Raw genomic sequence first — 54903 nt, forward strand, 5'->3', positions numbered from 1 at the left:
GCCGACGTGCAGACGAACGCTGCCACGAGCAACTGCCAGATCAGCTTCTGGGCCCCATCGAACTGCATTTCGCTCCAAGCCCTTGAACTCAGGCCTCAAGGCAACTAGCAACGGCCGGAATAATCAACGCTGAGCCCGGCCAGAATGCGGACAATCTATTTTGATCTCGACGGCACACTCACCGACCCAAAGCCCGGGATCACGGGTTCGGTCCAGTATGCCCTGAAAAAACTCGGCCAGCCGGTTCCGAGCCAGGACGAGCTGACCTGGTGCATCGGGCCGCCGCTGCATGCAAGCCTGAAGAGGCTCGTGGGAACCGACGAACTCGCTGACCAGGCGCTCCTGCTCTACCGCGAACGGTTTTCCGAGGTCGGCCTGTTCGAGAACACCCCCTATCAGGGCATTCACGACACGCTCGCCGCAGTGGCCGCAACCGGCGCACGCATGTTCGTGGCGACCAGCAAGCCCGCCGTCTACGCCACGCGCATCGTCGATCATTTCGGCCTGAAGCCGTATTTCGAGCGCGTATTCGGCTCCGAGCTCGACGGCACGAACGTCGACAAGCGCGACCTGCTCCGCTACGCGCTCGCCGAGGCCAAGGTCGATCCGCAGCGAGCAATCATGATCGGCGACCGCAGCCACGACGTGGTCGGCGCCCGCACCAACGGCATGACCGCCATCGGTGTGCTCTACGGCTATGGCAGCGAAGCCGAGCTGCGGGACGCTGGCGCGCATCACATCTGCGCCGCGCATCCCGAGTTGCTCGGCCACTGCGTCACCTAGTCGATCAGGCCCCGACCATCTCCACCGCCGCCAGCATGCCCGTCCTCGGGTGACAGTTGAGATATTCGAAGAACTGCTCGTCGGCCGCTGCCACCGTCACCTCGTGATAGAGCCGCAGCTTGGCTGACGGTCCGAGCGTCGACAGATATTTCATCGCCGCTCCGAAGATCCTGACGTGGGTCGGATGCGACTCCGCCCAGCGTTCGAGCGCGGCGAGGCTCTTCCACCAGCTCTGGCCGTAGGACTTTTCGCTCACGCTTCCGTCGGCTGCGAGCACCTGCATGTACCGGTTGGCGTAGCAGCCGATAGCAACGCCGTCGTCGCGCAGGAAATCCATGCCTTCGCGCAGCACCGGCTCGACGTCGTCGAGATAGAGCTTGCGTTCGGATGCTTCCGTATCACTCCAGTCCTGCCCGGAGCGGATCAGGCAGAGATTGTCGTGCGCTACGACGCGCAGCCGCGCGCCGTCGCGGATCAGCTCCGGGACGCCGGCGGGCGCCATGGCATCGGTCTGCGACAGCGGGATACGATCGCGCATGCCGCCCCAATAGGCGTGCTCCTGCACCTCGCCGCTCATGCCCTCCGCGACGACGGCGACCCCCTCCGGCCGACCGGGGGAGGAGAACAGCGTCTCATGACGTGCCACAGCGGGCCGCAGCACCTCGACGAAGGTGCCGATACCTTCGCGCTGCCGCCCGGTCCACACCTCTCGCGCCGGTGCAAACCAGGCATCGAAGCGCGCGACGTCATCCCAATAGGCGACCGTGACCACATTCTCGGAGCCGGACTGGTCGGCATAGTGCGCCCGGTCCCAATGCGACGGACCGCCCTCCGCGGCGAACAGGGCTGCGATTTCGTTCAACGCGTCCGTTGCCTCCGCCGGTGTCACACCGCGATACTGGACACCGAAATAGGCCATCACGACGCGGCTGACCGCAGGCTTGTAGCGGGCCACGAAGGACGGATATGGCGGCTGATAATCGTCGGGCACGCGCTTGTGGCGTGTGCGCGCCGTTTCGAGATGCAGAGGAATTGCGGATTCCATGATGGTCCCTCCCCGCGATCAGCTCGCTGCTGCAGCGATGTCCGTTGGCTCGGCCATGTCGGCCGGCAGCGCGAACTGCTCGACGCGCTGGTATCGCTTCCTGTTGAGCAGGAGCCGCGTCACGTCGGGCCGCGAATAGTGCCCGGCGGGATCGGCGGCGTTCTTGGCGACGCCGATGGCGCCGAGATCAATCTCGGCGATCAGCAGGCCCTCCTGGTCCGGCGCCAGCTTCTCGCCGATCTGGCTGCCATCGGGGCCGTAGATCGCGGCAAAGCCGCCGCCGGCATGCAGCAGCGCATGCTTGTCGGGCCGGTCGCAAAGCTCGTCGATCATCGCCTGCGACACCGTCGCGCAAGGCGCGAGCACGAAGCAGGAGCCTTCCACAGCGTAGACGCGCGACGCCGCATTGTTCACCTCGGCTCCTAACGCCGGCGCAAAGGGATCGTAGAGCGAGAAGCTCGGCCAGGCCGCGACATGGACCTGCTCGTTCTGGGCGTACATCGCGTATTTCGACAGCGGCTGAAGATGCTCCCAGCAGCACAGCGCGCCGAGACGGCCGATGTCGGGCCGCGCATGCACGGCGAGATCGCTGCCGTCGCCCTCGCCATAGACCGTGCGCTCGGCATGGGTCGGCCGCAGCTTGCGGCGCTTTGCGATGGTCTCGCCGTCGGGTCCGATCAACCATTGCGCCAGATAGAGGCTGCCGCCGTCACGCTCCGACAGGCCGATCACGGCTGTGAGCTTTGCCTTGCGCACGGCCTCGCGCAGCTTTTCAGCCTGCGGACTGTCGTAGGACAGCGAATTGTCGAAATAGCGCTGCACGAAGCCGCGGCCGATCGCCCAGGCCGGCGAGTCCATCCAGATGTGCCAGGGGTAACCGGGGATGAAGGCCTCCGGAAAGGCGATCAGCTTGGCGTCCTTTTCCGCGGCCTCCCCGATCAGCGCGATCGACTTGTCGATCGAGGCGTCGAGGTCGAGCCAGGCTGGCGCCGCCTGCACCACCGCAACCTTGTATTTCGGATGTTCGATGCCCATTGCCGCCTCCATTGCCGGTTGATCGGAAGCCACGTCCGATGCAGTCTATTTGGCCAAGCCGGGCGGCCGGGCGCTCGACCACGGCGGAACAAAAACTCGACTGGAAGGGATCGCGGGTACGGAATTTGCCTCCGATCAGGCTCGATCTGCGCCAGCATGCGGTTTTGCAGGATGTGAAAGGGAGGCTGTCCTGATGCCAATCCAGTTCACGACGGACGGTAGCCCCGGCTACCGGCGGCTCGCCCTCTGGCAGGACATCGTCTGCGACGTCTTCGTCGGGCTCGACTGCAAGTCGGACCTCGGCAGCGCCTTCCACGGCTCCGTCACGCAGGCCTCGCTCGGCAAGGCGGTGTGCTCCGAGGTCTGCTCCGACCGCCAGCACGTCTTCCGCACGCCCTCGCGCATCGCACGTTCGGATCAGGATTTCGTGCTGGTCGCGCTCGGCAATCGCGGCGACGGCGGCGTCGTCCAGGACGGCCGCGAGACCGTGATCCACCCCGGCGAGTTCGCCTTGTACGACACCACGCGGCCCTATGAACTGAAGTTCAACGACAGCTTCACCCAGACCATCTTCAAGGTGCCGCGCGAGATGCTGCATCGCCGGCTCGGCGGCACCGAGACACTGACCGCGATCTCGTTCGGGACTGATGCGCCGCTCGAACGGCTGGCCTATGATTTCATCGTCAGGCTCTGCCAGAGCGCGGACCGGCTTACGCCGGGCAATGCGGCCGCGCTGTCGGAGCAGGTCGTCGATCTGCTTGCGATGGCGCTGGGTGAACGGCTCGGCACGACGTCGCTGCCATCCTCCACCCATCGCTCCGCCCTGCTCTTCCGGCTGAAGGCGCATATCCGCGCGCATCTTGCCGAACCCGACCTCTCACTCGCGGAGACCGCGGCCGCGCTCGGCATCTCGCCGCGCTATGTCAACGATCTGCTCGCCGACGAGGAGACGTCGTTCCAGCGCTACGTTCTTGCCGAGCGTCTCGTCCAATGCCGTCGCGACCTCGCCTCGCCCGTGCTTGCCCATCGCCACATCAGCGAGATCGCCTTCGCCTGGGGCTTCAACGACCTCTCGCATTTCGGCCGCGTCTTCCGAGAGCATTTCGGCATGTCGCCGCGCGATTTCAGGCAGAGCCAATTGCGGCACTGAGCAGCCATCTCCGCGAGCCTTCGCCCGGAGCGAAGGCAGCGCTCGCCAATTCCAGATTGTCTTGTCATGCCGCGTGCCTCAGGCTGACGCGCATGAGAGGTCACGCGACGATGAGCGGATCGGAGCTGCTGCTGGGCTTGATCGCGATCCGGCTCGCGGTGCTGGTCCTGGTGGGCTGGAGCCTGACGCTCCTGCCGCGGCAGACACGCCACGGTGACTTCGCCTGCAACGCTTCTGTCGCAGCGGCAAGTGAGGCGCGGCCACAGGCGAAGATCACCGGGCCGCGCGCCGTCGATGCTGCATTCGCCGACATGCTTCGGCACGACTAGGCCATTCCTCAGCAAGGCCGGTATGTGAGCGCGTGATAGGACGCGGCGCCTGCTTGCATTATCCTTCGGCACCGAGCCGCACCGATCAATCAGCGGCCAGCCAGGAGCATATCGATGGAATACCGACGCTTGGGCCGCTCAGGCCTCATGGTGCCCGCATTGAGTCTTGGGACCGGCACCTTCGGCGGCGTCGGCCGCCTCGCCGCGTGGGGGACCACCGATGCGACCGAGGCGCGGCGCCTCCTGGACATCTGCCTCGAGGCCGGCGTGTCGATGTTCGACACTGCCAATGTCTACTCGCTCGGCGAGTCCGAACGCGTGCTCGGCGAAGCCATCAAGGGCCGCCGCGACAAGGTCCTGATCTCCACCAAGGCCACCTTCCGCTTCGGCGACGGCCCCAACGACATCGGCTCGTCGCGACAGCACCTGCTCAAAGCCATCGATGGTTCGCTGAGCCGCCTCGGCACCGATTACATCGACTTGTTCCAGCTCCATGGCTTCGACGCCTTCACCCCGCCCGAAGAGGTGCTCGCCACCCTCGACGTGCTCGTGCGCGCCGGCAAGATCCGCTATGTCGGCGTTTCCAATTTCTCGGGCTGGCACCTGATGAAGTCGCTCGCCGTCGCCGACAAGCACGGCTTCCCGCGCTACGTCGCCAACCAGACCTACTATTCCCTGATCGGGCGCGACTACGAATGGGAGCTGATGCCGCTCGGCCTCGACCAGGGGGTTGGCGCCGTGGTCTGGTCGCCGCTGGGCTGGGGCCGCCTCACCGGCAAGATCCGCCGCGGCCAGCCCAAGCCGGAAGTCAGCCGCCTGCCCAAGACCGCCGAGTTCGGGCCGCCCGTGCCGGACGAGCACGTCTATCGCGTGGTCGACGCCATCGACGAGATCGCGAAGGAGACCGGCAAGAGCGTCTCGCAGATCGCGCTCAACTGGCTGCTGCAGCGCCCCACGGTCGCGACGCTGATCATCGGCGCGCGCAACGAGACGCAGCTGCGCGAAAATCTCGGCGCGGTCGGCTGGTCGCTGACCAAGGACCAGGTCGCAAAGCTCGACGCCGCGAGCAAGGTAACGTTGCCCTATCCCTATTGGCACCAGCGCACGACCTTCACCGACCGCAATCCGCCGGCGGCGTAGGCATCCTTCAGGCGCTGGAAATCGCCGACAGGCGGCGAAAGCCGTCCTGCCGGCGGCTGGCCGCTCAGACTCGCCTTCGGCGCGGGAACTGTCCGTGTCCTGTCGGGTTGCGATCGAGCGGGTGATTTCCTATTCGGAGATGAACCACGGCTCGAATCAAGCGCGCCTCCATCATGTCGTCTGCCCCGATCGAGCATGCCGACGGCCTGCCGCAGCCGCAGCGCAACCAGGCAGTGCTCACAATTGCACTCGGCATCATCATGGCCGTGGTCGACAGCGCCATCGCCAATGTGGCGCTGCCGACGATCGCAGCCGACCTCGATGCCAGCCCGGCCTTCTCGATCTGGATCGTCAACGGCTACCAGCTCGCGATCACGATTTCGCTGCTGCCGCTGGCTTCGCTCGGCGAGATCGTCGGCTATCGCCGCGTCTATCTGGTCGGACTGGTGCTGTTCACGCTGGCGTCCGCCCTGTGCGCGCTGGCGCATACGCTGCCGCTGCTGACGGTCGCGCGCATCCTCCAGGGCTTTGGTGCGGCCGGCATTATGAGCGTCAACGCGGCGCTGGTGCGCTTCACCTATCCGCGCGCCCAACTCGGCCGCGGCATCGGGCTCAACGCGCTCGTGGTCGCCTTCTCGGCCGCGGTCGGCCCAACGCTGGCGGCTGGCATCCTCGCGGTCGGAAGCTGGCCCTGGCTGTTCGCCATCAACGTGCCGCTCGGTGCGGTGACATTGCTGATCGGCCTGCGCAGTCTGCCCCACACCAGGCCCGCGGGCCGTTCCTTCGACTGGCAGAGCGCAGGCCTGTCCGCGATCACGTTCGGCGTCGGTATCGCGGCCGTCGACAGCGTCGGTCACGGTGAGGCCGCGATCACCTGCCTCGTCCAGTTTGCCATCGCGCTCGTCGCCGGGGCGCTTCTGATCTATCGCGAAACCCACATGACCTCGCCGCTCCTGCCGGTCGATCTATTGCGCATCCCGGTATTCGCGCTGTCGATCGCAACCTCGATCGCATCGTTCTGCGCGCAGATGCTCGCCTTCGTCGCGATCCCCTTCTACCTCCAGAGCCGCTTCGGCTATTCGGCGGTGCATATGGGCCTGTTGATCACGCCCTGGCCGATCGCGGTGGCGTTCGCTGCGCCCCTCGCCGGCCGCCTGGTCGAGCATTATCCGGCCGGCCTGCTCGGTGGCATCGGGCTGACGCTGTTCGCCTGCGGCCTCGGCGCACTCGCCTTCCTGCCGGCAAGCCCGACGCCATTCGACGTGATCTGGCGCATGGCGCTGGCCGGCGCCGGCTTCGGCCTGTTCCAGACCCCCAACAACCGCACCATGATCGCGGCCGCCCCGCGCGAGCGTGCCGGCGGCGCCAGCGGCATGCTGGGCACGGCGCGGCTGCTCGGCCAGACTACGGGCGCAGCGCTGGTCGCTCTGTTTCTCGGTCGCTTTCCGATCGAAGGAACCCGGATCGCGCTGCTCACCGGCGTCGGCTTTGCCCTTTGCGGCGCGATGCTGAGCATGTTGCGGCTGTCTCCCGCAGGCTCCCGCGGCGCCGAACATGTCCGCGTGCAGGACGATCAGCGGCTGCGGGGTGAATAGCGCCGACGGCACCTCAAACAAAAAGGCCGGCTTTTCAGCCGGCCTTTTCAATTCATCGGTGCCTATCAAGCCTTGACCAACGGCCCCTTCGAGGTCGGCCCCTTGGAGCCGCCGGGACCGCCCGGCTTGGACTTGCCAGGCGGACGCTTGCGCGTGCCGGGCAGCTTCTCCTGCTTCGGCGTGACCGGACCCTCGACGAACTCGAAGCCGATCTTCTCCTTGGTCTCGTCGGCCTCGTCCTTGACGAGAACCACGCGAACATGGCCGCCGCCCTTGAGCTTGCCGAACAGCACCTCGTCAGCCAGCGGCTTCTTGATGTGCTCCTGGATGACACGGGCCATGGGACGCGCACCCATCTGCTCGTCGTAACCATGCTGGACCAGCCAGGCCTTGGCGGGGTCCGACAGCTCGATGGTGACGTCGCGATCGCCGAGCTGGGCCTCGAGCTGAAGCACGAACTTCTCCACGACCGTGCCGATCACCTCGACGCTGAGATGGCCGAATGAGACGATGGCATCGAGGCGGTTGCGGAATTCCGGCGCGAACTGCCGGTTGATCGCCTCGTGATCGTCGCCTTCCCGCTTCGAGCGGGTGAAGCCGAACGCCTGCTTGGCGAGATCCTGCGCGCCCGCATTCGTCGTCATGATCAGGATCACGTTGCGGAAGTTGACCTGCTTGCCGTTGTGATCGGTGAGCCGGCCATGATCCATGATCTGGAGCAGCACGTTGTAGAGATCGGGATGCGCCTTCTCGATCTCGTCCAGCAGCACCACGCAATGCGGATGCTGGTCGACGCCATCGGTGAGCAGGCCGCCCTGGTCGAAGCCGACATAGCCGGGAGGCGCGCCGATCAGGCGCGACACGGTGTGCCGCTCCATGTACTCGGACATGTCGAAGCGCAGCAGCTCGACGCCGAGCGTCGCCGCGAGCTGCTTGGCGACCTCGGTCTTGCCGACGCCGGTCGGACCCGAGAACAGATAGCAGCCGATCGGCTTCTCCGGCTCGCGCAAGCCGGCACGCGCCAGCTTGATCGAAGCGGCGAGCGACTCGATCGCCTTGTCCTGGCCGAACACCGTGCGCTTCAAGGTCTGCTCAAGATGCTTGAGCACCTCTGCATCGTCCTTCGACACGCTCTTCGGCGGAATCCGCGCCATCGAGGCGATCGTGGTCTCGATCTCCTTGATGCCGATGGTCTTCTTGCGCTTGTTCTCGGCCACCAGCATCTGCGCCGCGCCCGACTCGTCGATCACGTCGATCGCCTTGTCGGGCAGCTTGCGGTCGTGGATGTAGCGCGAGGAGAGCTGCACCGCGGCCTCGATCGCCTCGTTGGTGTACTTCAGACGGTGATAGTCCTCGAAGTACGGCTTGAGGCCTTTGAGGATCGCGATGGCGTCCTCGACCGTCGGCTCGTTGATGTCGATCTTCTGGAAGCGCCGCACCAGCGCGCGGTCCTTCTCGAAGTGCTGGCGGTATTCCTTGTAGGTGGTCGAGCCCATGCAGCGGATGGTGCCCGAGGCCAGCGCCGGCTTGAGCAGGTTCGAGGCGTCCATTGCCCCGCCCGACGTCGCGCCCGCGCCGATCACGGTGTGGATCTCGTCGATGAACAGAATGGCGTTGGGATGCGCCTCGAGCTCCTTCAGCACCTGCTTCAGCCGCTCTTCGAAGTCACCGCGATAGCGCGTGCCGGCGAGCAGCGTGCCCATGTCGAGCGAGAACACCGTTGCAGCCGCCAGCACCTCCGGCACCTCGCTGTCGACGATGCGCTTGGCGAGACCTTCCGCGATCGCAGTCTTGCCGACGCCGGCTTCGCCGACGAACAGCGGGTTGTTCTTCTGCCGGCGGCACAGCACCTGGATCGCACGGTTGATCTCGGAATTGCGTCCGATCACCGGGTCGATCTTGCCGTCGCGCGCCTTCTTATTGAGGTTGACGCAATAGGTCTCGAGCGCCTCGCCCTTCTTCTTGGCGTCCTCGTTGCCCTTGGTCTCGGTCTCCTCGTCGACACCGCGCACGGGCCGCGCCTCGGAGACGCCCGGCCGCTTGGCGATACCATGGCTGATGTAGTTGACCGCGTCATATCGCGTCATGTCCTGCTCCTGCAGGAAATACGCGGCATGGCTCTCGCGCTCGGCGAAGATCGCGATCAGCACGTTGGCGCCGGTCACCTCTTCGCGACCGGACGATTGCACGTGGATCACCGCGCGCTGAATCACGCGCTGGAAACCTGCGGTCGGCTTGGCGTCGTCGGCGCCATCCGTCACCAGGTTCTCGAATTCGGTCTCAAGATAATTGACGAGGCTCGTGCGGAGCTTGTCGAGATCGACGCTACAGGCGCGCATGACGGCGGCTGCATCGGAGTCGTCGATCAATGAGAGCAAGAGATGCTCGAGCGTCGCGTATTGGTGATGACGCTCGTTTGCGATCGCCAGCGCACGATGCAGGGATTGTTCAAGGCTTTGGGAAAAAGTCGGCATTCGCGTCCTCTATGGCCCCCACCATCATGATCGTCATCGCCCAGTCAGGCAACAACAACCTTTGTCACATATAGTTATACAAGATCGCGGCGAAAGACCGGTTCCGCGACTCGGCAGCTAGCCACATGGGCGGTATTTTCGATGCAAAACCCGTTCCGGTTTGGGCGGGATCGGCGCCGGCGCGGAGTTTCGCGAGCTCGACGGCTGCAACGGACATCGCGCGCAGATCTCGCGCGACGAACACTGCGACATCCACAACGGAAGCCGGTTTCGAGTGCGCCGTCAGATGTCCTACTTCTTTTCCATCACGCATTGCAGCGGATGCTGGTGCTTGCGGGCGAAATCCATCACCTGCGTCACCTTGGTCTCGGCAATCTCGTAGGTAAACACACCGCACTCGCCGATCCCGTGATGATGAACGTGCAGCATGATCTTGGTGGCAGCCTCGACGTCCTTCTGGAAGAACTTCTCCAGCACGTGGACGACGAATTCCATCGGCGTGTAGTCGTCGTTGAGGATCAGCACACGGTACAGGTTCGGCCGCTTGGTCTTGGGCTTGACCTTGGTAATGACCGAGGTGTTCGGCCCTGTCGGACCGTTGGAACGATTGTCGTCATTGCTCATCCGGGGAGCACGGGCCGCGGCTGACGCGGACATATCGAGGCTGGAAATCAGTTGCGGCATGGCACAGGCGTTCAAAATTCCCCACGGAGGCGATGACGGTTGCCGCGCGCCCCGCCCTTCGGAGCCTTGCGCAGGCGCGCCGCCTTTGTTGGATCGCCGCTCCCGACGGATCCGGTCCAGGCCGGGTCGTTCGCTAGCAATATGGGCCCGCCTCCGGCTTGCCGCAAGCTCGCAAAAGTCCGGCCAATGTGGCCGCAGCGGCGCCGATTCCCGGCCCGGCGATCCTGACCAAGGTTAATCAATCTCGACCGATTTGACAAAAATTTCCACCGCGCCTGTTTAGAACGTATTGACCAGGAACCCGGCGGTGCATGCCGCCACGACATTGCGCAGAAGGCATCTCCGGTCTTCTACGGGCCGGTTTGCCAAGAGTTCGATTGCGTGTCGCAAATGGGGCGTTATCGCGGTGGAGGTCTCTCGCTGTGCGACGACGGCAGGTGGCCGGCGTCATGATCGATGTCGCGAAAGCGCGGCGTGCTGACGCATTCAACCGCGCAAACAAAAAAGCCCGGCTGGTCAGCCGGGCTTTCGCTTCCAGGACGCCCCGGAAATTTAGTTGGCGGCCGGGGTGAACTTCGAAACGATGGTCTCGACCGGCTTGAACGCCTGCTTGGCGAGGTCGCTGTAGAGGCCGGCGATCTTTTGCGATTCCGCAACGAAGGTCTCGTAGCTCGAACGGGCGAAGTCGGTCTGCGCTTCCACGGCCTTGTCCAGCGACTTCACGCCGGAAAGCTTCTCGACGAAGGACTTGGTGTCTTCGAACGACTTCTTGGTGTAGTCGCCATACGCGCTGGCGATTGCCTGGAGGCCGTGCTGCACCGAGGTCGCGGACGCGACGCACTGCTCGAACTGCTCTTTCCCGTAGTTCTGAAAGTCTTCAACCTTGAACATGTCGGAATCCCTTTTCCCTGGCTTTCGTCGGGAAGCCCCGGGCTTCCTGACTCTGCCCACAATTAGTGCAACGCACAATAATGTCAAGAATCTTGTGCGACGCACAAAAAAACAGATCCAAATCGCCGAGATTCCCGGGGTTTCCCGCAAGGTTTCCTTAAGCCTTTGGAAACCGCGGCCCCCTACCTTGATTCCCTGGACGTGTTCAGCTTCCGCAGGCGGTCAAAGCCGTTTGAGAACATCACCTTAGCCAGAATAGCGGCTCAGGCCCAACGTCCCCCGCGGTGAACGCCAGCGGAGGGACAGCCTGAGCAGGTAATGATCCCGGTCGAGTGGGCACAATTTCGCCTCACGGGCCGGTGATCAAGTCAGAAACGGGGACGGGGTTCCATGCTTCGTAACAACTTGTCTTCCTCGCGCTTGGCGCGGGTTGGCGTTTTCGGGCTTCTTACGGTCACCACCGCAGTCATCTTCACCACCGATGCTGCCGAGGCGCGGCGGCACCGACGCCATTACGCGCACCACAAAGTGCAGCGCGATGTGTCGGAGAGCTCCAGCCCGAAATTCGCGTCCATCATCGTCGATGGAAATTCCGGCTCCGTGCTCCAGTCGACCAGCCCCGACGCGCTGCGCCACCCCGCCTCGCTGACCAAGATCATGACGCTCTATCTGCTGTTCGAGCGCCTCGAGTCCGGCAAGCTGAAGCTCGACACCGAGATGCCGGTATCCAAGCATGCCGCCGAGCAGGATCCGACCAAGCTCAACCTGCGTGCCGGCCAGACCATCCGCGTCGAGGACGCGATCAAGGGTCTGGTCACCCGCTCCGCCAACGACGCCGCCGTGGTCATTGCAGAGGCGATCGCCGGAGACGAAGACGACTTCGCCCAGATGATGACGCGCAAGGCGCGCTCGCTCGGCATGTCCAAGACGGTGTACCGCAACGCCAACGGCCTTCCCAACGACGAGCAGGTCACGACTGCGCGCGACCAGGCCACGCTCGGCCGCGCCATCCAGGAGCGCTTCCCGCGCTACTATCGCTATTTCGCGACCTCGACCTTCAACTGGCGCGGACAGTCGATCCGGAACCACAATCACCTGCTCGGCAGTGTCGAGGGCGTGGACGGCATCAAGACCGGCTACACCCGCGCCTCCGGCTTCAACCTCGTCAGCTCGATGCGCCGCGGCAATCGCCACCTGATCGGCGTCGTGCTCGGCGGCCGCAGCGGCGGCTCGCGCGACGCCATCATGCGCAACCTGCTGGCGGAGAATCTCGAGAAGGGCGCGACCACCCATACCGTCGCCGCCGTCACCGAGCGCAACGGCGCTGACGTCAATACCGACATCGCCGCCGCATCCGACACCCCGGCCCGCCCCCCGGCGCAGGTTCAGGTCGCCGCGGCCGAAGCCGCCCCGTCGCGTCTTGCCGCTCGCCTGTCGACGCTCGCCGCTGCGACGGCCGCGATGCCGCCGGCCCAGCCCAGAGCTGAAGCCAGCAAGCCTGAAGTTCGCCCGACGGAATCCAAGATCGAGCCCGCGCCCCTCACCAACGGCGTGATCTCCAGCCAGCCGCTGTCCATCATCCCCGGCTCGTCCGAGCCGATGAAGCCGGTGCGGGTCAAGACGGTTCAGGTCAAGGCCGGGCCCGTGAAGGTCGCCTCCGCCGCCCCGGCCCAGGTGTCGCCGCCGGTCACCAGCACCATTCCGTCCCGGTCCGACGTCGCGGAGACCTCCGGCGCCGTCGTCGCCCGGGCCGATCTCATCAACAAGCCGGAGATCGTGAGCCAGCCGGAAGCGCCGAAGGCCGAGATCGCCCGCACCGAGCTGCCGCGGCAGCCGGCGGGCTTCGGCACCGGCAACGGCATCCTCGGGGTGCTGCCGGCCGCAACCGCTGCCGCGCCCGCCCCGGCCGCTCCGAAGCTTGCGTCCGCCGACCCGGCGCCGCAGCCGATCCAGATGAGCGCCGCGACCAAGCCCGTCGTCACCCACAGCGGCTGGATCGTCCAGGTCGGCGCGCTCGAGAGCGAGACCGAAGCCCAGCAGCGCATCGACGCCGCCCGCAGCTCGGCGCGCGGCCTGCTCAGCAAGGCCGACCCGTTCACCGAGCCGGTCGTCGCCAAGGACAACCGCAAGCTCTACCGCGCCCGCTTTGCCGGGCTCGAGCGCGACCAGGCCGAAGCCGTCTGCCGCGCCCTGAAGCGCGCCGACATCTCCTGTATCACCGTCCGCAACTGATCGTCCGGACCGCTCCAAACAATAATGCCCGCGCCTTGCGCGGGCATTTTCGTTTCCGGAGATGCAGCGGTGCCGGGCTGTTCCACGACAACTTCTCGTCAAGGATTTACGGTTAAAATTCTGCTCAAGGGATCGACCACGCCGATAATGGCGGGCATCGGCGACGGCAAACAGAGCAAGCGGAGCTCACGCGGTACGGGCGTTTGTGGCGTTGTGCCGGAGTTAGCCGTTATGCGTACGAAGCAGAGTGTCCTTGGCCTCGTTTACACGGGCAGCGAGATACGTCGAGCCCCCCTGGTCGGGATGGAGTTTCTTCATCAGGGACTTGTGAGCCCTGCTGATGTCGTCGCGCCCCGCGCCCGGCTGCAAGCCAAGGATCTGATAGGCTTCCTCCGTCGTCATTTTGCCGCTCGCCGCCGCGCGGCGCTGCCGCCCTGCCGGATCGCCCTGCGTGTTCTGACGCCAGGCGGGAAACCGGCGGTCCAGATAGCTTTCAAGTAAGGCCACGCTCTCGGCATCGAACGCCGGCACCATCGCCAGCAGGCCGGCGAGATCGAACTCGCCGAGATCGCGCCCGGCGTGGGGTCCGGCAACGATCCGGCCCGTCAGCTGACCCGTGTCGTGGTCGAGCCGCATGTCCAGGAATTGGGAGCGCACCCGCGAGGCCTGTCCGGACGGGCGCGTCGCGCCGCCGCCGAACAATCCTCCCAAGTTGCCGAAGCCCGCGTTGGCTAGGGGTGTCCAGCCGAGCAGCCCGGCGCCGAAGATCGCGAGCGGAATCGCGACCACCAGCTCGCCCCGCAGACCCGTGAACGCTGCGGCCGCCAGCGCCACCACCCCGCCGCCGAACTTGATGACGCGCGCCAGCGCCGCCGGATTGGCGGAGCGGAACATCTGGAGCAGCAGATAAAGCGTGATAACAGCGACAGCGCCGGCGATCAGGGTCATGCCCAGAATATAGTCGCCCTGCGCGCAAAATGCATCGCGTCCACCGCAGGCCGCGCCAGCCACTACTTCATCTGGCCGATCAGCCTCGCCGCACCGCTTGCGCTCTTCGCCAATGCCAGCAGCGCGTCGCGGCCACCGGCGGCGTAAGCCGCGGCTGCCCGCAACAGCTCGCGCAGCTGTCCCGCTGCGCCGGGATCGAATCGGCACCAGGCGCCGCCGGTCAGGCGCGCGATCTCGCGAAAGGTCTGCTCGGCCACGGCGTCATGGCCCTCCTGAAACACGAACACGGGCACCTTGAGCATGCCGAGCTCGCCGGCCTTGGCGCAGAGCTCGTCGGCGTTCTCCTCCATGGCGTCGCCGACGAAGACCACGGCTCGCACGCCGGACGCCACCGCCTCGCGCCGGACCTCGCTCAGCACCTTGCCGATCTGGGTGTCACCGCCGCGGCAATCGATCTTGCTCATCAGCGTCGCAAGCCTCGCGCTGTCGGAAATCCACGCCGTCGCGCGGCACTCATTGAGGCCGCGATAATAGACCAGCCGGATGTCGAGACTGCCGAGCGCCGCGGTCTCGCGAAACATGTCGGCCTGGAGCGCACAAGCCATGTCCCAGGTCGGCTGCCGGCTCATTGTCGCGTCCAGCGCGAAGATCAGCCGTCCCTTCGCGCCGGGCGCATGCGGTGACAGCGCCCGCGCCTTCGCGACGAAGGCGGCAACGTCCTCCGAGCTTGACGTGCCGGCCTGCGGCACTGCGCCGCCGCGCGGCTTGATGGGTTCGCCCGACATCGCAGTTCAACCATGCATGAGCAATTAATGTGGTGAACGCGCAGCACTTGGTCAATGTGCAAAGCCTCCGCGGGCGGATGCCGGCGGAGGCTTGAAATCGATGCTGATGATGCGGGAGGCGTCAGCTCTTGGCAGGCGCCATAAGTGCGACCGGACCGGGCTCGAGAATCTTGGGCGGGGACGATTGCGTGTCCACCGGACTCACCTCGCTATCGGTCGCGCTCAGGAATTTGTCGAGCATGCTCTGGATCGAGTTCTTGGCCACATCCGGACCGGTGTCGCGCATGTCGTTATGCTGGAATTCGGTCTTCACGACCTGAATGCCCGCCTTCTCGCACTCTTCATCCGTCGGGATCACGCCCGCATCGGTCTTGAACTGCGGGTCGGTGGAGCGGAACGACAGGATCTTGAACTTGCCGGCGGTCACGAAGGGCACGCGTAGATTGTCGAGCGTGACGACCTTCTTGACCTCATCCGGATACTGCTTGGCGAAATACATCGTGATGTCGCCGCCCATGGAGTGGCCGACCATGGTCACCCTGTCATAGTCGGCATTCGGCTGGACCTTCTTCATCTCCTGCATGGCGAGATGAATGTTGGCGACGCCGCGCAGGATCTGAGGCAGGCGGCCGACATAGAGCTCGCCCGGCTTGGTCACCATCGGAGGATCGGTCGGCAAATCATGCTGCGGGCTCATGACCATGTAGCCGCGCGCAGCGAAGATGTTCGCGAGGAAACCGTATTCGGTGTTCTTGACGGTATTGCCGTGGTTGATCACGGCGACAGGCAGCGTGATCAAGCCGGCATTGGCCTGCATTTCCTTGTCGCGGCGCACCGCGACGTGGACGGGCACGGGACGGTTGTCGCGCGAAGCGTCGTAGAAAGTGATAGTCTCGTGCTTGATCGCCCACTTGCTCGCCGTGAAATAAGCGATGCCGCAGAGGGCACTGACGGAAACCAGAACGGCAATTCCACGCTTCATTTTCGTCCTCAGCCGCAGGCTCTTGCGGCCTGCTCCCTGTTGAAAATCGTGTTCTTCCGGGGCTCTGCGTCCCCTTGTCGCCTATTCCCTAATATATGTCACAGCAGCGTGACAGGAAGGCTAAATATTGTGAGCCGGCAGCCCTTTCATTGTGCGTCGCACACTTTTCTTGGGCACCCCGTTCTCATAAGGCTACGTCAGGGTGCAGGTCACTATCCGACGCAACTGGTGACGACTCGGTTCGATTTCGCAGTAAACATGAGATGAAACGCGCTGGGCGCGGGCCGGGTTCCCGCGGCAAGCGGCCGCTTGGACCAAGCGGAAGTAGCGATATACCGCTGGCTCAGGCGCCGAGGATATCGTGAACCTCGAGCGGCTTATCGACCTGACTGAACCATTCGGCCCGGTTGGCGGCGCGGCGGCGGCCGCGCTCGTCGAGGGGCAGCTTGAGCTGGCGGAGCAGGCTCGTCACCTCCTCCCGCGCGGTGAGATGGCCGAGATTGGGCCTCATACCAAGGGTGGCCTCGTCGATCTCGTCGAGGGCGGTCAGTCCGCGCGGGAAGAACTCGCGATAGACGACGCGTTCGGCGAAGCCATCGACATAACGGAAGCCGAGCCGCAGCGACAAATCCTTCAGGCCTTCGGCGACGAGCTGCTTGTTGCGGGAGCCGAGCATGGACAGGCGGTTGCGCACGACGATCCAGTCGGTGGTCGCGCCATCGAGCTGACGGCGCTTGCGCCTGACATCGCGCACCATCTCGGCGTAGTGGCTCTCACCGGTGACCGCGTAATTGGCGGGATCGACGGTGCCGAGCACGTCGAAGTCGAGGAAGCTGTCGTTGATCGGCGTCACCAGCGTGTCGGCCATCGAATGGGCGAGCCGCATCAGGTAGCTGTCGGTGCCGGGCGTATCGATGACGATGAAGTCGAAGCTGCTCTCGACCGCCGAGACCGCTTCCATGAACTGTTGGAACTCGGAATTCTCGTTCTCGGCGATCTGCATGGTCTCGCCGAGCTTGATGCAGCGATGCACCGGCAGCTCGAGGTCGAGCTTGGTGCGGCGTGCCCAGGCAGACCGGTTGGAGATGTAGCGCGTGAAGCTCTGCTGGCGGCAGTCGAGGTCAATCGTGGCAACGCGCTGGCCCGCCTTCAGGAGCGCAACGGCGATGTGCAGGGCGGTGGTCGATTTGCCGGAGCCGCCCTTCTCGTTGCCGAGCACGACTACATGCGCCGAGCCGGATTGGCCTTGGCTAGCCTGCACAAGCATAATGATCCTCGACACCCCTAGCGAATATCTTCGAGTTGACCGCGTCTGCGGTCAAGTGAAATGCGTGACAGGTGATGCAAATTGCAGCGCGCCGTTCCTCATCATGAATCGCCGCGCCAATGTTGGTCCGTGATGCCGCCCACAATGTCGCGACAACCAGCGCGGCCATGCGCGGGATGCTGTGCCGCATCCGGATGCATGGCGTCCACGATCGCCGCTTGTTAAGGTTTACCGGTCGGCGCCGGCCGAACCCGCACTCATTTCCAACCCCGTCGAGTCCCGATGTCATCAAGCCCCTTGATCGCCCGCACGGTCCCCGCCCTGCGGCGCGCCGTCGATACTCTCCGCAAGCGAAAGGCCACGATCGCGCTGGTCCCGACCATGGGTGCACTCCATGACGGGCATGTGTCGCTGGTCCGCCTCGCCAAGCGGCGCGCGAGTCGCGTCGTGGTGTCGATCTTCATCAACCCGACGCAGTTCGCTCCAACGGAAGACTTTGGCGCTTATCCACGCACCTGGAAGTCCGACATCGCCAAGCTCGTGGCCGAGAACGTCGACGTGGTCTGGCACCCCGGCGTCGGGGCCATGTACCCGGAGGGTTTTGCCACCCGCATCGTGCCAGATGGGCCGGCGCTGGCCGGCCTCGAGGACCGCTTCCGGCCGCACTTCTTCGGCGGCGTCGCCACCGTCGTCGGCAAGCTGTTCACGCAATGCCGGCCGGATGTTGCAATCTTCGGCGAAAAGGATTTTCAGCAGCTGCGGGTGGTGACGCGGATGGCGGGCGATCTGGATCTCGGCGTCAAGGTGATCGGCTCCCGCACCGTCCGCGAGCGCGACGGGCTCGCGATGTCCTCGCGCAACGTCTATCTCTCGGCGGAGGAGCGGCAGACCGCGACAATCCTGTACCGCGCCATGAAGGAGAGCGCGCGGCGGATCAAGGCCGGCGATGCCATCGCACCGGCGATGGCGGGCGGCGCCGAGATGATCAAGGCGGCCGGCTTCGTGCTCGACTATTTCGAGGTGCGCCATGCCGCGACGCTGGCGCCGGTCACCTCGCGCAAGGACGGGCCCTTGCGGATCCTGGTCGCGGCCAAGCTCGGCAGCACCCGGCTGATCGACAATATCGCGGTCTAGAGCAACCCCAGATCGCGCAGTTCACGCCGCATTGGCTCCGGCATCGCCGCGATCGAGCCGGCGGCGGACTTGCCGAGATCGGCGGGCACTGAATCGTCGGTGAGATAGCGCCAGCCCTGAAACGGGCGCATCGGCCGCGGCGACACCGAGATCACCTTCGGCTGCATCACGATCCGGCAGCGCCCGATGCCGTCCTTGTCGCGGAACGGCTCGATGCCGATGATCTTTTCCCGCGCGGCGATCTCACCCTTGATCACCCAATAGAGCGAGCCGCCCGCCATGATCTCGGCGTCGCGCTTGGGCACCATGCGGGTGATGTGGATGTGATGTTGCGGCAGACCCTTCTTCTTGGCGGTCTGCATCCGTTCGGCGATCCACTCCTTCAATTCCTTGACGGAGTCGCAGCCGACGGCGAGCTTGATCAGATGTAGCGGCATGCCCCAGCATTAGCCGGGCAGACGCGCATTTGGAATGCCGATCTACTCGTTATCCGCAGCCGCGGGAGCAGCCACCGAGGCCGGCGGCGGTGCGAGCGGAACCGGCGCGGCGGCGGGCGCGCGCGCCGCCTTCGGCGGCGGCGGCGGTCTCTTTGCGGCGGCGGGTGCCGCGGGAGCTGCGGCCTGGGCCGAGGTCGCTGCCGGCGCACGCGGCGCTGCGGCCGCATTTGCAGCGGGTGCCGCCGGACGCGTCGTCGCCGTTGGCTCCGGATTCATGATGCTGACTGCCGGGGTTGACGAAGCGCTCGGGAACTCGGCATTGGTCGGCTTGCCCGTCGGCGCCGATGGCGGCAATCCGGCAAGCGCAGCCGTCGCCGGCATCGCCGGCCCCGGTGCATTCCAGGTCGGCGCATAGCGTGCGACCAGCATGTCGTAGAGATGGGACTCCATGTTGGCGGCGACCTGCTGCCGGTCGGTCAGCGAGCGGAACGCGGCGCAGTCGAACTGCGTGCAGCCGTCGCGCGCGACCAGCACATGCGCGACGAGGCCGTAGCGATCGCGCTCCAGCGATTTGCGCAGCACCTTCATCTCGGCGGTGAGAGCATCGGCCGTAGCGACGTCGCCGAGCGCGCTCAGCCGGTCGATCCTCGCCGCAGTGTAGGAGACGGCCGCAGCCGCAGCGTCAGGCGCACCGAACAGCGCCTTCTCGCAGCCGACGGCGACGGCATCGCCGGCGAGATCGTCGAGACATGACAGCGCCGGCAGGCTCGCGGTCACCGCAGCTTGCGCCCGCAGTTCGGCCGGCGCGCCCTGCCCCCCCGATCCGTAGAGGTGCATGGTCGTGGGCACCGTAATGGCAAGGGCCAGCAGCGTGATGACGGCCAGGGCGCCGTTGGCGACCGATCTGTCGGCGCGCAGCAGCGCGACAAGCAGGATCAATCCGAAGAATCCGGCAGCCGCCAGCGTCATCCACATCGGGAAGGCCGGCAAGCGCCAGGTTTGGTCGAGCGAAGTGGCCCATGCCCAGTTCATGCGCGACGTCCCCTCACGCGAGCAAAGAGCGAATGGTCAAAGCGAGCACCGCGATCCGGCAGCTGCCCCCGGCCCACCTTGTGAAGGTGAAGCGGGCCTTTTGACGGCGAGAGAATACAATTTCCCCGGGAGGCGCCTATGCGCTGATCGCGTCGGTCGTCAGGAGAGCGCGAGCTGACTTTCCTTGGCGACGCGCTCGAAGGCTTCGGTCGAGCTCTTGATCCGGTACTGGCAGTCGTCGCCTTCGGTCGGCAACAGACGGATGACCTCATACGAACCGGTGGCAGCCGGGCGCGCGACGTTGCTGGCCGTGAACAAGACGCGCGTTCCCACGGGGAATTTGTGCTTCAACACCCTCTCCATTACTCAAACAACGCCTGCCTCGCCCATGGTCCCACTGCGATGGCCGGCCGGAAACCCGGGCGCTGTATAGCACGCGGCCGGCCGTTTTGGCCAGCGCCATACCCGCATGGCAAGTGCGTAGTTCTTGCAATCTTTTCAGAACGATAGGCCCGGAACCGGCGGGCCGTCGGAGCCGCCCCTCCAGCGACGTGTCGCAGCTTCTGTCGCAGGGGTGGGAATCGACCGTACCGGCCGGTTTGCAGGCCGAGCGCCGCCAACCGGACCGCGGACCGGAGCCCCCGGTCAGAGCAGCGATCAGGCGTCCTCGAACTTCTCGATACGAAGCGTTTCGGCGAGCCCGTCCCGGGTCCATTCCTGGAACGCCGGCAGCGCCAGCATCGTCTCCATGTAGGCCTTGGTCTCGGGCGAGACCTCGATCGCGTAGGTGCGGAAGCGGTGCACGACCGGGGCGTACATCGCATCCGCCGCGCCGAAGCGGCCGAACAGGAACGGTCCCTTGGCACCATAGCGGGTCCGGCACTCGCGCCAGACCTCCTGCACGCGCGCGATATTGGCGCTGGCGTCTGCCGACAGCGTCACGGGGCGCACCGGGCGATGCAGGTTCATGCCGCATTCGTTGCGCAAGGCCATGAAGCCGGAATGCATCTCGGCGCACACCGACCGGGCATGAGCGCGGGCCGCGACGTCGTCGGGCCACAGCTTCTTCTCCGGATGGCGCTCTGCGACGTACTCGATGATGGCGAGCGAATCCCACACCGTGATGTCGCCGTCGACCAGCACCGGCACCTTGCCGGCGCGGCTGAAGGACAGGATCTGCTCCTTGTCGGCGGGATTGTCGGTGTAGAGCGGGATGACGGTTTCTACGAACGGGATGTCGTTGGCGCGCAGCGCGAGCCAGGGCCGCATCGACCATGACGAATAGTTCTTGTTGCCGATCGCGAGTTTCAGTGCAGCCATGTCAGCAGTCCTTCCCGAGGCGTCCTGGAGCGCGCCCGTTTTAGCGCCATCGCCTGCCGCCAATCAATCGTTGCTGCACATCGCCTTGCGTGGCAATCGTTGCGGCCCGCGAGGAGACGGACATGAGCAGGCACTGGGTCGACATCACCGCCGTCGGCTTCTTCATCATCGAATGGCTGGTCTACGCGCTGACGCTGGAGCATTCGGCCTATGGCCGCGACAGCCTGTCGGCGCGCATGAACCGCTATCGCGAGGTTTGGGTGCGCCGCCTGCTCGACCGCGACACCCGCATGGTCGACATGCAGATCATGGCCTCGCTCCAGAACGGCACCGCCTTCTTCGCGTCCACCAGCCTGTTCGCGCTCGGCGGCGCGCTGGCGCTGCTGCACGCCACCAACGACGCCATCACGATTTTGAGCAAGCTGCCGGTCGACCTCAGCACGTCGCCGGCCATGTGGGAGCTGAAATGCGTCGGCCTCGTGCTGATCTGCGTCTACGCCTTTTTCAAGTTCGCCTGGGCCTATCGCCTGTTCAACTACGTTGCGATCCTGTTCGGCGGCATGCCGCCGGCCGACCAGCGCGACACGCCTTCCGCCGAAGCCCATGTCATCCGCACCTCGCGCCTGTTCGAATCCGCCGGCCGCCACTTCAACCGCGGCCAACGCGCCTTCTTCTTCGCGCTCGGCTATCTCGGCTGGTTCGTCAGCCCGTGGCTGCTGTTCGTGACCACCGCGGCGGTGGTGGTCGTGACCTGGCGCCGGCAATTCGCGTCGAGTGCCTGGGCCGCAATGGCGCCGGAGATGGCGGATGGCGAGGAGATGCGCAAGCGCGGTCATTGATGCCGCCTCGTGTCCCGGACCAGCTGCAACGCGCAGCGTTGCGGCGCAGAGCCGGGGATCCAGGGCCACATGGTTCGAGGCAGCGACCTGGGCCCCGGCTCTGCAGCGCACCGTCGACGTGACGCTGCGCTGCGTCCGGGGCGCGAGGGCGGAGTGCGGCGCGCGTCCGTCCTACATCGACATTGCGAGGAGCCCTTGCGACGAAGCAATCCAGAATCCTTCAGCGGAAAGACTCTGGATTGCTTCGCTGCGCTCGCAATGACGGAGTATGAGGCCTTGCTCTCAACCTCCACTGTCATTCCCCGCGAAAGCGGGGAATCCAGTACGCGGCCTCGCGGGCGGGCTTGCCCGACGGACGGCGAATCTCTCTCCGCGTGCGATACCCTCGGGCTTACTTCCTGTGCATCGCTCCGGACCTGGAATCGAATCTGGCCACAGGCCGGTCCATCTGCCAGAGCTCGACGTCGCGACCGTCGACGAGGCGCTCTGCAGAGCTGATCGCGGATTCATCGTCGATGCAATCCATCTGGATCATCCTGATTGGACGGTCGTGTCGACCCATGATCAATGCACGATAGGCGGACATCTTCATCTCCCGACAATGCGCGACAGCGCGCCTTCGCCCACAAGGTGACGCCGACGACGTTTGAATTCGATGGGGATCGCATCGCCCGTTTGTAGGCGGGACATAAGTTGGAACGAGCTCGCAGCGGCGGCTATGCCGTTCCTATGAAACTCGGACCGCGCCAGTCTCGAAATCCTACCGGCTCCGGCACCATATCCGCTCCGTCGCGCAAGCTCGCGCGACGCAGCGAACTGGGTGAAACGATGTCTACCTCTGTGGCCGGCGACCGGATCATCGATCCGATGATGGCCATCGCGAACTGCACGACACGGCAACGCATCGTCGTGGTCGGTGCAAAGAGCATGGAATTGATGATGGAATTGCATCGCCGCGGATATCTCTTGGCAGCGGCAGCAGGCAATTGCGGCCTCCCGGCAGGTCAATACGAGGTTGCGCTCGTGGACTGGCGGCGGCGCACGCTCCACGCGCTCGATGCAACGCTCGACTGGCTCGACGATTTCCTCGCGCCTCGCGCCGAGCTGGTGATCTGGCTCGATGCGCAGAAGACGGCGGCGAAGGAGGCCCTGCGTGCCGCGGTGATGAAGCGCGGATTCGTCGTCCTGCAAGGCACTGATCATCCCTGCGGCAGCGTGGTTCTGGCGCGGCGCTCGCAGGCCGTTCCCGTCCAACAGGCGGCGTGAGCGCGCACATCCACCGGACCTTCAAGGATTTGATCGGATGCCGAAATCAAAGACACGACGCGCCGTCATTCGCGAGTGGATGGCGCTTGCACCGGCGGAGCGACGATCCGCGGCGCAGGCGGGCGCCTTTGCACGGCGCGCTATCGAAAGGCACCGCCTGCCGCGCAGCCGGCGAACTTCGCACGCCGTGATCATGGCATGGCTGAAGCCACGTACCGGCAGGCCTTAGGAAACATCGTGGACCTCGCCGCAATCGACCCATCCCGCGGGCCTACTGCCCGCCAAAATCCCGTGGGCTGAACGGCAGATCCAGCACCTTCCATTCCCCGTATTTGTCCGCCGGCAACATCTTGTAGGGCTGGCAGCTCTGGAGTGCGCTCGTGGCGGACTTCACCATGGCCACGCCCTTCGCGGATGGCGGGGCGGCCATCAGGATCGGCTCGCGCAACAGCGTGCCGTCGGTGGCGAATACGGCACGCAGCTTGATGTTGACGTTGTCAGTCGGGTCGACCCCGGCCGGAAGCCTGGCGCAGCTTCTCAGGTGACGACGCAGCGCGGCGATCACCTCCGGAGGAAGCTTGGCGGCGATCGAATCCTTGGCGTCGCCGCCGTCGTCCGTTGGTGCGTCTTTCGGCAGCTCCGTCGGCAATTCGGGCGGCAGGCCGAGCATGACGCCGTATTTGACGGTGACGTCGGGCTGCGGCGCCTGATAGGCCGGCGGCGGCGCGGCCGGGGGCTGCTGCATCGCCTGTGACGGCGGCGGCTGCATCGGTGGCGGCTGCATGGATGGCTGCGGCATCGCCTGAGGCGGCGGCGTCGGTTGGGGCTGGGCCGGCGGCGAAGGCTGTTGCGGCTGTGCCTTGGCCTCGCTCGGCTTCGGCGGCGAAGACTGCTGCGGCGTCCATTGCTGCTCAGAAGGTTGCGGCTCGGGCGAAGCCTGCGGCGACGGCGCAGCCTGCGGCTTGGCCGCCGCTTCGGACTTGTCGGTGAAATCAAGCTTCGGCAGCTTCAGATCGGGCGGCGGCTCCGGCGGCTTCTCCTTTGCCGCTTCCTTCGTCTCCTGCTCCTTGATCTCCTCCTTGACCTGCTCCGGCGTGACGATATCGACCATGACGGTCTCGGTCGGCGCGGCGTGAAACGGATGGACCTCGCTGATCACGATGATCAGCGCGACCAGCGTCAGATGCGCGATAGCCGACGCCGCAATGTCCGTCCGTATGATCTTCCGCAGTTCCATCGACCGATCTTGGGTTGCCGCCGCGGTCCTAGCATACCCCGGGAGCCCCTCAATCCCATTTCGGCGCGAAGCCGAAATCGGTCAGGCGTCCATCGGGATGGGCGAGCGCGGCGATCCGGCCCATCTCGTCCTCCGACAGCTCGAAATCGAAGATCTCGATGTTTTCCGACAGGCGCTCGACGCGCGAGGTGCGCGGGATCGCAGCGACATTCTGCTGCACCAACCAGCGCAGGCACACCTGTGCCGGCGATTTACGATGGGCGCGGCCGATCTGCGCGAGTGTCTGGTCGGTCTTGACGCGCCCCTTGGCGACGGGACTGTAGGCAACGAGGGCAAGGCCGTGCTGGTCGCAGGCCGCCCTCACCTTCGCCTGGTCCAGATAAGGATGATATTCGACCTGGTTGCAGACCAGCGGCTCGGGCGACAACGCCACCGCCTTCTCGGTCAGCGCCACCGTGAAATTGGAAACGCCGATGTGCCGGGTCAGGCCCATCGTCTTCGCATGTGACAGCGCGCCGAGCGTCTCCGCCAGCGGGACATGCGAATTGGGCCAGTGCAGCAGCAATAAGTCGACGGAGGGAAGCCGCATACGGGCGAGGCTCTCCTTGACCGAGCGCTCGAGATCATGGGGCGCGAAATGGTTCGTCCAGACTTTCGTCGTCAGGAAGATGTCGTCGCGGCGCACGCCCGACGCCCGCAAGCCGTCGCCGACCTCGCGCTCGTTCTCATAGACCTGCGCCGTGTCGATGTGGCGATAGCCGAGCCGCAGCGCCTGCTCGACCACGCGGGCGGCAAGCCTTCCGCTCAGCTCCCAGGTCCCGAGGCCGATCGCCGGGATCCTTGCACCATTGGCCTCGACGAACAGCATGAGGAATCCTCTCTGTTGCGGCAGCCCCAAGTTCATCCAGGCGACATTATGGACCGGGCCCATGACGCTGCCAACGGACGCAGCGACAGTTCGGCCGAATCTTCAGCGCAATGCTAACGGCAGGTTCGCGTCAGACCTTGGCGAGCGCCTGGAACACCGTATCCGGCGCATGCGCGATCACGGCAAGCAGCGCACGGGCCGGTCCCCGCGGGGCACGCTTGCCCTGCTCCCAGTTGCGGATGGTCTCGACGGGCACGCCGAGCTTTGCGGCGAACTCCATCTGGGTGAGGCAGGCGCGGCGGCGCAAATCGCGCACCGCGAGCGAGGCGGCGTCGCCCGGCGCGGCATGGGCCGCCGGCTGGACCGGAAACTCCTGCCCATCCCGCAATTCGACGATCCGTCCGTCCGCCTTCAGCCGCAACCGCATGCTCATTCCCCCAAGCGAGACAATGATGCGGCAGGTCGCTTAAGTTCGGATTAAAGATGATTGGCGGAGCCGTCATTCCGGGGCGCGCGGAGCGCGAGCCCGGAATCCATTATGCGCCTGGGGACGTGGGGAAATGGATTCCGGGCTCGCGTCAAGTGGCGCGCCCCGGAATGACGATGGTCGTGAGAGCTACCTCAACCCGAACCAGAGCGTAGCGATGCCGAGGAAGGAGAAGAAGCCGACGACGTCGGTCACGGTGGTGACGAAGGTGCCGGACGCCACCGCAGGATCTGCCCTGACACGGTCGAGCGCCATCGGGATCAGGATGCCGCCGAGCGCGCCGGCGATGAGGTTGCAGACCATCGCAAGGCCGATGACGATGCCGAGGCCCGGGATCTTGAACCAGGCCACCGCCGCGATGCCCGTGATCACGGCGAAGGCGAGACCGTTGACGAGGCCGACCAGGGTCTCGCGCATCACCACGCGCCAGGCGTTGAAGGAACCGAGCTCGCGGGTCGCGAGCGCCCGCACGGCGACCGTCATGGTCTGGGTCGCGGCATTGCCGCCCTGGCTCGCCACGATCGGCGCCAGCACGGCGAGCGCCACCATCTTCTCGAGCTGCCCCTCGAACAGGCCGAGCACGGAGGACGCGAGGAAGGCGGTGGCGAGATTGACCAGCAACCAGTTGAAGCGGCCGCGCGCGATGGTCAGGAAGGTATCCGACAGCTCTTCGTCGCTGGTGACGCCGCCGAGCGCCTTGAGGTCCTCGTCGGCCTCCTCCTCGATGACGTCGACGACGTCGTCGACGGTGATGACGCCGACCAGGCGGTCCTGGGTGTCGAGCACGGGCGCGGCGACGAGATTGTATTTGCCGAACATGCGCGCCACCTCCTCCTGGTCCTCCAGGACGGAGACGCGGCGGCGATCCTCGTCGGTGAGCTCGGTGAGCGGCACCGGGCGGCGGGCGCGCAGGAGCACGTCGAGCGGCACCGCCCCCTGCCAGTGCTGATCCTTGTCGACGACGTAGATCTCGTAGAAGCGATCGGGCAGATCCGGCGTCTCGCGCATATAGTCGATCGCCTGGCCCACGGTGAAATCCTGGGGCACGGCGATGAACTCCGTCTGCATCCGGCGGCCGGCGGAATTCTCCGGATAGAGCAGGCTGCGCTCGAGCGCGACGCGCTCGCGCAGCGGCAGCTTCTCGAGGATTTCCTCCTGTTCCTCCGCACCGAGGGTTTCCAGCAGCTCGACGGCGTCGTCGGATTCGAGCTCGCGGACGCCTTCTGCGACCGTCTCCGGCGGCAGCTCCTCGAGGATCTCCCCGCGCACGGCCTCGTCGACCTCGTTCAGCGCAGAGAAGTCGAAATCGCGCCCGGTCAGTTCGACGAGGCGGACGCGGTCGTCGGGCTCCAATACGCCGATGAGGTCGCCGAGGTCGGCCTCGTGCAGCTCTGCGACGATCGCGCGCAGCTGCGCCGAGTCTGCCGCCTCGATCGCACGAGCTATTTCCTCGACGAATTCGTGCCTGATATCGCCGTCCTCGTTGCGCATCGGCACGTGGTCGAGTACCGAATCCGCGGCGGATTGGGCAACGTCCATATGTTCATCCATGGCGCGCCTCGCCGTTTGACAGGTTGGATCGGATGGTCTGGGCTGACGGTCAGCCAATACCCACAAGCGAACTGCGAGCGCAATGACAAAGATGTGCCGGCCGAAATGGACCTCGATGGCGCTGGGCGCGGCGCTGGCCGGCCTCGTCGGCGCGAGCTCGCCTGAGGCCGCAGAGTGCCCGCGCAAGGGCGCGCTCGGCACCTCGCGGGTGCTGAGCGTCGACGCCAAGACCACTCCGCGCGTGGGCCTGAAGAGCTTTCCGCAGACGCTGCCGCTCGCCGATCGCGAGGTGGTGCTGACCTTCGACGACGGGCCGAACCCGCCGACGACGTCGAAGGTGCTGGCGGCGCTGGCGCAGGAATGCGTGCGTGCGACCTTCTTCCTGATCGGCCTGCACGCCTCCCAGCATCCCGACATGGTCAAGCGCATCGCCCGCGAGGGCCACACCATCGGCCATCACACCTTCTCGCATCCGTTCATGGCGCGAATCCCGTTCGACAAGGCGAAGAGCGAGATCGACCGCGGCATCGCGGCCGACGAGATGGCACTGAAGGGCGTGGCGACGACGACGCCCTCGACACCGTTCTTCCGCTTCCCCTATTTCGAATCGACGCAAGCGCAGCTCGACCTGCTGCAGGGGCGCGGCATCGTCGTGTTCGGGGCCGACCTGTGGGCCAGCGACTGGACCGAGATCACGCCGGAGCAGGAATTGAAGCTCGTGACCGAGCGCCTGGCCGCGAGCGGCAAGGGCATCATCCTCTTCCACGACCCCAAGGCGCGCACGGCCGCGATCATGCCGGCCTTCCTGCGGTATCTGAGGGAGAACGGCTACCGGGTGGTTCACATCGTGCCGGCGGCTGCGCCCCAGAAGAATGCCGACGCGCGTTGATGCCGGAATGTCACGCCCGCGCAAAATGGGGTGATTTGGGCCCTATTAACACTCTGTTCATGCTACCCCGTGCAAATGGAGGGAGACTTTGTACGGGAAAGGGTTCTTCGCGCCTGAACCGTTTCCTGATGTCTCCGACCTACTAAGGCGGTAATCGCATAGAGGGGCAGACGAAGGTTCATGATCGGAAGTAGCGTTGGTTTGCGGACGCGATCGTGCACCGCCCTTGGCCTGTTGCTGGGATTGCTGACCACGGCGTCGCCGGCGGCGTTCGCGGCCGATTGTCCGGGCCATCCGGATGCGCTCGGCACGTCCCGCACCCTCGTGGTCGACCCGCGCGAACATCCGCTGATCGGCACCATGCAGTATCGCGAGACACTGCCGCTGAAGGACCACGAAGTGGTCCTGACCTTCGACGACGGTCCGCTGCCGAAATATTCCAACCAGGTGCTCCAGATCCTCGCCGACGAGTGCATCAAGGCTACCTTCTTCATCATCGGTCAGCAGGCCAAGGCGAACCCGGAAGGCGTGCGCAAGCTGGTGGCGGCGGGCCACACTGTCGGCACGCATAGCATGGACCATCCGCTGACATTCGACCGGATGCCGATCGAGAAGGCCGAGGCGGAGATCAACGGCGGCATCGCGTGGACTTCGGCCGCGATGACCGATCCGTCCAAGCTCGCGCCCTTCTTCCGCATTCCCGGCCTGATGCGCGCCGAAGGCGTCGAGAGCCATCTGATCTCGCGCGGCATCCAGGTCTGGAGCGCCGACTTCCCGGCCGACGACTGGCGCCACGTGTCGTCCGATCGCGTCTATCAGCTCGCGATGCAGCGGCTGGAGGCCAAGGGCAAAGGCATCCTGCTGCTGCACGACATCCAGGCTCGCACGGTGGCGGCGCTGCCGAGGATCATCCGCGATCTCAAGGCGCGCGGCTATCGCATCGTGCACGTGGTGCCGGCGACCGCCGATCGGCCGGCGACGCCGACCACGCCGGTGGAGTGGTTGCTGCATCCGCCGACGGAGACGACGCCGATCGCGCGCTGGCCGCGCGTGCCCAACTTCGTGTTCGCGCAGACCCGGACGCTGCCCGCGCCCTCACTTTCCGATCTCAATGCGCAGACCGAGCATCAGCCGCTGCTGCCGCGCCGGACTATGGCGCAGGCGAATGTCGCGGCCACCCTGCCCGTACCCGGCCGCGACCTCTTTGCAATTCCGGAGGGCTCGGTCGAGGTGCTGCTGTCGACGACGTTGTCGCGGCGCGCCGCGACGCGGCTGGCGATGGCGGCCGAGAGGCCTCATCCGGCCAAAGACAAGGCGGCCAAGTCGCGGGTCAAGCCGCAGGGACACCGAACGGCGCATGCCGCGCATGGCGCACCGAAGCACGCGGCGCAGGCCGCCGGCCCTGCGCCCAAGGCCGCCGGGCCGCGTCCGACCCGTGTCGCCAGCCTGAAGAAGCGCGCGTGAGTCCTACTGCCGCATGATGGCGGCAACGCAGAGCAGCACGATCAGCGCCAGGAAGAACAGGTCCATATAGGACTTGAGCTCGCCGTCGCGCCGCAGCCGCGCAACGTCGGCGACCACCTGCTTGCGCGCCGTGGTTCCGCCCGAACCATCGTTGATCGGCGCCTGCAGGCGCCGCGTCTCGGCCTCCAGCCGCTCGATCTTCTGGAAGAAGTAGAACGCGCGCAGCGTCGAGGCCGCGCGCATGGCGGCATAGACCAGCACCAGGATCGCCAGGATCGCCCGGTTCGGATACTTCTCCATGAAGTTGAGGCTGAAATAGACCACCGCCATGAACGCGAAGTTGGTGAGGAAGCGGTAGACGAAGCTGAGGAAAACCATGGTGGCTCGAGCCTTGGGGGGAGCGCAACCGGATCGTTTGCGCGCACGGGATCAGGGGACCCAGACCGGAACAGCCAGCCTGGATGCGGTGCAGGCCCGTCTACGCCAAGTTTGTTTCAACAAAGATACTGCAAGCCGCCGCCTTTTAGCCACACGCGTCCATAATGCAAGCCGGAGTGCGCCGCCGGTAGCCGACAACGCTTCAATGGCGATTTGGCGGAAGTCGCGATAGACTATCGACCGCCGCTACATCTGGGGTCTGCCGATGCCGAAGAAGGGAATCACGGGCCACGACGACTGGGTGCTGACCGAGGCCCTCGCGACTGCGCTGGTCGCGCTGGAGCAGCTCGAGGCAAAGCACCGGCCGAACGCGCATATGGACGACATCCGCAAGCTGCTCTCGAACGGCAAGGAGCCGGCGGCGGTGAGCCTGCACCTCGCCCAGGCCAAGTGCCGCCTGTTTCCCGACCTCGATCCGCTGGAGATCTATCGGGAATACGGCATCGGGGAGGAATATGGCTAGCGCCGCGCGCCTTGGGAGTCGCAAGGCGTGGCGTGGATCGACGCGCTAGTTTTGCGAGGTCCTGAGCAGCGGACATTCACTCTGGCTCAGCGGAACATAGGCATCCGCCGCAGGGATCGTCTCGACCACATTGTAGTAGTCCCAGGGCGCCTTCACGTCCGACGGCTTCTTGACCTCGACGAGATAGAAATCGTGCACCAGCTTGTTGTCTGCGCGCAGCCGCGCTCCCGGCGCATAGAAATCGTCCACGGGCATTGACCGCATCTTGTCGAGGACCGCATTGGTCTCATCCGTTCCGGCCGCGGCGGCAGCCCGCAGATATTGCAGCACGGCGGAGTAGACCGCGGCCTGCGGCGCGGTCGGCATCGCGTTGTGACGCTTGTAGAACCTCTGGCCGAAGGCTCGCGTCTGCTCGTTCAGAGCCCAGTACCAGGCGGTGACCGTCGTCAGGCCCTTGGCGGTTTCGGCGCCCATGGCGTGGACATCGGTCAGGAACATGAGTTCGGCAACGGCCTTCTGAGGCCCCGTATTCATGCCGAATTCGTTCCATTGCTTCATGGAGGTCACGAGTTGCTCGCCGGCATTGGCGAACGCGACCACCTTCGCCTTCGAGGCCTGGGCTTGGAGCAGAAACGAGCTGTAGTCGGAATTTCCCAAGGGGTGAAAGACCGCGCCGAGCGATTTGGCGCCCGTCTCCGCCAGCACGCGCTGGGAGACGTCCACCATGTTGCGGCCGAATGCATAGTCGGACGCGATGAAGAACCAGCTGTCGTAGCCTTGCGACACCAGCTTGCGGACCGAGCCGGCGACCAGATTGTAATTGTCGTGCAGCCACATCAGGCCGGTGCGCGAGCATTGCTTGCCGCCGATATCGGTGGTGCCGACGGCCGAATAGATCACGATCTTGTTCTTGTCGCGTGCGATCGACTGGATGGCGAGCGCGACGGCGGAGTTTCCGACGTCGGCCACCATGTCGACGCCATCCACGTCGAACCATTTGCGGACGATCTGGGCGCCGATGTCGGGCTTGTTCTGATGGTCGGCAACGACGATGTCGACCTTCAGCCCCGGCGCGGCCTTCTGGAAATCCTCGACCGCCATCTTCGCGGCGACGACGGAGCCGGGTCCGGCAAGGTCCGACAAGGGTCCCGCCTGGTCGTTGACGATGCCGATCCTGATCACGCCACCGGAGACGTCGGCGGCGAGGCCCGGTTGGGCGAATGCCACAAGGCCCAGCGCCACAAGGCCCAATGCCAGGACGAGACCGAAAGCCGACCGGCAATGCCGGACGTGCCATGACCGCAACGCCCCAATCCCCTGCCCCGCCATCTTCCCCTCCTCACTGGCATCGCGACCGATATCGGCGATGATCATCCCTGCTGCTGCACGGCCTGCCTGACGAACTCCAGCCGGCGTGCCTGCGCTGGTGCAACCCGCTCCTTCATGGCCGCGACGACCGCGGCCGGTGCCGTGTCCGGTGAGCCGGCCTCGAATGGCGGCGCAGGATTGTATTCCATGCGCAGCTGGATCATCTCCGCAGCCGCGCGGCCTCTCAACATCGAGACCAGCGTCAGTGCAAAGTCGATGCCGGCGGTGATGCCGCCGCCCGTCATGCGGTTGCGATCGACGCAGACCCTCTCCCGCGACACCTCGGCGCCGAAGAACGGCAAGGCGTCGACCGCGGTCCAATGCGTGGCGGCGCGATATCCCTTCAACAGACCGGCCGCGCCGAGCACGAGCGAACCGGTGCAGACCGACGTGACATATTGCGCGGCGCGTGCCTGCCGCCGCAGAAACGTCAGCACCTCCGCGTCCAGCATCAGCTCGTCGGTGCCATAGCCGCCGGGAACGCAGATCACGTCGAGCTGCGGACAATCGGTGAAGGTGACGGTCGGCGTCAGCGCAATTACGGAATCGCTCGGCACCGGCTCGATGCGTTTCCAGATCAGATGGACCGCGACGTCAGGCAGGCTGGAGAAGACCTGTGCCGGACCGGTGAGATCGAGTTGCGTGACGCGAGGAAAAACCAGAAGACCGATCTGCAACGGACCCGACATAGTCACCTCGACATCGCGCTTGACGATGCAAGCCTGCCATGATGGCCTTGGGGTCGAAACGGCTTAATTCCCTCATTTTTGGACATGCCATGATCGGCTTCCTGATCTTTCCGGAATTCCAGTTGCTGGATGCGGCCGGACCGATCTCGGTGTTCGAGATCGCAAGACGCCACACGCCGCATGCGCCGCGCGTGATCACCGTCGCGGCGAAGGCCGGCGCCGTGCGCAGCTCGTCGGGCACCGAGATGCTGGCGCGCAGCCTGCGATCGGCAAGCTCCGTCACGACGCTCTTCGTGGCCGGTGGCGAGGTGTCGAAGATGCGGCGCGCTGCAAGACCACGATCGCCTTCATCCAGAGACTGGCGCGGCGCGGCGTGCGCATGGCCAGCGTTTGCTCCGGGGCCTATCTGCTCGCGGAGGCCGGCGTCCTCGACGGACGCTGCGCAACCACGCACTGGTCGTGCACCCGCGACTTCATCGGACGCTATCCCAGGGTCAGGCTCGAGCCGGACCAGATCTTCACGCGCGACGGCGGCGTATGGACGTCGGCCGGTATCACCGCCGGCATCGATCTGGCGCTCGCCATGATCGCGGAAGACCATGGCGAGGACATTTCGCAAGCGACCGCCAGGCAACTGGTGCTCTACCATCGCCGCAGCGGCGGCCAATCGCAGTTCTCGAGCCTGCTCGAACTGAAGACGCCGAACGGCCGCTTCGGCGGCCTGCTGTCATGGGTCCGCGAGAATCTGGATGCGCCGCTCACGGTCGAGGCGCTTGCCGAGCGCGCGGGTCTGAGCTCACGGCATTTCGTCCGCTCCTTCATCGCCGAAACCGGATCCACGCCGACCAAGGCCGTCGAGCGTTTGCGGGTCGAGGTCGCGCGCGAGCGGGTGCAATCCTCCGGCGAAGCGATCGAGCGCGTTGCGCAATCCACCGGCTTTCGCGATCCCGAGCGGATGCGCAGGGCCTTCATCCGCGCATTCGGTCAGCCGCCGCAATCGCTGCGGCGTTCGGCGCGAATTGCATGAGAGGCGCGAAAGACCGAGCTTAAGGGCCGCCGCCAGCGATCAGGCAATCACGCCGCGCGCGGTCATTTCGGGTTTGGGTCTGCAAGTCCGGCGCCGGGCTCCTCGAGGCGCCCGCTCCGCGCCAGCCGAACCGCGTTGCCGAGCGCGCGCGCCGCGTTCACCACCTCCTCCTGGAATTCGTCGTCTTCATCGAGCGCGCGGTGCGAGGTGGCGTATGGCTCCATATAGCCGACATAGCCGTCGAGCTCGCCGAAGCGCCCGGCCGAGATCAGCTGCATGTCGGTGAGCCAATCGGACAAGGCGCGCCGCACGCCCTCGGCGCCGACAGCATCGCCGTGAACGACGACGCCGAAATGCCGGCCGGCGAGATGGCGCGGATAGGACCAGCCTTTCAGCTCCATCGCCTTGGCTTCCGTGGCCTTCTTGCCGTGCGTCGAGGTCGGATCGGGATTGCCGCCGTCGGCGCAGACCATGCGGTCTATCATCGCCTTGAGGCCCGACGGCACGTGATACCAGTTCACGGGCGTCACGATCAGGATGCCATGGGCGGCGACCCATAGCGGGTAGATCTCGTTCATCCAATCGCCGGTCTGTCCCAGCGAATAGTTCGGGTAGCAGCTGCATGGCCAATGGCAGAGCGGCATCGCGGTCCCGACGCAGGATTTGCAGGGATAGATGGTCTTGCCGAACTCCGAGGCGAGCCGCGACAGATCGAGAATGTCGACGGCAAAGCCCATCTCGGCAAAGACCGGCTCGGCCAGCTTGACGAGGCGCCAGGTCTTGGACATTTCGCCAGGACAGGTGTGCTCGCTGCGGGCCGAGCCGTTGATGATGAGAATGCGCGGAATCTCGTCGGCATCGTCGTGCCGCCGCTGCGCCGCCAGCACGGCGGCGCGCGCATCGAGCCAGTCGACGGCGATGTCGTAGTCCGGGTCGGAAAAGCCCGCGCCCGCCTTTCGCGTCCGCGGCGCCTTGCGCGAATGGCTGTAGGCGTCCCAGGCGGCGCCCACGATGGCGTCGAGCTCGCGTTGCAACGGCGCAAAGGCGGGATCGACGAACTGGCTCTTGTAACGCCGTTCGAACTCGTCGCGCGACAGCTTGACGGGCGGCATCCCCTTGCGAACGTCGGCTTCCGTCATGCTGGCTCCTGGCGAAGTCGTCATCCGACCAACCCGGGGCGCTGCGCGCGGTTCCCAATGCCTATTGGCGAACGGCGTCCTGCGGCGCGTCGAAGCGCGCGATGCGCTGGCCAAGCCGCCACAGCTCGATGCGGCGCATCTGCACGAGCGCCGCGGCCTCGCGCTTGGCCTGCTCGTCATTGTCGCAGACGAGATTGGTGCATCCGAACACCTGGCCATCCGGATCGATCTGGAATGCGCGGTAATGCTTCATGTTCCGCACTATGATTCTCCTCGTCTCGGGTAGACGGGTGCGCTCAGCCAGTCAGTCAGGTTCGATGTCACTTCGTTCTGCTTGGCGCGTCGCAGCAGCATCTCGCGCTCCTTGCCGGGCGGCAAGGACAGCGCGCGATCGCGGGCATTTTCGGCGAACGTCGCGAGCCGCTCCTGGAGCGACTGGGTCTGTTTCCTGCGGTTACGTTTGGCGGTCATTGGTCTTTCACGGTGGATTTGAGATGGAAGAAGGCTGGGCCCCGGCGGGAGGATGGCACCGGGGCCCGAGCGCTAGTTAGTCACGTCGCATGTCAGTCAAGCCGCTGCCTGGTCGGGGCGGCCCGGTCCGGCAGCGTTCGCAGCTTCGGCCGCAACTTGCGGTTCCATCATTTCAATAAGTTAACGCGGCGTGATTTTGCGTTCGGGACAGACGCGCTGCCATCTTCGCCGACTGCGCCGGAACCGAAATGCTGATTCGCAGGTTCAAGAACGACTTGCGAGAACAGCTTGCGAGAACGACTTGCGAGAACGACTTGAAGGAGGATCATCATGGCGAAAGCAGCATGGAAGCGGCCGGGTTCACCGATCGGCCGCAAGGGACCGCGCAAGGCCAATCCCGCGTACAAGCGCCGCGTGCGGCAGCCCTGGACGCCTGCGGATGTGAGCAAGCTGAAACAGCTCGCGAAGGGAAACACGCCGACCGGCGTGATGAGCATCAAGCTTCAGCGCCCGGTCGCGGCCATTCGCAGCAAGGCGCAGCGCGAAGGAATTTCACTGCGGCCGGCCAACCGCTCGCCCTACAACCGGCGAACCAAAGCGGCGAAGCGGCGTTGATCCTTGCACCGCCGGGTGACAACCGGACACAACGGGGACGATGGACGTGGCGCTCATTTTTCCGGTTTCTGCCCACGACATCAGCGCATCGGTACGCGCCGACATCTGACCCGTTCCCGGCGCGTGCAGCCTGATGCATGCTTCATTCACACCACAAGCCGGGAGGCAGCGGCTCTGGTCCGGAGGCTGCAGGTCCGGCGACCGCAACCACTCGCTCATCTGCGGAAACGCCAGCAATATAGTCGTTCTCGACCGCGGCTTGACGCAGGAAGCGGAACCACTCTTCACCAGTCGTCATTGTGCTGCATGGTCGATGAAACGAGAGCGCTCCTGGCCCGCGCCGAAGCCGCGATAGCGGAGGCGAAGCGGCTTGCGGAAGTCAATCTCGCTTGGCGGAACTATACTGCGGAGGCGATCGACCGAATGTTTAGGGGCTTTCGCTTCCTGCCTGCTTCGGACAAGCCACGGTATCCTCAGGACATGCCCGATCGGGGGGGGGAGCCTTGAGGCTCTCTTCTGCTGACGCGAACCTCGACCGGCCGAGAAACGTATCGGGCATCTCTAGCCGAAGTGTCTGATAGGACAACCTCAGTGCCTCTTCGGCGAGCGTCCTGCACTCCCGTAATTCGACTGCTTGAGCGCGAAACTCCCGAATTTCCGTCAACAAATCGCATCGGCGCATGCTGTGTCTCCCTCGTACAAGCGGGAGCGCGACCGGTCTCTCAGTCACCGGCACCTACGAGGCAGAGCCCCGGCCAGCGATATCGGCAAAATAGACCAAAGCACCGCAATCAACCACTCACAAATTCGAGCTACTGGCGGGAATACCCGGTTACGCATGATCTTTCCGGAAAACCGCTTCGCACTTTTCCGGATCATGCCTTAAGGGCAATAGAACCCGGAAGCCTCCGGGCTCTGCTTCGGCGAGCGTCACGAGCAGAGAGGAAATATTGCGGATGACGACTCCTCCTCGTCCGACCGTGCCGATCGCGTCAAGCGCCACGCCGATAGAGTTGCAGATAGCTCGATGAGTACAGCGCTGCGTCCCTGAGTGCATCGAGATCGGGGATGGTCAGCGTCCGCTCCCGCAGCACGATGAGACCGGTTCCGCGCAGCTCTTGAACGGTGCGATTGAGATGGACCACCGACAGCCCGGTGGCATCGGCGAGATCCATCTGCGTAATCGGCATGGTGCAGGAATTGCCATCGACCATTCCGACCGGGCGAAGCCGTTCGAAGATCTCGCAGAACAGATGTGCGACGCGCTCCAGAGCTGTGCGGCGGCCGAGATTGATGGCCCATTCGCGCTGGATGGCGTTGTTGACCAAGCTCTCGCACCAGAACGCTTCCGCAAGCGAGCGGTCGGCCGCCATGAGGCTCTCGAAGCGCGCGCGCTTGATCTCGGCGTAGACTGCCGGCGTCAGCGTCGCGATGGAATGATCCATCACCGGGAGCAGAAACGCATGCGCGTCGCAGCTTTCCCCCGGAAAGATGAAATTGACGATCTGGCGCCGGCCGTCCTCGAGCGTCTTGTAACGGCAGAGCCAGCCCGACAGCACGATGCGGACACTGTCGACCGGATCCCCCTCCGTGATCAGGTCCTCGCCTGGACCCGCTCGCTGCAGACCTTCAAGCACGGCAAATTCGAGTGATGCACCGGCCGTGGCCGGAAAAGGCCTCAGCAGGTTCAGCCGGCGAACGACGGGTTCGACCAGGCTGCGGTCCGTCAGCGACAACGACATCAGTCAGCCACCATCGGCGTGTGGAACGTACGCTTACCCAAGGGGATGACGATCGTACATTGCAGCCCCGCAGGGCTGAATGCCAACGTGGTCTGCCCCTTGAACTCGAACGCCAGCGTACGCTCCAGAAGCTCCGTGCCAAAGCCCTTTCGCGGCGGCGGCTTGACCTGTGGCCCGCCCCGCTCGCGCCATTCGAACACCAGCCCCGAAGGGTCCGTGCTCTCGTCGAGGCGCCAGGAGATATCGATGCGCCCGCTCGGTTGACTCAAGGCGCCGTATTTCAGCGCATTGGTCGCGAGCTCATGGATCGCGAGCGCGAAGGTCTCGGCAGCCTTGGGCTGGAAGCGCACTTTGGGGCCGGAAACCCGCATCTGCTCGCCTTCGCGGGCGTTGTAGGCCAGGAGCTCCTCGACCACGAGATATTCGAGATCGACGCCGCCTTCGGGATCGCGGGTCACCAGGGCCTGGGTGCGGGCGAAGGCGTTGAGCCGGCCGTCGAGATGAGCGGCGTATTCCTCGACGGTGGAGCTCGTTTCCGCCGAACGGCGGGCGATCGACCTGACAACGCCGAGCGTGTTGCGGACGCGATGCTGGAGTTCAGCCAGCAGCAGGCGCTGCCGCTCCTCGGCGCGGGTGATCGCGGTGACGTCGATGAAGGTAATGACGACGCCGGCGATGAAATTGTCGATGCTGCGATAGGGCAGGATGCGCACGATGTAGCGCGTGCCGCTGTCCGGCGCGCTCAGCTCTCGCTCGGCGCTCGCAAGCGTGCGCAGCACGCGGCGAACGTCGTCATAGAGCTCCTCGATCGGGATGCGTGCCTTGATATGGGCAATGGGGCGACCCGTATCGGTCTCGACGAGGTGCAGGACCTGCGTGATCGCCGGTGTGAAATTCATCACGCGCAAATCATTGTCGAGGAACACCGTGGCGATCTGCGTGCTCTCGAGGAAGTTCTTGAGATCGCTGGTGGCGCGCGTCAGTTCCTGGACGCGATGCGCCAGCTCACCGTTGACGGTGGTCAGCTCCTCGTTGACCGACTGCAATTCCTCGCGCGAGGTCTCGAGCTCCTCGTTGGCGGATTGCAGTTCCTCGTTCAGCGACTGATATTCCTCGTTGGAGGATTTCAGCTCCTCATTGGTGCTCTCGAGCTCCTCGATGGTCGCCTGGAGGCGCTCGCGCGTGGCGCGCAGCTCGCTTTCGAGACGCTCGACGTGCTCGGTGCGCACCAGCGCGTTGGGATTGCCTTGATCGGCCTCGATCGCCCGAACCGGCCCATCCTTGAACAGAACGACGAAATTGCGGTGGCCGCCGGCGCCTTCCTGGATCGGCTCGACAGTGATGTCGACGAGGATACGGTGGCCGTTCACCCCGAGCTGGACCTGCTCTGCGTGGGCAGGCTCGTTGGTTTCCGCGGCGCGGCTGAGCGCGGTGCGCAATTCGAGCCTGAGATCGCGGTGCACGAGCTGAAGCAGGTCGAGCGTGGCCGTGCCCGCCGTGGGCTCGATGTAGCGGCCCGTCCTCCCGGAGAAATGCAGGATCTGGAAATTGTCGTCGGTGATGACATAGGCCGGCGCATATCGCTCGGCGATGCGCTGGGCGCGGCGCTCCAGTCCGACGTCGGGACCGAAGGAGCGCACCGGCGGCACCTCCACAGGAGCCCTGCCCGCCGAGGTCGTGATCGGAAACTCCGGCGGCAGGCGCGTTCCGGTCTCGAGCTTCTTGAAGATGCGGGCGCGACGGTCGACCGGCGCGAACAGTTTCGGGTGCCGCGTCACGTTCTCGGAATTGCCGAGGAACAGATAGCGCTCCTGCAGCAGCGCGAAATGGAACAGCGGGATCACCCGGTTCTGCAATTCGGCATTGAGGTAGATGAGCAGGTTTCGGCAGGAGACGAGGTCGAGCTTGGAGAACGGCGCGTCCTTGATGACGTTGTGCTGCGAGAAGATGCACATCTCGCGCAGCTCCTTCACCACGCAATAGGTGTCGCCTTCCCGCACGAACCAGCGCGCCAGGCGCTCGCCGGTCATGTCGGCCTCGATGCTGGTGCGATAGCGGCCGACGCGCGCGGTCGCCAGCGCTCGGCCGTCGATGTCGGTGGCGAAGATCTGCACCTGCGGCGGGGAGTCCATCCGCGCCATGTGCTCGCGCAGGAGAATGCCGATCGAATACGCCTCCTCGCCGGTGGCGCAGCCGAGCACCCAGACGCGCACCTGCTGGCCGGCGCCCCTGTTCTCGAAGATCTTCGGGACGATCTGCGTCTCCAACACATCGAATTCGCGCTTGTCACGGAAAAACTCGGTGACGCCGATCAGGAGATCGTTGAAGAGATGCTGCGCTTCGTCCTTGTCGTTCCGCAGGAAATCGACATAGGCCGGAATTTCGTCGATCTGGATCACCTGCATGCGCCGTTGCACGCGGCGCAGGAAGGTGTTCTGCTTGTAGCCGTGGAAATCGTTGCCGGTTTTGTTGCGCAGGATGTCGGCGATGCGCGACAGCGAGGTCGCGGCCGCGGCCAGCACCTCGTCAAAGCCCTGCTTCTCCTCCAGGCGCCTGAGATGGCGGGCATAGACCTGGATATGCTCCGGGATGTCCTCCGGCGGCAGCACATAGTCGGCGATGGCGGCGGGGGTGTTGCCGTCGATCAGATGCTCGGTCTCTTCCTCGCTGGCGAGCTTTTCGGCGATGGCGAGGCCGCCGTGGTCCTTCAGCGTCGCGGTACCGAGCGTGCCGTCACCGCCGGTGCCGGCAAGGATGACACCGATGGATTGCTCGGCGCGTTCTTCGGCCAGCGACACCAGGAAGCTGTCGATGGTGGCGCGCTCGCCGGGCGCCTGCTCGGCCTTGCGGATCGCGAACCGGTCGCCATGAATCGTGGTGATCATCGCAGGCGGGCACAGATAGATCGTGCCGCCTTCGATCGCATGACCATCCCTGATATCGGCGACCTTACCACCATTGGACCCCTGCACGATGCCGCGCAGCCGCGGCTCGTCGAACGCCTCATGATATTGAAGCGCCAGCACGATGGCCTGATCAGCCCCGAGGGTCAGCTTGGCGAAGAAGCGTTCGATGCTTTCCAGCGCACCGGGTGAGGCGCCGACACCAATGATCAGCGGGGCCTTGATCTGGCGCTCTCCATCGACCGGCTGGTCGCCGACTTCATGCATGGCTCTGGTAGCTTTCGTTCGCTGGCCGGGACAACGAGCGCCCGATCCCTGCAGATAGCAGAAATCGATAATACCCCAACAGATCAAAGACAAAAGCGTCGCGATGCGACTTTCGGCATCCGGCCTCGCCGTTGTCAGCCACGACCGGAAGGTCCATATTCGGCCGGTAGCGCAGGAACCCGTGATGCAGATGTCCGAAGAATTCGCGGCCCTGATCAGGCGGGCCGAGGGAGCCACCGCGACCGCCCGCCGGCTGCTCGACGAGAACGACCGCTGGCGCCGCAGCGTGGAGCAGCAGCTCCATCACATGTTCGAACTTGGCGCCGAGTTCAGGCGGCCGGTCAGCCGCCCGGTTCTCCCGGCTCAACCTCCTGCCGAAGATACATGATCCGCTGCTCGATCAGGACGCGGTGGCGCTCCCATTCGACCAGGGTCTGCTTGAGCAGGTCGACCAGCCGTTCCGCCTGGCGCGTGTCGTGGCCGCCCGCCATGAGCTCCCGCACGCGATCTTCCTGATTGCGGATGCGCTGCCAGCCCTCCTCGATATCCTGATCCGCCTTCACCAGCAGGCGCTGCTCGGTATTGAGCTGCTCGGTCCGTTCGGCAAGGGAGATGGCCATGGCAGAGCCTTCAATCCTCCCGCTTGCGAACCGGAGGGTCGAGCGACTGTAGCACGACGCGCCGGATCATGTCGGCATATTCGCGGTACTCGGCCGCCCGCGCCTCGTACATCTCGGCGACAGCAGCCCGGCCGCTGCGCCGGCCATCGCTGGCCATGCGATGCACCAGCTCGGCCCGCTCCTCGATGATGCGCAGCGCGACCCGCAAGGCTTCATCCACCCGCCCTTCCTGCTCCTTGGCGAGCGCATCCGCCGTGTAGGCGTGTCCAACCTGACAGCGGAAGCGCAGCGGGCGCGATTCCTTGACCTGGGACATGACGCCTCCGCACCCGGGACAAGTCAGCGCGACGGGATCGGCCATCGAGACGAGTTTATCGCTTCCGATCCGGTCGCCGGCCGCAATTTCGACCTCGAGCCTGATCTCGGGCGGGATCGGCAGAACGGCTCCGGCCTGCTCCCTGACGAGCTCGGACAGGACGTCGCCGATCGAGGCGCCGCGAACGCAGAGGTCGATGGTGGTCGCCTCCATCGCCCGCCGCGGCATCTCGTCGGAAATGGCTTCCGTGGGGTCCTGGACCACGGTCATCCCGCCGCAGCGCTTAATGGCATTGAGGCCGGCCGCGCCGTCGGACAACAAGCCGCTGAGCAGCACCCCGATCACGCGCGGCCCATGATGAAGGGCCGCCGAGCGGAACAAGGCATCGATCGCTGGCCGGACCATGTTCTCGCGCGGGCCGCGCCCGAGGAAGACGCGATCTTCAGCCAGCAACAGATGGTGGTCCGGCGCGGCCAGATAGACCCGGCCCGGCTCGATTTTCATGCCGTTTTCAGCCTGCCGGACCGGGAGCGGGCCGGCACTGCTGGCAACCGTCGAGAGAATGCCGATCCCCTGCGCGGGAATGTGCAGAACGATGAATATGGCCGCAGGCAAATCCGCTGGTAGACCGCCCAGAATCTGCTTCAAGGGCTGAGTGGCACCGGCCGAGCCCCCGATGACGATGATGTCGCGGTTGCTCATGGAACCCACCTTCGCTTGCGTCGTTAGCACCAAGGCGGCCCTCCGCCTTATGTTCCTATCGTTCGGCGGGCACGCTGGAGGCACCATGGCGGTATCGCCCGCGCTGTCACGTCCGTCCGTCCAACTGACCGGGCGGCGCATTTTCGTCGTCGAGGACGAGTATTTCCTCGCCGACGACATCGACACGACCTTCCGCGCGCTCGGCGCAGAGATCGCAGGTCCGGTCGGACACATCGAGGACGCATTCAAGATCCTGCACGATGGCAGCGTCCTGGATGCCGCCGTGCTCGACGTGAACCTTCGCAGCGACATGATCTTTCCGGTTGCGCGCGAGCTGAAGGCGCGCAACGTGCCCTTCGTGTTCACCACGGGATACGACAAGATCAGTGTCGGTCCGGAATTCCAGGACGTGCTGGTCCTGGAGAAACCGATCGATCTTGCGGCGATGGCACAGAAGCTGGCCGGGCTCATCGCCGATCGCGGGATTTGAAACGCAACGAGGCGTATTCCCGAGTGCTCCCTGGACAACCAAAGGAGGTTCGATGATCTATTCACCGAATTCCACCCTCGACGCGCAAATGCTGAGGCATTCGCGGGAGCTGGTTCGAGATGCATTGGCGCTGCTGCGCAGCAGCGATCACCTCGTGAGCCTGCAGCGCCTGCGCGATGAGCTGGAGCAGGAACGTCGCAGGCCGCCGCGCCGGAGCAACGAGAGAGCCGGCCCGGATACTGAATTGCAGGCCCACAACTGATCGACAATCAGAACAGATGTGCAATAGCAAGCCAAGCGGTCACCGCCAGGCAAAGGACAACCGCGGCGTAAGGCAGCACGACGCGCAATATTGCAAGCCTCCCCGCGTCAGGTCACCATCATCCAGACGATTGCCACCATCATCACCACGAATCCCGTGATCGCGGTCGCGACAAAAGCCTGTTCGATGCGGTCCATCGCCGTCGTAGCCCCCTTTCCAGCCCACACAGTGTGAGCACTCCGGAAGCTCCGCGCATTAGGCTATGTGAATCGACCGCCGCTTGGTCGGAAATATCTGGCAGACGGCCGCGCAGCTCGGAGGTTGCGAAGCCGCAGCGCTCACGTCTTTGCCGTGCCGGGCTCGGCCATCTTGCGATGCTGCCTCGCCAGCATCTCGTTCGGCGTGACGTTCGCGACCGTGGTCTGGATCTTGTTCTTCAGCCCGGTGACGACGTCGGCCTCTCCGCGCAGCATCGCATCGAAGCCGGCCTTGGCGACGTCGTAGGCGCCATCCTTCGGCTCGGTGCCGACCTTGGTGTCCATCATACCGGCGCGGCGGAAGAACTCGGTCTCGGTGGCGCCTGGCATCAGGCAGGTGACGGTGACGGCGCTGTCGCGCAGCTCTTCGCGCAGCGCGAACGAGAACGAATCCAGGAACGCCTTCGAGGCGTTGTAGACGGCCTGGAAGCTGCCGGGCGTGAAGCCGGCGATCGAGCCCGTGATCAGGATGCGCCCCGAGTTGCGGCGGAGCATTTCGTTGCCGGCGCGGTGGATCAGGTAGAGCGTGCCGGTGATGTTGGTGTCGACGAGGTGCCTGACGCGCTGGAAATCCTGATCGAGGAAGGCCTTGCCGAGCCCGATGCCCGCATTGGCCAGCAGAGCATCGATCGGCCGGTCACCGACCGCGGCGCACAGCTTGTCGACGCCTTCAGTGGTGGACAGGTCGGCCTCGACCGGCTCCACATTGACGCCGAGCCGGCGCAAATCGACGGCAACCCTCGCGATCGCCGGCTCGTCGGCCGCGATGACGAGGTTGAAACCCGCCTGTGCGCAGCGCCTGGCGAGCTCCAGGCCGATACCGGTGGAGGCACCGGTGACGACGGCGAGTTGATTTGCGGGCATGGCCGTATCCTCGAGGTTGGGATGATCACGCCCAATCATTCCCCCGCTCTCCCGTTCCTATTTGCGAGGAGCGGTGCGATGCGAAGAATTTGCGTCCGGGGATAGCAACCATCGTTCATTCCTGGACTTGGATGCCACGTGGTTGGGTCCGGAGGACGAACGATGAAGGCGCTGGTTTGGCACGGCAAGGAGGACATCCGGTGCGACACCGTCACCGATCCTGAAATCCAGGACGCGCGCGATGCCATCATCAAGGTCACGAGCTGCGCCATCTGCGGATCCGATTTACACCTCTTCCATAACTTCATCCCGGGCATGCTGCCAGGTGACATCATGGGCCACGAGACCATGGGCGAAGTGGTCGAGGTCGGCTCCGGGGTCGACGGCAAGCTGAAGAAGGGCGACCGCATCGTCGTGCCCTTCACCATCATTTGCGGCGAGTGCGACCAGTGCAAGCGCGGCAATTTCTCGGTCTGCGAAACGACCAACCGCAAGCGGCATCTCGCCGACAAGGCATTCGGACATGCGACCGCGGGCCTGTTCGGCTACACCCATCTGACCGGCGGCTATCCCGGCGGACAGGCCGAGTATCTGCGCGTGCCCTATGCCGATGCCACGCACATCAAGGTTCCCCCCGGCATCCCCGACGAGCAATTGCTGTTCCTCAGCGACATCTTCCCGACCGGCTGGCAGGCCGCCGTGCAATGCGACATCGAGCCGACCGACACGGTCGCGATCTGGGGCTGCGGGCCCGTGGGGCAGATGGCGATCCGCAGCGCCATCCTGCTCGGCGCCAACCAGGTGATCGCGATCGACTGCCTGCCCGAGCGGCTCAGCATGGCGGAAGCCGGCGGCGCCACCACGATCAATTTCGAGACCGAGAGCGTGCTCGAGCGGCTGAAGGAGCTGACCGACGGCAAGGGCCCGGAGAAGTGCATCGACTGCGTCGGCATGGAATCGCACGTGATGGCGTCGCTGCCCGACACCCTGCTCGACCGCGCCAAGCAGATGGTGATGCTGGAAAGCGACCGGCCGCATGTGCTGCGCGAGATGATCTATGTCTGCCGGCCCGGCGGCATCATCTCGGTGCCCGGCGTCTATAGCGGCCTCTCCGACATGCTCCCAATGGGCGCCTTCATGAACAAGGGCCTGACGATGCGCACCGGCCAGACCCACGTCAACCGCTGGACCGACGATCTGCTCCGCCGCATCGAGGAAGGCGAGATCGATCCGTCCTTCGTCATCACCCACACCGTCCCGCTCGAGCAGGGACCCGAGATGTACCAGGTGTTTCGCGACAAGCGCGATTCCTGCGTCAAGGTCGTGCTGAGGCCCTGAAGGAGCAAGTCATCCATGTTTCATGTCTCCAACATCGTGCGCACCAAGGGCGATCCGAAAATCATCGCGGGCGGGCCGAGCCTGAAGCGCCCCGAAGACCAGCTCGCGCGTGCGCTCGGCTGGTTCAGCGTTGGTCTGGGCGTTGTCGAGTTGTTTACGCCGCGGCGCGTCACCGAGACGCTGGGCATGGAAGGCCGCGAGACGCTGGTCCGTGCATTTGGTTTGCGGGAGATCCTTGCCGGGGTCATGTCGCTCTCGGTCGACAAGAACGCCGGCCTGTGGGCGCGCGTCGGCGGCGACGGCCTCGATGCCGCGGCCCTGCTGTCGGGACTGACGGCCGACAATCCCAAGAAGGGCAATATCGCGCTGGCGCTCCTGATGGTCGGGGGCATCGCCATGCTCGACTATCGCGCCGCGCAGGACACGAAGCCGCGGCGGCCGCCGGGCGAGGCCCGTCGCAAGCTCTATCCAAACCGTAGCGGTTTCCCAAAGGGCATCGAGAGCGCCCGGACCGCGGCCAGGCAGATCGCAGCTCACGCCGGGAGCAACGAGGTGAAGCAAGGCGACGAGCACCGAGTCCCGTGACGCAGCGGCATGGTGGCGAGCGCTCGGGCCTGGCGCTGTTTCGCGCTGATGACGCTGCCTGCCCGACGCCTCCTCCCTCCTGCTGCGAGGCAATGAAAGGCGTGACCATCGCGCTGGATTGCCGCTAATCACCCCAAGGAACCATCCGCGCGCGAAGGAGTCTCATCAACGAAACCGCGCCCCGGCGCTCGCCCCCTTCAGGCGTCGGGGCGAAGCGTCGGCATGGAGACGACCATGGGCAAGACGAAGGGACTACAGCGGCGGATCGTCGGCAAGGCAAAGCAAGCCGTCGGCGAGATCATCGGCGACCAGGGCCTGCACGAAGCCGGCAAGGCCGAGGCGGAGCGCGGCCGGGAGGAACAGGACAAGCCGAGCGATCGCAACCCGCTGAAGAAGCTCAACCAGCTCACGTGAACGACGGCGCGCGAGCAATGCTTGCCGATGCAGGCGCGCACATCGTCGCAGGCGCCTCGACGGCGAAGCCCCTGCGACGCTCGCGCTGGGTTGCTGCGGCTGCGCTCGGCCTGATCAGCAGCACTTTCTCCACAATCCTCAGCCAGCTCTTCGCCGCGCGCATTGGCCGCGATGCTGCGGTCGACTGGATGACGGTTGCCGCCATTCCCGCGGGCGATTGGGCCATCAGCGCCGAGCCGTCGTGGAGCGCGGTCCTTGCCGGGATCGCCTTCCACCAATGGGCCGATTTTTCCTGGGCGCTGGTCTTCTTCGGCGTGCTCGGGCGCTGGACCGCCGATTTGCGGCCGCTGACGATCCTGCTGCTCGCCTTGCCCTGGGCCGTGTTCACCTCGAGCATGGAATGGTTCGTGCTGGTGCCGCTGTTTCCGTTCTGGCAACCGCTGTTCACCTTGCAGCAGCCTTACTGGATCGGGCTGCTCGTGCACGCCTCGTCCGCCATGATGTATCCGCTGTTCGCGCGGCTGCGCTGGAAGAGCGGCGCGGCACCGGCGCGTGACGTTCGTTTCACCAATGCCTGGACCACCGGCGCATTCGCCGCGATCGCGCTGATCGGAACGATCGCGCTGATCGGCCGCCACGGTTATGAACCACGGTGGGTGGGCCACGACAGGGATGCGGACCAGACCTACATTCGCCATATGACCGCGCATCACGTTCAGGGCATCGAGCTGGCGCGCATTGGTGCGGAGCGCGCACAGGATCCGCATCTGCGAAAGCTCGCCATGCTGATGATCGCCAGCCAGACCGGCGAGAACCGCATTTTCGAGAATTGGTGGCTGAGCTGGTTCGACACCGAGATGCCGGATTGCAGCAGCGAGGAACGCGCGGCCATGCCGGGCATGCTGACGCCGGCCGAGATGCGGCAGATCAGGACCGTCGCATCGGAGCGGTTCGACGCGGTCTTCGTCGACGCGATGAGCAGGCATCACAGAGGCGCGGTCAAGATGGCCGACGGCATGTGGCACAGCCGTGGCGATCCGCGCCTGCGCATCATGGCTCACGCCATCCGTCATGAGCAGCAGGGCGAGATCGCGCTGATGCAAGGCACCAGCGGTGTTGCCGCGGTGGCCATGGCGATCCGCAACATGCTGAACGACAACGTCAACTGACGAGCCGGCCGCCTACTCCCGCCAGAACTCTGTCAGCTCCTCGGCGGTCGCGAGGTCGACCTGTCCGTGAAAGCGGGTGCGGTACATCGTCATGAGCGCATCGTGCCCCACATCGGACGAGCTGCACAGCGCGTCCTCGACGATGACGATCCTGAAGCCGAGATCGACCGCGCTCAGGACCGTCGACAGCACACAGACATCGGTCTCTGCACCCGTGATCACCACAGTGCCGACGTTCTTCTCGATCAGCAGGCTGCCGAGACCGGGATTGCTGAACGCGGAATAGGCCGGCTTGTCGATGATGGCGGCCGGCGGAACGAACCCGGCCAGGGCCGGCACGAGCTCGAGGCCGGATGGCGGAAGATGCCTGCGGGTCGCCTGGCGCCAGCGATGGAAATAGCCCTGCCACTGGCCCGGACGGTCCTCCGGATCCTGCGGCGTGACGAAGCGCGTGAAAATCGTCCTGGCCGGATGGCGGGATACGATCGAGGCGATCGTCGGCAGCACCCGCTCCATCCAGGGCGTCGCCCAGAGTCCGCCGGGAGCAAAAATGTTCTGCATGTCGATGCAGAGATGAACCGCATTCCTGATCTCGGCGATTTCCGAGCGACTGTCCCTCATCGTCCTCCACCGTCAGGCGCTTGGCCGCACGCCGTCAGCCGGCATCTTCGCGGCGAGCTCAGCGGCTGCAATGCGAACGCAGAGGCTTTGGTTCCTGCCCTCGGCTTGTGCCCCCCTGTCCGGTCACACGAAGCCCGGGCTGCGGGGTAGATACTGGGGCCCAGTTCCGGAATTCACGCGACGACATCAGCAACATCGGAAACTTGATCCGCATTCCGTGCTCGATGGCGGTGTCGCCGAACAGGTCGACAATGCCCGTCGCCATCACGGAGAGCAACTTCGGCGCTGGGCCGGCCGATCATCGCCAGGCCTTCTCGTTCTTCTGTTCGTAGTCCTTGAAGGCCTTCTCAAGGCCGCTGAGGACTTCGGCAGACGTCTCGAACATCGCCTTCAGCTGCGGTTCGTCGACCTTCTGGACGTCCTCGCGCAGATGATTCCGAATGTCCGCAAGCGCCTTCTGCATCTTCTGCGTATGGTGCCGGGGATCGCGATCTGCCGCACTTGCCATGGTCCGTCTCCTCACTGCTATTATGGTTCCGCCGGACACAGGACCGTCCGGCGGGACGGCGAGTTAACGGACCGTCGCAAGCGTCGTTCCATTTACGAAATCCGATAAAGAGGACATGAAGTACAAGGACTTGCTCACGGGATTCATCAGGCTGCACATTCTGCACCACGCCGCGGAAGATGAAATCTACGGCCAGTGGATGATCGAAGAGCTGGCTCGCCACGGCTACAAGCTCAGCCCCGGGACGCTCTACCCGCTGCTTCATGGCATGGAGCGGAAAGGCTATCTGCGGTCGCGCAAGGAGCATCCCGGACGAACCGCGCGCACCCTCTATCGGGCGACGCCGCTCGGAAAGCGCGGACTCGCGTTGGCCAAGTCGCGGGTCATGGAGTTCACCGGCGAGGCCATAAAGAAATAGCCGATCGCATCATGCGTATGTGATCAGCCCGGCGAAGCCTTCGTCCATGTGGTCTTGATGATGGCAGTGAAACAAGGTCGGTCCGGGGTCGTCGGCGACGAAATCGACCTCGGCCGTCGAGTATCTGGGCAAGCTGATCGTGTCTTTGATCACCCCGGACGTCGGCTTGTCGCCGACCTTCGTGATCTCGAACGAATGGCGATGCAGGTGTACGGGATGCTCGTCGCCGCTGTCGTTGTTCAGCACCAGGCGGTACCGCTTGCCTCTGAGGACGGTGAAGAGCGGATTCGTGTCCGGCCAGGATTTTCCGTTGATGGTCCAGCGATTGTAACCGCCTCTGCCGCCAGGGATCTTCTCGAACTTCAACCCGATCGTCTCGTCAGGCGCGGCGGCCGGCACATCGGGACGCCCGAACGCGGTGTAGTCCCAATTGGATTTCGCCGGCGCCCAGGTTGGCTCGCCGCTGCGGCCGGCGTATTCGACGACCACGCCCATTCCCATGTTGCGGTCCTCATCCGCCGTCGAGCCGAAGACCCAGACTCCGGGATTGTTCATCTCCACGATCACGTCGGCGCGCTCGGCGACGTCGAGTTTCAGGATATCGACAGTCGCGGTGGTCGGGACCGGATTGCCGTCGAGTGACAGCACCTTGAAGCGATGTCCCGGCAGCGCGAGCGAGATGCCCATATTGCCGCTGGCGTTGAGCACCCGGAAGAGCACGCGCTCGCCTTCGCGCACTCGGATCGGCTCTCCATGGCCAAGCATGCGATCGCCGAGGGTTGCTGCGTGATACATGACCTCCAGTCCATTGTCCGGCGGCGGGCCTTTCTTGATGTCCTGCATGCTGACCCAGTGACCGTCCCAGTGGTGAGCGGCGAGCAGCACCTCCCGGTCGTAGCCGCCGGGATTGCCGGCGGCGGGCTCCACGATGAGGAATCCGAACTCGCCGGTATAGGTGCTCTTGTTGAGGTCGGTCATCGCCATCGCGTGGCTGTGATACCAGCGGGTCCCAGCCGGCTTCGCAACGTATTCGTAGGTCAATGATTTGCCGGGCTCGATGATCGGCGAGCCTTCTTCCGTCGCTCCGTCCTGCTGCGAAGGGATCATCAGGCCGTGCGAGTGAACCAGATTGGGATAGCCGGAAGCGTTGGTGACTTCGATCCGCACCGGCTGGCCTTCCTTGACCCGCAGCGCGGGCCCGGGAACAACGCCGTTGTAGGCGGTGGTCTTGATGACCTTCCCGGGCGCGATCTCGAGCGAGATCGGCGCGATGCTGATCTTGTAGTCAGCCCTCTCCTTCGGCAACGCTTGGGCGCGAACGAGCGGGAGGGCCTTGGCGGTCACGAGCGAGAATGCACCGGCCCGCGCGCCGCGAAGCAGGGTTCGCCGGCTGACAAGCAACTGTCTCCGAGGGATGTCTCCGCGTCGATCACTCTTCGCCATCGCTCTGACCTCCTTCGGAGGCCATGAGTAACACCAGTCGATCGTCCCGCGACAGCCGGACGAGCAGTCTCCGCCAACAAAAGAAGTTGAGTTGGGGAAGTTCGCATTAGCTGGAACCAACGCGAGAGTCGCCCCTTTTATCGAAATTCGATAAGCGTTAGTACGCAACGATGCTGTGCGAAGGAAAAGTTATGAGCGACGACGCGATTGAGGAGAGCAAGAGCGCCACCTCGCCTGCCGAACTGCTCCTGATCTTCCTCAAATTGGGACTGACCTGCTTCGGCGGTCCGATCGCTCACATCGGCTACTTCCGCGACGAGTTCGTCCTGCGGCGGAGGTGGATCGACGAGCACGCCTTCGCGGATCTCGTAGGGTTGTGTCAATTCCTGCCGGGCCCGGCCAGCAGCCAGGTCGGCTTCTCGATCGGATTGATGCGGGCCGGTTATCTGGGCGCGCTCGCAGCCTGGATCGGATTCACCCTGCCCTCGGCCGTGATCCTCGTCCTGTTCGCCTACGGCGCCAGCGAACTAAGCGGGCCGGTTGGCGCCGGCCTGCTCAACGGGCTCAAGCTGACCGCGGTCGCCATCGTGGCGCAGGCGGTCTGTGGCATGGCGCGCAACCTTTGTCCCGACCACGAGCGCGCGTCGATCGCGGTTGTGGCGGCATTGATCATCCTCTTCAGCACGGCTTCGGTCGCCCAGATCGGCGCAATCGTTCTCGGCGGGCTCGCCGGCCTGTGGTTGTGCCGCAGCGAGGCGCCGACACCGTCCGGACACGTTGAAATCCGGGTGTCGCGGACCGTGGGCCTGATCACGCTCGGGATGTTCTTCGTCCTGTTGGCGGGGCTGCCGGCGCTGCGGGGCCTGACATCATCCACGGGCATCGCTCTGTTCGACGCGTTCTATCGCTCCGGCGCGCTTGTCTTCGGCGGTGGCCACGTCGTGTTACCGCTGCTGCGTGAGGCCTTCGTTGCACCAGGCTGGTTGAGCGACGACGCCTTCCTCGCAGGCTACGGCGCCGCCCAGGCGGTGCCGGGCCCGCTCTTCACCTTCGCGGCCTATCTCGGCACCGTGGTCTCTCCGGAGCCGCACGGGCTCGCCGGCGCGGCGCTCGGCCTCATCGGCATCTTCCTGCCCGGGATTCTGGTCCTGCTCGGCGCTCTACCGTTCTGGGACTCGTTCCGGAGGCGCGCCGGCGCCCAGTCCATGATGCGGGGTGTCAACGCCGCCGTGGTCGGCGTGCTGGGCGCTGCGCTGTATGATCCGGTGTGGACGACGAGCGTGCATTCGCCACGTGACTTCGGCATCGCTCTTGTCGGCTTCGTCCTGCTGGTCGCCTGGCGTGCCCCTCCGCTCATCGTCGTCGCCTTCAGCGCTGCCGCGGGCATGGCGATGACGCTTGTGTGACTTCAGGCCCACATAGTTCGTCTCGCTAAAGCCGGATGATGCGGGGCCGCCGATCTCTACGCTGGGCTATGCCTCGTTCCTCTCGTGAGCAGTCGCCGATTCTTCTTGGCAGGAGATAGATTCAAAGAAGACTGCAACGGTTGTGAGCCCCACAAGATCAAGCGGGGAGATTGGCTGGACATTCCCTGCGGGCAACGATGTGGAAATGGAATCATCGAGGAAATCCATTCCGTATCAATGGCTTATTTCGATTGGTGCGCTCGGAGGGCGTTCGCATTTTCTGCGATTTCAATGGTTTATTCGAGCAATCTCGATCGAAAGGTTCATTTCGACCCCAATGGGATCCTTTCAGCTCTGGGTGCTCGGCCATGCACTCGAATGTCCCGTTCGGCTCTAGGGAACCCAAGGCGGAGCCCGCCAACCTTCCATTAACCATGCAGCGCCAACCTCTCCTCCAAACAAAGGGAGTCGCAGATGGCGATGTTTCGAATTCTGCTGGCCGATGGCGAGCGGAACCTGAAGACCGACCAAAGCTCTGAACGAAGACTCAGCACGCAGCGCCGCCGAGAAATGGTTCGACGGCGCTCGTTGGCGCATCGTCGCGATCCGACGCTTGTCCGACTGACCTGATCACGATCGGCACTAGCCATGGCTTGAACGGTCCACACGACTCACGCCAAATCCGCCGCACGGGGGATATTGAACGATTATGCACCAGCGCCTGCACGACCTTCCGCTCGAAGGATTCGCAATCATTGTCGATGGCCACGCCAAAACGACCTTCTCCACCAGAGAAGGCGCACACAGAGCGGCCATCGAGCTGAAGGACCGGTTTCCTGCCATTCAAATCAAGGTCTACGACGCTGCGGCAAGGCAGGCCGAATTCACCTGACCATATCGGATTTCCTAGTCTTGTAGGACGGTTGCGCATGCAACCGGACTAGGCCCGCGCCGATGAGCGGGGGAAGGCAGTCAAGGGCGCCGCTTGCGGCGCTTGCATGGCCCTTGACTGCCGTGGGGTCGCAGACCCCAACCGCGTGCGCCGCAGGCGCATCGCCCGATGAGATGGCACCCGCAAGAGCGTGAGCATAGCGACGTCCTCGCGATGGCGAGGGCGGCACGCGGGACCGAGTGCAGCGACGAGACCGGTTAATAGCGGCACCCGGGACAGGGGCAGTGATAGCGATCGCCGAAGACGAGCCCCTTTCCCGAGTGCCCCCGGCGAGGAGCTCAATATTCCTTGCGCGAAGGATCAAAGCCCGAAAGGCAGAGACAAGTTGGCCTCGGTAAGTGCAGCGCTGAGAGTCCGGCCGCTTCTCGCGCGCGCCCTCTCTAGAACGATGCTCTCCCTTATCCGCTGGTGCACAGCCCAGCCAGCCAGCTTTGCACGAAATCTTCGAAGCTCACGGTCCCCATTGTGCGTTTTGCGGCAGTCGGCAGACATTTAATGTGCAAGCCTGGAATCATGGGAAGTCGTTTAGGCGAGGCCTATCCACGCCGACCTGATCGAAGATGGTCTCGAAGAATTGGAGCAAGAACTTCCTCTGGGTTTCCGCGTCGTCACTCTTGAGCAGGCGACGAAACTTCACGTTATCGTACATCGTACCCGCAGATTTGGCGGGACCGTAGTCGGTTGCCACGATCAGCTCCCAACCCTTCACGCCCACCATGCCGGCTTCAACCGTTACTGGCAGCGAGACGCCTGAAACCTTCTGGATGAATTCGAGGTACAGCGGGAGCGACGCCATATAGACCTGCTCAATGACGTTCTGATAGATCATATTCCGATTGTCGCGCTGGCCTTGCCTAAGAACCGTGACGTTGACGCCCCAAAGCTCACCGTTGCGAAATGCCTGGGACACGCTGTCCAGATATCCCGAGGTGCCGTTACCGCGCATGTCGAAGATGCAGGCGCCGTCTTCGTTGGTCCGCTGTGTCCCGCCGTGAGACTTTCCGAAGTTACCCAGCATATGGACTTTCTGCAGCAGATCATTCTCCCGCAGCGGCCTGGGCAGCTCCACGGTCGGGATGACTCGGAGGTAAAATGCCGAGATGTGCTCAAGATAAAACTCGATGCGGTCCTGCGTTTCACCGACAGCGCCGAGGATCGACCTTGGCGGGAAGAAGAAAGCGTCTGAGCTGGCGGGCTTCCGCTCCGGGAATGGCTTGGTCGTCTCCGGCACAGCCAGAAAATCACGGAGGGCTTTGACGAAGTCTCCGGCGAGCTTGGTGCGGGCAGCTTTGATCTCCGCCGCGGTTGCGCCTTCATTCAGCTTGTAGGTGACAGCCCATCGCCTGGTCCTGTCGATACCTCAACGAGCCTGATGTGGAGCAGGTCAAGCCGCCGAAGGCCTGCTGCATCAAGCTGGTCGAGCGCAGAGATCGTGATGGAAGACGAAGGCCCGAGTCCGGCTTTCACTTCGAGAGCGTGGCCGTTGCTCTGGAAGTCGTGCAAGCCATCGTTGGGCGATTGCCAAGCCGCCAGGCTGTACGGGTCGACAGCG

58 protein-coding genes and 1 pseudogene (2 of these 59 only partly in view) are annotated in these 54903 nt (G+C 64.8%); 24 read left to right on the forward strand and 35 right to left on the reverse strand.

Annotated elements, in window-relative coordinates; translation table 11 throughout:
* Nucleotides 1–68: the start of a lytic transglycosylase domain-containing protein gene (locus HAP40_RS22850; protein ID WP_166815602.1), read on the reverse strand. It extends 898 nt beyond the left edge of the window; only the first 68 of its 966 coding nucleotides appear in the window; it begins with the start codon at nt 66–68; the stop codon falls past the left edge of the window.
* 76 nt (nt 69–144) lie between these two features.
* Between HAP40_RS22850 and HAP40_RS22855 the strand changes: the two genes are divergently transcribed.
* Nucleotides 145–783: an HAD family hydrolase gene (locus HAP40_RS22855; RefSeq protein ID WP_166815601.1), complete on the forward strand. Its 639-nt coding sequence runs from the start codon at nt 145–147 to the stop codon at nt 781–783.
* A 4-nt stretch (nt 784–787) separates the two neighbouring features.
* On the opposite strand, the gene HAP40_RS22860 is transcribed toward HAP40_RS22855, so the two are convergent.
* Nucleotides 788–1828: a phenylacetaldoxime dehydratase family protein gene (locus HAP40_RS22860; RefSeq protein WP_166815600.1), complete on the reverse strand. Its 1041-nt coding sequence runs from the start codon at nt 1826–1828 to the stop codon at nt 788–790.
* A gap of 18 nt (nt 1829–1846) precedes the next feature.
* A complete protein-coding gene (locus tag HAP40_RS22865) occupies nt 1847–2863 on the reverse strand; it encodes a carbon-nitrogen hydrolase family protein (protein ID WP_166815599.1) in 1017 nt (338 codons plus the stop codon).
* A gap of 193 nt (nt 2864–3056) precedes the next feature.
* On the opposite strand from HAP40_RS22865, the gene HAP40_RS22870 reads away from it, so the two are divergent.
* From HAP40_RS22870 to HAP40_RS22885, 4 genes are all read left to right on the forward strand, one after another.
* The gene (locus HAP40_RS22870; RefSeq protein ID WP_166815598.1) at nt 3057–4013 is read left to right on the forward strand and encodes a helix-turn-helix domain-containing protein; all 957 of its coding nucleotides are present in this window, start codon (nt 3057–3059) and stop codon (nt 4011–4013) included.
* Between the two features lie 110 nt (nt 4014–4123).
* Complete coding sequence (locus tag HAP40_RS22875; protein WP_246741330.1) at nt 4124–4342, forward strand: hypothetical protein; 219 nt, start codon at nt 4124–4126, stop codon at nt 4340–4342.
* Nucleotides 4343–4456: 114 nt separating this feature from the next.
* Nucleotides 4457–5482, forward strand: coding sequence for an aldo/keto reductase (locus tag HAP40_RS22880; RefSeq protein WP_166815596.1), 1026 nt, complete (start codon nt 4457–4459; stop codon nt 5480–5482).
* Nucleotides 5483–5655: 173 nt separating this feature from the next.
* On the forward strand, nt 5656–7077 hold the full coding sequence (locus HAP40_RS22885; RefSeq protein WP_166815595.1) for an MFS transporter: 1422 nt from the start codon (nt 5656–5658) through the stop codon (nt 7075–7077).
* A 65-nt stretch (nt 7078–7142) separates the two neighbouring features.
* Here the strand turns inward: HAP40_RS22885 and clpA are convergent, their stop codons facing one another.
* The 3 genes from clpA to HAP40_RS22900 form a co-directional block, all read right to left on the reverse strand.
* On the reverse strand, nt 7143–9551 hold the full coding sequence (gene clpA, locus HAP40_RS22890) for an ATP-dependent Clp protease ATP-binding subunit ClpA (protein WP_166815594.1): 2409 nt from the start codon (nt 9549–9551) through the stop codon (nt 7143–7145).
* 291 nt (nt 9552–9842) lie between these two features.
* Nucleotides 9843–10175: an ATP-dependent Clp protease adapter ClpS gene (clpS, locus tag HAP40_RS22895; RefSeq protein WP_008548646.1), complete on the reverse strand. Its 333-nt coding sequence runs from the start codon at nt 10173–10175 to the stop codon at nt 9843–9845.
* 612 nt (nt 10176–10787) lie between these two features.
* Nucleotides 10788–11126, reverse strand: coding sequence for a phasin family protein (locus HAP40_RS22900; RefSeq protein WP_166815593.1), 339 nt, complete (start codon nt 11124–11126; stop codon nt 10788–10790).
* Nucleotides 11127–11516: 390 nt separating this feature from the next.
* Here HAP40_RS22900 and HAP40_RS22905 point away from each other — a divergent pair, with 390 nt between their 5' ends.
* Nucleotides 11517–13358: a D-alanyl-D-alanine carboxypeptidase gene (locus HAP40_RS22905; protein WP_166815592.1), complete on the forward strand. Its 1842-nt coding sequence runs from the start codon at nt 11517–11519 to the stop codon at nt 13356–13358.
* Between the two features lie 222 nt (nt 13359–13580).
* Here HAP40_RS22905 and HAP40_RS22910 read toward each other — a convergent pair whose 3' ends face one another.
* The 4 genes from HAP40_RS22910 to HAP40_RS22925 all read right to left on the reverse strand — a co-directional run bounded on the left by HAP40_RS22910 (nt 13581) and on the right by HAP40_RS22925 (nt 17340).
* A complete protein-coding gene (locus HAP40_RS22910) occupies nt 13581–14306 on the reverse strand; it encodes a DnaJ domain-containing protein (protein ID WP_166815591.1) in 726 nt (241 codons plus the stop codon).
* A 62-nt stretch (nt 14307–14368) separates the two neighbouring features.
* Nucleotides 14369–15091: a VWA domain-containing protein gene (locus HAP40_RS22915; RefSeq protein ID WP_166815590.1), complete on the reverse strand. Its 723-nt coding sequence runs from the start codon at nt 15089–15091 to the stop codon at nt 14369–14371.
* Between the two features lie 121 nt (nt 15092–15212).
* Complete coding sequence (locus HAP40_RS22920) at nt 15213–16073, reverse strand: alpha/beta fold hydrolase (protein WP_166815589.1); 861 nt, start codon at nt 16071–16073, stop codon at nt 15213–15215.
* A gap of 343 nt (nt 16074–16416) precedes the next feature.
* Nucleotides 16417–17340 (reverse strand): division plane positioning ATPase MipZ, encoded by a 924-nt coding sequence (locus tag HAP40_RS22925; RefSeq protein ID WP_130219094.1) that lies wholly within the window; start codon nt 17338–17340, stop codon nt 16417–16419.
* A 282-nt stretch (nt 17341–17622) separates the two neighbouring features.
* On the opposite strand from HAP40_RS22925, the gene panC reads away from it, so the two are divergent.
* The gene (gene panC / locus HAP40_RS22930) at nt 17623–18474 is read left to right on the forward strand and encodes a pantoate--beta-alanine ligase (protein ID WP_166815588.1); all 852 of its coding nucleotides are present in this window, start codon (nt 17623–17625) and stop codon (nt 18472–18474) included.
* Here the strand turns inward: panC and HAP40_RS22935 are convergent.
* From HAP40_RS22935 to HAP40_RS22950, 4 genes are all read right to left on the reverse strand, one after another.
* Nucleotides 18471–18911, reverse strand: coding sequence for a DUF1489 family protein (locus tag HAP40_RS22935; RefSeq protein ID WP_166815587.1), 441 nt, complete (start codon nt 18909–18911; stop codon nt 18471–18473). The genes panC and HAP40_RS22935 overlap by 4 nt on opposite strands.
* Nucleotides 18912–18953: 42 nt before the next feature.
* Complete coding sequence (locus tag HAP40_RS22940; RefSeq protein ID WP_166815586.1) at nt 18954–19943, reverse strand: hypothetical protein; 990 nt, start codon at nt 19941–19943, stop codon at nt 18954–18956.
* Nucleotides 19944–20102: 159 nt separating this feature from the next.
* A complete protein-coding gene (locus HAP40_RS22945) occupies nt 20103–20306 on the reverse strand; it encodes a hypothetical protein (protein WP_208024900.1) in 204 nt (67 codons plus the stop codon).
* Between the two features lie 294 nt (nt 20307–20600).
* Nucleotides 20601–21263, reverse strand: coding sequence for a glutathione S-transferase family protein (locus tag HAP40_RS22950; protein ID WP_166815584.1), 663 nt, complete (start codon nt 21261–21263; stop codon nt 20601–20603).
* Between the two features lie 122 nt (nt 21264–21385).
* Between HAP40_RS22950 and HAP40_RS22955 the strand changes: the two genes are divergently transcribed.
* Both HAP40_RS22955 and HAP40_RS22960 read left to right on the forward strand, forming a co-directional pair.
* Nucleotides 21386–22102: a DUF599 domain-containing protein gene (locus tag HAP40_RS22955; RefSeq protein WP_166815583.1), complete on the forward strand. Its 717-nt coding sequence runs from the start codon at nt 21386–21388 to the stop codon at nt 22100–22102.
* Nucleotides 22103–22930: 828 nt separating this feature from the next.
* Nucleotides 22931–23368, forward strand: a complete 438-nt coding sequence (locus tag HAP40_RS22960; RefSeq protein WP_166815582.1) for a hypothetical protein — start codon at nt 22931–22933, stop codon at nt 23366–23368.
* 271 nt (nt 23369–23639) lie between these two features.
* On the opposite strand, the gene HAP40_RS22965 is transcribed toward HAP40_RS22960, so the two are convergent.
* From HAP40_RS22965 to mgtE, 4 genes are all read right to left on the reverse strand, one after another.
* The gene (locus HAP40_RS22965; RefSeq protein ID WP_166815581.1) at nt 23640–24605 is read right to left on the reverse strand and encodes a hypothetical protein; all 966 of its coding nucleotides are present in this window, start codon (nt 24603–24605) and stop codon (nt 23640–23642) included.
* 49 nt (nt 24606–24654) lie between these two features.
* Nucleotides 24655–25473 (reverse strand): aldo/keto reductase, encoded by an 819-nt coding sequence (locus HAP40_RS22970; protein WP_166815580.1) that lies wholly within the window; start codon nt 25471–25473, stop codon nt 24655–24657.
* 130 nt (nt 25474–25603) lie between these two features.
* Nucleotides 25604–25906: a helix-turn-helix domain-containing protein gene (locus tag HAP40_RS22975; RefSeq protein ID WP_166815579.1), complete on the reverse strand. Its 303-nt coding sequence runs from the start codon at nt 25904–25906 to the stop codon at nt 25604–25606.
* Between the two features lie 183 nt (nt 25907–26089).
* On the reverse strand, nt 26090–27511 hold the full coding sequence (mgtE, locus tag HAP40_RS22980) for a magnesium transporter (RefSeq protein WP_166815578.1): 1422 nt from the start codon (nt 27509–27511) through the stop codon (nt 26090–26092).
* Nucleotides 27512–27626: 115 nt separating this feature from the next.
* Here mgtE and HAP40_RS22985 point away from each other — a divergent pair, with 115 nt between their 5' ends.
* Both HAP40_RS22985 and HAP40_RS22990 read left to right on the forward strand, forming a co-directional pair.
* Nucleotides 27627–28400 carry a polysaccharide deacetylase family protein gene (locus HAP40_RS22985; RefSeq protein WP_166819397.1) on the forward strand — a complete coding sequence of 258 codons (774 nt, stop codon included), beginning with the start codon at nt 27627–27629 and terminating at the stop codon, nt 28398–28400.
* A gap of 180 nt (nt 28401–28580) precedes the next feature.
* Entirely contained in the window at nt 28581–29864 is a 1284-nt protein-coding gene (locus HAP40_RS22990) for a polysaccharide deacetylase family protein (protein ID WP_166815577.1), read from the forward strand.
* Nucleotides 29865–29867: 3 nt separating this feature from the next.
* Here the strand turns inward: HAP40_RS22990 and HAP40_RS22995 are convergent, their stop codons facing one another.
* Nucleotides 29868–30242 (reverse strand): hypothetical protein, encoded by a 375-nt coding sequence (locus HAP40_RS22995; RefSeq protein ID WP_060736309.1) that lies wholly within the window; start codon nt 30240–30242, stop codon nt 29868–29870.
* Nucleotides 30243–30507: 265 nt separating this feature from the next.
* Between HAP40_RS22995 and HAP40_RS23000 the strand changes: the two genes are divergently transcribed.
* On the forward strand, nt 30508–30765 hold the full coding sequence (locus tag HAP40_RS23000) for a hypothetical protein (RefSeq protein WP_166815576.1): 258 nt from the start codon (nt 30508–30510) through the stop codon (nt 30763–30765).
* A 45-nt stretch (nt 30766–30810) separates the two neighbouring features.
* Here HAP40_RS23000 and HAP40_RS23005 read toward each other — a convergent pair whose 3' ends face one another.
* Nucleotides 30811–32139, reverse strand: coding sequence for an ABC transporter substrate-binding protein (locus HAP40_RS23005; protein ID WP_246741329.1), 1329 nt, complete (start codon nt 32137–32139; stop codon nt 30811–30813).
* Nucleotides 32136–32822 carry a DJ-1/PfpI family protein gene (locus HAP40_RS23010; protein ID WP_166815575.1) on the reverse strand — a complete coding sequence of 229 codons (687 nt, stop codon included), beginning with the start codon at nt 32820–32822 and terminating at the stop codon, nt 32136–32138. Before HAP40_RS23010 ends, HAP40_RS23005 begins: the two co-directional genes overlap by 4 nt.
* An 89-nt stretch (nt 32823–32911) precedes the next feature.
* On the opposite strand from HAP40_RS23010, the pseudogene HAP40_RS23015 reads away from it, so the two are divergent.
* Nucleotides 32912–33849, forward strand: a pseudogene (locus tag HAP40_RS23015) (GlxA family transcriptional regulator).
* A gap of 62 nt (nt 33850–33911) precedes the next feature.
* Here HAP40_RS23015 and HAP40_RS23020 read toward each other — a convergent pair.
* The 3 genes from HAP40_RS23020 to HAP40_RS23030 all read right to left on the reverse strand — a co-directional run bounded on the left by HAP40_RS23020 (nt 33912) and on the right by HAP40_RS23030 (nt 35459).
* A complete protein-coding gene (locus HAP40_RS23020) occupies nt 33912–34988 on the reverse strand; it encodes a flavodoxin family protein (RefSeq protein WP_166815574.1) in 1077 nt (358 codons plus the stop codon).
* A 61-nt stretch (nt 34989–35049) separates the two neighbouring features.
* On the reverse strand, nt 35050–35241 hold the full coding sequence (locus HAP40_RS23025; protein ID WP_246741357.1) for a hypothetical protein: 192 nt from the start codon (nt 35239–35241) through the stop codon (nt 35050–35052).
* Between the two features lie 8 nt (nt 35242–35249).
* Complete coding sequence (locus HAP40_RS23030) at nt 35250–35459, reverse strand: hypothetical protein (RefSeq protein WP_166815572.1); 210 nt, start codon at nt 35457–35459, stop codon at nt 35250–35252.
* 330 nt (nt 35460–35789) lie between these two features.
* On the opposite strand from HAP40_RS23030, the gene HAP40_RS23035 reads away from it, so the two are divergent.
* Nucleotides 35790–36074 (forward strand): hypothetical protein, encoded by a 285-nt coding sequence (locus HAP40_RS23035; RefSeq protein WP_166815571.1) that lies wholly within the window; start codon nt 35790–35792, stop codon nt 36072–36074.
* A 992-nt stretch (nt 36075–37066) separates the two neighbouring features.
* Here HAP40_RS23035 and HAP40_RS23040 read toward each other — a convergent pair.
* Genes HAP40_RS23040 through HAP40_RS23060 form a run of 5 tightly spaced genes read right to left on the reverse strand, consistent with a single transcriptional unit; the run spans nt 37067 to nt 42624 of the window.
* A complete protein-coding gene (locus HAP40_RS23040) occupies nt 37067–37816 on the reverse strand; it encodes a Crp/Fnr family transcriptional regulator (protein WP_166815570.1) in 750 nt (249 codons plus the stop codon).
* Nucleotides 37816–40986, reverse strand: coding sequence for a CheR family methyltransferase (locus HAP40_RS23045; protein WP_166815569.1), 3171 nt, complete (start codon nt 40984–40986; stop codon nt 37816–37818). The genes HAP40_RS23040 and HAP40_RS23045 overlap by 1 nt, the downstream gene beginning before the upstream one ends.
* The gene (locus HAP40_RS23050) at nt 40979–41290 is read right to left on the reverse strand and encodes a hypothetical protein (protein WP_166815568.1); all 312 of its coding nucleotides are present in this window, start codon (nt 41288–41290) and stop codon (nt 40979–40981) included. Before HAP40_RS23050 ends, HAP40_RS23045 begins: the two co-directional genes overlap by 8 nt.
* A 37-nt stretch (nt 41291–41327) precedes the next feature.
* Nucleotides 41328–41606, reverse strand: coding sequence for a hypothetical protein (locus tag HAP40_RS23055; RefSeq protein ID WP_166815567.1), 279 nt, complete (start codon nt 41604–41606; stop codon nt 41328–41330).
* Nucleotides 41607–41616: 10 nt separating this feature from the next.
* On the reverse strand, nt 41617–42624 hold the full coding sequence (locus HAP40_RS23060) for a chemotaxis protein CheB (RefSeq protein WP_166815566.1): 1008 nt from the start codon (nt 42622–42624) through the stop codon (nt 41617–41619).
* A gap of 85 nt (nt 42625–42709) precedes the next feature.
* Here HAP40_RS23060 and HAP40_RS23065 point away from each other — a divergent pair, with 85 nt between their 5' ends.
* Both HAP40_RS23065 and HAP40_RS23070 read left to right on the forward strand, forming a co-directional pair.
* Nucleotides 42710–43114 carry a response regulator gene (locus HAP40_RS23065; protein WP_166815565.1) on the forward strand — a complete coding sequence of 135 codons (405 nt, stop codon included), beginning with the start codon at nt 42710–42712 and terminating at the stop codon, nt 43112–43114.
* A gap of 52 nt (nt 43115–43166) precedes the next feature.
* Nucleotides 43167–43376 (forward strand): hypothetical protein, encoded by a 210-nt coding sequence (locus HAP40_RS23070; protein WP_166815564.1) that lies wholly within the window; start codon nt 43167–43169, stop codon nt 43374–43376.
* 338 nt (nt 43377–43714) lie between these two features.
* On the opposite strand, the gene HAP40_RS23075 is transcribed toward HAP40_RS23070, so the two are convergent.
* On the reverse strand, nt 43715–44497 hold the full coding sequence (locus tag HAP40_RS23075; protein WP_166815563.1) for an SDR family NAD(P)-dependent oxidoreductase: 783 nt from the start codon (nt 44495–44497) through the stop codon (nt 43715–43717).
* Nucleotides 44498–44659: 162 nt separating this feature from the next.
* On the opposite strand from HAP40_RS23075, the gene HAP40_RS23080 reads away from it, so the two are divergent.
* From HAP40_RS23080 to HAP40_RS23095, 4 genes are all read left to right on the forward strand, one after another.
* Nucleotides 44660–45835 carry a zinc-dependent alcohol dehydrogenase gene (locus HAP40_RS23080; RefSeq protein ID WP_166815562.1) on the forward strand — a complete coding sequence of 392 codons (1176 nt, stop codon included), beginning with the start codon at nt 44660–44662 and terminating at the stop codon, nt 45833–45835.
* A gap of 15 nt (nt 45836–45850) precedes the next feature.
* The gene (locus HAP40_RS23085; RefSeq protein ID WP_166815561.1) at nt 45851–46420 is read left to right on the forward strand and encodes a hypothetical protein; all 570 of its coding nucleotides are present in this window, start codon (nt 45851–45853) and stop codon (nt 46418–46420) included.
* 234 nt (nt 46421–46654) lie between these two features.
* Complete coding sequence (locus HAP40_RS23090) at nt 46655–46834, forward strand: CsbD family protein (protein WP_166815560.1); 180 nt, start codon at nt 46655–46657, stop codon at nt 46832–46834.
* A 17-nt stretch (nt 46835–46851) separates the two neighbouring features.
* Complete coding sequence (locus HAP40_RS23095; protein WP_166815559.1) at nt 46852–48003, forward strand: DUF305 domain-containing protein; 1152 nt, start codon at nt 46852–46854, stop codon at nt 48001–48003.
* A gap of 12 nt (nt 48004–48015) precedes the next feature.
* On the opposite strand, the gene HAP40_RS23100 is transcribed toward HAP40_RS23095, so the two are convergent.
* Nucleotides 48016–48624: a cysteine hydrolase family protein gene (locus HAP40_RS23100; RefSeq protein ID WP_166815558.1), complete on the reverse strand. Its 609-nt coding sequence runs from the start codon at nt 48622–48624 to the stop codon at nt 48016–48018.
* A gap of 298 nt (nt 48625–48922) precedes the next feature.
* Entirely contained in the window at nt 48923–49132 is a 210-nt protein-coding gene (locus tag HAP40_RS23105; protein WP_166815557.1) for a hypothetical protein, read from the reverse strand.
* Nucleotides 49133–49247: 115 nt separating this feature from the next.
* Between HAP40_RS23105 and HAP40_RS23110 the strand changes: the two genes are divergently transcribed.
* Nucleotides 49248–49550 carry a PadR family transcriptional regulator gene (locus tag HAP40_RS23110; RefSeq protein ID WP_166815556.1) on the forward strand — a complete coding sequence of 101 codons (303 nt, stop codon included), beginning with the start codon at nt 49248–49250 and terminating at the stop codon, nt 49548–49550.
* Between the two features lie 9 nt (nt 49551–49559).
* Here the strand turns inward: HAP40_RS23110 and HAP40_RS23115 are convergent, their stop codons facing one another.
* A complete protein-coding gene (locus HAP40_RS23115) occupies nt 49560–50951 on the reverse strand; it encodes a multicopper oxidase family protein (RefSeq protein WP_334270709.1) in 1392 nt (463 codons plus the stop codon).
* Nucleotides 50952–51184: 233 nt separating this feature from the next.
* Here HAP40_RS23115 and chrA point away from each other — a divergent pair, with 233 nt between their 5' ends.
* The 3 genes from chrA to HAP40_RS23130 all read left to right on the forward strand — a co-directional run bounded on the left by chrA (nt 51185) and on the right by HAP40_RS23130 (nt 53291).
* Nucleotides 51185–52399, forward strand: a complete 1215-nt coding sequence (chrA, locus tag HAP40_RS23120; protein WP_166815554.1) for a chromate efflux transporter — start codon at nt 51185–51187, stop codon at nt 52397–52399.
* Nucleotides 52400–52873: 474 nt separating this feature from the next.
* The gene (locus HAP40_RS23125; RefSeq protein WP_166815553.1) at nt 52874–53029 is read left to right on the forward strand and encodes a hypothetical protein; all 156 of its coding nucleotides are present in this window, start codon (nt 52874–52876) and stop codon (nt 53027–53029) included.
* Between the two features lie 79 nt (nt 53030–53108).
* Entirely contained in the window at nt 53109–53291 is a 183-nt protein-coding gene (locus tag HAP40_RS23130) for a hypothetical protein (protein ID WP_166815552.1), read from the forward strand.
* A 571-nt stretch (nt 53292–53862) separates the two neighbouring features.
* Here HAP40_RS23130 and HAP40_RS23135 read toward each other — a convergent pair.
* Nucleotides 53863–54582, reverse strand: a complete 720-nt coding sequence (locus HAP40_RS23135) for a hypothetical protein (RefSeq protein ID WP_166815551.1) — start codon at nt 54580–54582, stop codon at nt 53863–53865.
* 86 nt (nt 54583–54668) lie between these two features.
* Nucleotides 54669–54903, reverse strand: the 3' portion of a protein-coding gene (locus HAP40_RS23140) for a PD-(D/E)XK motif protein (RefSeq protein WP_166819395.1). 389 nt of this gene lie beyond the right edge of the window; the window shows 235 of its 624 coding nt (coding positions 390–624); its start codon lies beyond the right edge, outside the window — the gene reads right to left on this strand; its stop codon occupies nt 54669–54671.

The sequence above is a fragment of the Bradyrhizobium sp. 1(2017) genome, from assembly GCF_011602485.2.
Taxonomy (GTDB): Bacteria; Pseudomonadota; Alphaproteobacteria; order Rhizobiales; family Xanthobacteraceae; genus Bradyrhizobium.

Coding starts and splice junctions, on each gene's coding strand:
- HAP40_RS22855 (WP_166815601.1), top strand. CDS start 145: ATGCGGACAATCTATTTTGATCTCGACGGCACACTCACCGACCCAAAG.
- HAP40_RS22860 (WP_166815600.1), bottom strand. CDS start 1,828: ATGGAATCCGCAATTCCTCTGCATCTCGAAACGGCGCGCACACGCCAC.
- HAP40_RS22865 (WP_166815599.1), bottom strand. CDS start 2,863: ATGGGCATCGAACATCCGAAATACAAGGTTGCGGTGGTGCAGGCGGCG.
- HAP40_RS22870 (WP_166815598.1), top strand. CDS start 3,057: ATGCCAATCCAGTTCACGACGGACGGTAGCCCCGGCTACCGGCGGCTC.
- HAP40_RS22875 (WP_246741330.1), top strand. CDS start 4,124: ATGAGCGGATCGGAGCTGCTGCTGGGCTTGATCGCGATCCGGCTCGCG.
- HAP40_RS22880 (WP_166815596.1), top strand. CDS start 4,457: ATGGAATACCGACGCTTGGGCCGCTCAGGCCTCATGGTGCCCGCATTG.
- HAP40_RS22885 (WP_166815595.1), top strand. CDS start 5,656: ATGTCGTCTGCCCCGATCGAGCATGCCGACGGCCTGCCGCAGCCGCAG.
- clpA (WP_166815594.1), bottom strand. CDS start 9,551: ATGCCGACTTTTTCCCAAAGCCTTGAACAATCCCTGCATCGTGCGCTG.
- clpS (WP_008548646.1), bottom strand. CDS start 10,175: ATGAGCAATGACGACAATCGTTCCAACGGTCCGACAGGGCCGAACACC.
- HAP40_RS22900 (WP_166815593.1), bottom strand. CDS start 11,126: ATGTTCAAGGTTGAAGACTTTCAGAACTACGGGAAAGAGCAGTTCGAG.
- HAP40_RS22905 (WP_166815592.1), top strand. CDS start 11,517: ATGCTTCGTAACAACTTGTCTTCCTCGCGCTTGGCGCGGGTTGGCGTT.
- HAP40_RS22910 (WP_166815591.1), bottom strand. CDS start 14,306: ATGACCCTGATCGCCGGCGCTGTCGCTGTTATCACGCTTTATCTGCTG.
- HAP40_RS22915 (WP_166815590.1), bottom strand. CDS start 15,091: ATGTCGGGCGAACCCATCAAGCCGCGCGGCGGCGCAGTGCCGCAGGCC.
- HAP40_RS22920 (WP_166815589.1), bottom strand. CDS start 16,073: ATGAAGCGTGGAATTGCCGTTCTGGTTTCCGTCAGTGCCCTCTGCGGC.
- HAP40_RS22925 (WP_130219094.1), bottom strand. CDS start 17,340: ATGCTTGTGCAGGCTAGCCAAGGCCAATCCGGCTCGGCGCATGTAGTC.
- panC (WP_166815588.1), top strand. CDS start 17,623: ATGTCATCAAGCCCCTTGATCGCCCGCACGGTCCCCGCCCTGCGGCGC.
- HAP40_RS22935 (WP_166815587.1), bottom strand. CDS start 18,911: ATGCCGCTACATCTGATCAAGCTCGCCGTCGGCTGCGACTCCGTCAAG.
- HAP40_RS22940 (WP_166815586.1), bottom strand. CDS start 19,943: ATGAACTGGGCATGGGCCACTTCGCTCGACCAAACCTGGCGCTTGCCG.
- HAP40_RS22945 (WP_208024900.1), bottom strand. CDS start 20,306: ATGGAGAGGGTGTTGAAGCACAAATTCCCCGTGGGAACGCGCGTCTTG.
- HAP40_RS22950 (WP_166815584.1), bottom strand. CDS start 21,263: ATGGCTGCACTGAAACTCGCGATCGGCAACAAGAACTATTCGTCATGG.
- HAP40_RS22955 (WP_166815583.1), top strand. CDS start 21,386: ATGAGCAGGCACTGGGTCGACATCACCGCCGTCGGCTTCTTCATCATC.
- HAP40_RS22960 (WP_166815582.1), top strand. CDS start 22,931: ATGTCTACCTCTGTGGCCGGCGACCGGATCATCGATCCGATGATGGCC.
- HAP40_RS22965 (WP_166815581.1), bottom strand. CDS start 24,605: ATGGAACTGCGGAAGATCATACGGACGGACATTGCGGCGTCGGCTATC.
- HAP40_RS22970 (WP_166815580.1), bottom strand. CDS start 25,473: ATGCTGTTCGTCGAGGCCAATGGTGCAAGGATCCCGGCGATCGGCCTC.
- HAP40_RS22975 (WP_166815579.1), bottom strand. CDS start 25,906: ATGAGCATGCGGTTGCGGCTGAAGGCGGACGGACGGATCGTCGAATTG.
- mgtE (WP_166815578.1), bottom strand. CDS start 27,511: ATGGATGAACATATGGACGTTGCCCAATCCGCCGCGGATTCGGTACTC.
- HAP40_RS22985 (WP_166819397.1), top strand. CDS start 27,627: ATGGCGCTGGGCGCGGCGCTGGCCGGCCTCGTCGGCGCGAGCTCGCCT.
- HAP40_RS22990 (WP_166815577.1), top strand. CDS start 28,581: ATGATCGGAAGTAGCGTTGGTTTGCGGACGCGATCGTGCACCGCCCTT.
- HAP40_RS22995 (WP_060736309.1), bottom strand. CDS start 30,242: ATGGTTTTCCTCAGCTTCGTCTACCGCTTCCTCACCAACTTCGCGTTC.
- HAP40_RS23000 (WP_166815576.1), top strand. CDS start 30,508: ATGCCGAAGAAGGGAATCACGGGCCACGACGACTGGGTGCTGACCGAG.
- HAP40_RS23005 (WP_246741329.1), bottom strand. CDS start 32,139: ATGATCATCGCCGATATCGGTCGCGATGCCAGTGAGGAGGGGAAGATG.
- HAP40_RS23010 (WP_166815575.1), bottom strand. CDS start 32,822: ATGTCGGGTCCGTTGCAGATCGGTCTTCTGGTTTTTCCTCGCGTCACG.
- HAP40_RS23020 (WP_166815574.1), bottom strand. CDS start 34,988: ATGACGGAAGCCGACGTTCGCAAGGGGATGCCGCCCGTCAAGCTGTCG.
- HAP40_RS23025 (WP_246741357.1), bottom strand. CDS start 35,241: ATGAAGCATTACCGCGCATTCCAGATCGATCCGGATGGCCAGGTGTTC.
- HAP40_RS23030 (WP_166815572.1), bottom strand. CDS start 35,459: ATGACCGCCAAACGTAACCGCAGGAAACAGACCCAGTCGCTCCAGGAG.
- HAP40_RS23035 (WP_166815571.1), top strand. CDS start 35,790: ATGGCGAAAGCAGCATGGAAGCGGCCGGGTTCACCGATCGGCCGCAAG.
- HAP40_RS23040 (WP_166815570.1), bottom strand. CDS start 37,816: ATGTCGTTGTCGCTGACGGACCGCAGCCTGGTCGAACCCGTCGTTCGC.
- HAP40_RS23045 (WP_166815569.1), bottom strand. CDS start 40,986: ATGCATGAAGTCGGCGACCAGCCGGTCGATGGAGAGCGCCAGATCAAG.
- HAP40_RS23050 (WP_166815568.1), bottom strand. CDS start 41,290: ATGGAGCTGCTGCTCCACGCTGCGGCGCCAGCGGTCGTTCTCGTCGAG.
- HAP40_RS23055 (WP_166815567.1), bottom strand. CDS start 41,606: ATGGCCATCTCCCTTGCCGAACGGACCGAGCAGCTCAATACCGAGCAG.
- HAP40_RS23060 (WP_166815566.1), bottom strand. CDS start 42,624: ATGAGCAACCGCGACATCATCGTCATCGGGGGCTCGGCCGGTGCCACT.
- HAP40_RS23065 (WP_166815565.1), top strand. CDS start 42,710: ATGGCGGTATCGCCCGCGCTGTCACGTCCGTCCGTCCAACTGACCGGG.
- HAP40_RS23070 (WP_166815564.1), top strand. CDS start 43,167: ATGATCTATTCACCGAATTCCACCCTCGACGCGCAAATGCTGAGGCAT.
- HAP40_RS23075 (WP_166815563.1), bottom strand. CDS start 44,497: ATGCCCGCAAATCAACTCGCCGTCGTCACCGGTGCCTCCACCGGTATC.
- HAP40_RS23080 (WP_166815562.1), top strand. CDS start 44,660: ATGAAGGCGCTGGTTTGGCACGGCAAGGAGGACATCCGGTGCGACACC.
- HAP40_RS23085 (WP_166815561.1), top strand. CDS start 45,851: ATGTTTCATGTCTCCAACATCGTGCGCACCAAGGGCGATCCGAAAATC.
- HAP40_RS23090 (WP_166815560.1), top strand. CDS start 46,655: ATGGGCAAGACGAAGGGACTACAGCGGCGGATCGTCGGCAAGGCAAAG.
- HAP40_RS23095 (WP_166815559.1), top strand. CDS start 46,852: ATGCTTGCCGATGCAGGCGCGCACATCGTCGCAGGCGCCTCGACGGCG.
- HAP40_RS23100 (WP_166815558.1), bottom strand. CDS start 48,624: ATGAGGGACAGTCGCTCGGAAATCGCCGAGATCAGGAATGCGGTTCAT.
- HAP40_RS23105 (WP_166815557.1), bottom strand. CDS start 49,132: ATGGCAAGTGCGGCAGATCGCGATCCCCGGCACCATACGCAGAAGATG.
- HAP40_RS23110 (WP_166815556.1), top strand. CDS start 49,248: ATGAAGTACAAGGACTTGCTCACGGGATTCATCAGGCTGCACATTCTG.
- chrA (WP_166815554.1), top strand. CDS start 51,185: ATGAGCGACGACGCGATTGAGGAGAGCAAGAGCGCCACCTCGCCTGCC.
- HAP40_RS23125 (WP_166815553.1), top strand. CDS start 52,874: ATGGCGATGTTTCGAATTCTGCTGGCCGATGGCGAGCGGAACCTGAAG.
- HAP40_RS23130 (WP_166815552.1), top strand. CDS start 53,109: ATGCACCAGCGCCTGCACGACCTTCCGCTCGAAGGATTCGCAATCATT.